This window comes from Ruegeria sp. CDSB117, assembly GCF_059611005.1.
Genome location: NZ_JBXWOS010000007.1, coordinates 110,440 through 166,897, shown reverse-complemented (window position 1 = coordinate 166,897; position 56,458 = coordinate 110,440). Strand labels below are relative to the sequence as shown.

55 protein-coding genes, 1 other RNA gene and 1 riboswitch (2 of these 57 running past the window's edge) are annotated in these 56,458 nt (G+C 58.2%); of the genes, 25 read left to right on the top strand and 31 right to left on the bottom strand.

The genetic code is table 11. The features are described 5' to 3' along the window. Window positions 1-746, top strand: the 3' portion of a protein-coding gene (locus AC2FJC_RS10370) for a universal stress protein (RefSeq protein WP_496739442.1). 94 nt of this gene lie to the left of the window's left edge; only the last 746 of its 840 coding nucleotides appear in the window; the start codon falls outside the window, past its left edge; its stop codon occupies window positions 744-746. 44 nt (window positions 747-790) lie between these two features. Here AC2FJC_RS10370 and AC2FJC_RS10365 read toward each other — a convergent pair whose 3' ends face one another. Both AC2FJC_RS10365 and fnrL read right to left on the bottom strand, forming a co-directional pair. Further along, entirely contained in the window at window positions 791-1,045 is a 255-nt protein-coding gene (locus AC2FJC_RS10365) for a GlsB/YeaQ/YmgE family stress response membrane protein (RefSeq protein WP_170417060.1), read from the bottom strand. Window positions 1,046-1,109: 64 nt separating this feature from the next. After that, the gene (fnrL, locus tag AC2FJC_RS10360; protein WP_496739441.1) at window positions 1,110-1,850 is read right to left on the bottom strand and encodes a transcriptional regulator FnrL; all 741 of its coding nucleotides are present in this window, start codon (window positions 1,848-1,850) and stop codon (window positions 1,110-1,112) included. 64 nt (window positions 1,851-1,914) lie between these two features. Between fnrL and hemN the strand changes: the two genes are divergently transcribed. Both hemN and AC2FJC_RS10350 read left to right on the top strand, forming a co-directional pair. Continuing rightward, window positions 1,915-3,270 (top strand): oxygen-independent coproporphyrinogen III oxidase, encoded by a 1,356-nt coding sequence (hemN, locus tag AC2FJC_RS10355; RefSeq protein WP_496739439.1) that lies wholly within the window; start codon window positions 1,915-1,917, stop codon window positions 3,268-3,270. 177 nt (window positions 3,271-3,447) lie between these two features. Further along, on the top strand, window positions 3,448-5,376 hold the full coding sequence (locus AC2FJC_RS10350) for an elongation factor G (RefSeq protein ID WP_496739438.1): 1,929 nt from the start codon (window positions 3,448-3,450) through the stop codon (window positions 5,374-5,376). Between the two features lie 20 nt (window positions 5,377-5,396). On the opposite strand, the gene AC2FJC_RS10345 is transcribed toward AC2FJC_RS10350, so the two are convergent. The 5 genes from AC2FJC_RS10345 to AC2FJC_RS10325 all read right to left on the bottom strand — a co-directional run bounded on the left by AC2FJC_RS10345 (window position 5,397) and on the right by AC2FJC_RS10325 (window position 11,758). Next, window positions 5,397-6,974, bottom strand: coding sequence for an ABC transporter ATP-binding protein (locus AC2FJC_RS10345; protein WP_496739437.1), 1,578 nt, complete (start codon window positions 6,972-6,974; stop codon window positions 5,397-5,399). Next, the gene (locus AC2FJC_RS10340; RefSeq protein ID WP_496739436.1) at window positions 6,971-8,077 is read right to left on the bottom strand and encodes an ABC transporter permease; all 1,107 of its coding nucleotides are present in this window, start codon (window positions 8,075-8,077) and stop codon (window positions 6,971-6,973) included. The genes AC2FJC_RS10345 and AC2FJC_RS10340 overlap by 4 nt, the downstream gene beginning before the upstream one ends. Then, entirely contained in the window at window positions 8,078-9,163 is a 1,086-nt protein-coding gene (locus AC2FJC_RS10335; protein ID WP_058272504.1) for a microcin C ABC transporter permease YejB, read from the bottom strand. 9 nt (window positions 9,164-9,172) lie between these two features. Beyond that, window positions 9,173-11,077, bottom strand: coding sequence for an extracellular solute-binding protein (locus AC2FJC_RS10330; RefSeq protein WP_496739435.1), 1,905 nt, complete (start codon window positions 11,075-11,077; stop codon window positions 9,173-9,175). Window positions 11,078-11,251: 174 nt separating this feature from the next. Then, window positions 11,252-11,758 (bottom strand): c-type cytochrome, encoded by a 507-nt coding sequence (locus AC2FJC_RS10325; protein WP_496739459.1) that lies wholly within the window; start codon window positions 11,756-11,758, stop codon window positions 11,252-11,254. Window positions 11,759-11,877: 119 nt separating this feature from the next. Between AC2FJC_RS10325 and AC2FJC_RS10320 the strand changes: the two genes are divergently transcribed. Then, window positions 11,878-12,711, top strand: a complete 834-nt coding sequence (locus AC2FJC_RS10320; protein ID WP_496739434.1) for a prephenate dehydratase — start codon at window positions 11,878-11,880, stop codon at window positions 12,709-12,711. Window positions 12,712-12,723: 12 nt separating this feature from the next. Here the strand turns inward: AC2FJC_RS10320 and AC2FJC_RS10315 are convergent, their stop codons facing one another. Genes AC2FJC_RS10315 through nudC form a run of 3 tightly spaced genes read right to left on the bottom strand, consistent with a single transcriptional unit; the run spans window position 12,724 to window position 14,706 of the window. Next, window positions 12,724-13,191: a GNAT family N-acetyltransferase gene (locus AC2FJC_RS10315; protein WP_496739433.1), complete on the bottom strand. Its 468-nt coding sequence runs from the start codon at window positions 13,189-13,191 to the stop codon at window positions 12,724-12,726. A 26-nt stretch (window positions 13,192-13,217) separates the two neighbouring features. After that, complete coding sequence (locus tag AC2FJC_RS10310; RefSeq protein WP_496739432.1) at window positions 13,218-13,685, bottom strand: SRPBCC family protein; 468 nt, start codon at window positions 13,683-13,685, stop codon at window positions 13,218-13,220. Between the two features lie 40 nt (window positions 13,686-13,725). Next, window positions 13,726-14,706, bottom strand: a complete 981-nt coding sequence (gene nudC, locus AC2FJC_RS10305) for an NAD(+) diphosphatase (RefSeq protein ID WP_496739431.1) — start codon at window positions 14,704-14,706, stop codon at window positions 13,726-13,728. A 207-nt stretch (window positions 14,707-14,913) separates the two neighbouring features. On the opposite strand from nudC, the gene AC2FJC_RS10300 reads away from it, so the two are divergent. From AC2FJC_RS10300 to rsgA, 3 genes are all read left to right on the top strand, one after another. Beyond that, window positions 14,914-16,743: a bifunctional 2',3'-cyclic-nucleotide 2'-phosphodiesterase/3'-nucleotidase gene (locus AC2FJC_RS10300; protein WP_496739458.1), complete on the top strand. Its 1,830-nt coding sequence runs from the start codon at window positions 14,914-14,916 to the stop codon at window positions 16,741-16,743. Between the two features lie 39 nt (window positions 16,744-16,782). Then, an RNA gene (gene ffs / locus AC2FJC_RS10295) (signal recognition particle sRNA small type) lies at window positions 16,783-16,881 on the top strand. A 158-nt stretch (window positions 16,882-17,039) separates the two neighbouring features. Continuing rightward, window positions 17,040-18,068 (top strand): ribosome small subunit-dependent GTPase A, encoded by a 1,029-nt coding sequence (rsgA, locus tag AC2FJC_RS10290; protein WP_496739430.1) that lies wholly within the window; start codon window positions 17,040-17,042, stop codon window positions 18,066-18,068. 8 nt (window positions 18,069-18,076) lie between these two features. Here rsgA and AC2FJC_RS10285 read toward each other — a convergent pair whose 3' ends face one another. Next, the gene (locus AC2FJC_RS10285) at window positions 18,077-18,934 is read right to left on the bottom strand and encodes an alpha/beta hydrolase family protein (RefSeq protein ID WP_496739429.1); all 858 of its coding nucleotides are present in this window, start codon (window positions 18,932-18,934) and stop codon (window positions 18,077-18,079) included. A 144-nt stretch (window positions 18,935-19,078) separates the two neighbouring features. Then, window positions 19,079-19,298, top strand: a riboswitch (cobalamin riboswitch). 84 nt (window positions 19,299-19,382) lie between these two features. Between AC2FJC_RS10285 and AC2FJC_RS10280 the strand changes: the two genes are divergently transcribed. Then, entirely contained in the window at window positions 19,383-19,790 is a 408-nt protein-coding gene (locus AC2FJC_RS10280; RefSeq protein ID WP_282120274.1) for a hypothetical protein, read from the top strand. Between the two features lie 7 nt (window positions 19,791-19,797). On the opposite strand, the gene AC2FJC_RS10275 is transcribed toward AC2FJC_RS10280, so the two are convergent. Continuing rightward, a complete protein-coding gene (locus AC2FJC_RS10275; protein ID WP_496739428.1) occupies window positions 19,798-20,295 on the bottom strand; it encodes a protein-tyrosine phosphatase family protein in 498 nt (165 codons plus the stop codon). Between the two features lie 157 nt (window positions 20,296-20,452). Here AC2FJC_RS10275 and AC2FJC_RS10270 point away from each other — a divergent pair, with 157 nt between their 5' ends. From AC2FJC_RS10270 to recR, 3 genes are all read left to right on the top strand, one after another. Next, window positions 20,453-22,204, top strand: a complete 1,752-nt coding sequence (locus AC2FJC_RS10270; protein WP_496739427.1) for a DNA polymerase III subunit gamma/tau — start codon at window positions 20,453-20,455, stop codon at window positions 22,202-22,204. Between the two features lie 387 nt (window positions 22,205-22,591). After that, window positions 22,592-22,936, top strand: a complete 345-nt coding sequence (locus AC2FJC_RS10265) for a YbaB/EbfC family nucleoid-associated protein (protein ID WP_496726610.1) — start codon at window positions 22,592-22,594, stop codon at window positions 22,934-22,936. Window positions 22,937-23,000: 64 nt separating this feature from the next. Beyond that, a complete protein-coding gene (recR, locus tag AC2FJC_RS10260) occupies window positions 23,001-23,594 on the top strand; it encodes a recombination mediator RecR (RefSeq protein ID WP_496726609.1) in 594 nt (197 codons plus the stop codon). A 70-nt stretch (window positions 23,595-23,664) separates the two neighbouring features. On the opposite strand, the gene AC2FJC_RS10255 is transcribed toward recR, so the two are convergent. Further along, window positions 23,665-24,162, bottom strand: a complete 498-nt coding sequence (locus tag AC2FJC_RS10255) for a lactoylglutathione lyase family protein (protein WP_496726608.1) — start codon at window positions 24,160-24,162, stop codon at window positions 23,665-23,667. A gap of 198 nt (window positions 24,163-24,360) precedes the next feature. On the opposite strand from AC2FJC_RS10255, the gene AC2FJC_RS10250 reads away from it, so the two are divergent. Beyond that, on the top strand, window positions 24,361-24,849 hold the full coding sequence (locus tag AC2FJC_RS10250; RefSeq protein WP_496739426.1) for a hypothetical protein: 489 nt from the start codon (window positions 24,361-24,363) through the stop codon (window positions 24,847-24,849). Here the strand turns inward: AC2FJC_RS10250 and AC2FJC_RS10245 are convergent. Then, window positions 24,846-25,487 carry a ribonuclease T2 family protein gene (locus AC2FJC_RS10245; protein WP_496739425.1) on the bottom strand — a complete coding sequence of 214 codons (642 nt, stop codon included), beginning with the start codon at window positions 25,485-25,487 and terminating at the stop codon, window positions 24,846-24,848. The two genes, AC2FJC_RS10250 and AC2FJC_RS10245, sit on opposite strands and share 4 nt — an antisense overlap. 128 nt (window positions 25,488-25,615) lie before the next feature. On the opposite strand from AC2FJC_RS10245, the gene AC2FJC_RS10240 reads away from it, so the two are divergent. Together AC2FJC_RS10240 and AC2FJC_RS10235 are read left to right on the top strand one after the other, a co-directional pair. After that, entirely contained in the window at window positions 25,616-26,377 is a 762-nt protein-coding gene (locus AC2FJC_RS10240) for a DUF1013 domain-containing protein (protein ID WP_496739424.1), read from the top strand. Between the two features lie 53 nt (window positions 26,378-26,430). Beyond that, a complete protein-coding gene (locus tag AC2FJC_RS10235) occupies window positions 26,431-26,820 on the top strand; it encodes a hypothetical protein (RefSeq protein WP_496739423.1) in 390 nt (129 codons plus the stop codon). 38 nt (window positions 26,821-26,858) lie between these two features. On the opposite strand, the gene AC2FJC_RS10230 is transcribed toward AC2FJC_RS10235, so the two are convergent. Both AC2FJC_RS10230 and AC2FJC_RS10225 read right to left on the bottom strand, forming a co-directional pair. Beyond that, a complete protein-coding gene (locus AC2FJC_RS10230; RefSeq protein ID WP_496739422.1) occupies window positions 26,859-27,887 on the bottom strand; it encodes a permease in 1,029 nt (342 codons plus the stop codon). Beyond that, complete coding sequence (locus AC2FJC_RS10225) at window positions 27,880-28,188, bottom strand: ArsR/SmtB family transcription factor (protein ID WP_170563391.1); 309 nt, start codon at window positions 28,186-28,188, stop codon at window positions 27,880-27,882. The genes AC2FJC_RS10230 and AC2FJC_RS10225 overlap by 8 nt, the downstream gene beginning before the upstream one ends. A 134-nt stretch (window positions 28,189-28,322) precedes the next feature. On the opposite strand from AC2FJC_RS10225, the gene pdxR reads away from it, so the two are divergent. From pdxR to AC2FJC_RS10195, 6 genes are all read left to right on the top strand, one after another. Beyond that, window positions 28,323-29,783: a MocR-like pyridoxine biosynthesis transcription factor PdxR gene (gene pdxR, locus AC2FJC_RS10220; RefSeq protein ID WP_496739421.1), complete on the top strand. Its 1,461-nt coding sequence runs from the start codon at window positions 28,323-28,325 to the stop codon at window positions 29,781-29,783. A gap of 124 nt (window positions 29,784-29,907) precedes the next feature. Then, a complete protein-coding gene (xsc, locus tag AC2FJC_RS10215) occupies window positions 29,908-31,683 on the top strand; it encodes a sulfoacetaldehyde acetyltransferase (protein WP_058272524.1) in 1,776 nt (591 codons plus the stop codon). A 4-nt stretch (window positions 31,684-31,687) separates the two neighbouring features. Further along, window positions 31,688-32,710 (top strand): phosphate acetyltransferase, encoded by a 1,023-nt coding sequence (gene pta, locus AC2FJC_RS10210; RefSeq protein WP_496735682.1) that lies wholly within the window; start codon window positions 31,688-31,690, stop codon window positions 32,708-32,710. Between the two features lie 78 nt (window positions 32,711-32,788). After that, complete coding sequence (locus tag AC2FJC_RS10205; RefSeq protein ID WP_496739420.1) at window positions 32,789-35,602, top strand: molybdopterin oxidoreductase family protein; 2,814 nt, start codon at window positions 32,789-32,791, stop codon at window positions 35,600-35,602. 91 nt (window positions 35,603-35,693) lie between these two features. Next, window positions 35,694-36,443, top strand: coding sequence for a 4Fe-4S dicluster domain-containing protein (locus tag AC2FJC_RS10200; RefSeq protein WP_108861155.1), 750 nt, complete (start codon window positions 35,694-35,696; stop codon window positions 36,441-36,443). Beyond that, entirely contained in the window at window positions 36,443-37,315 is an 873-nt protein-coding gene (locus AC2FJC_RS10195) for a dimethyl sulfoxide reductase anchor subunit family protein (RefSeq protein ID WP_496739419.1), read from the top strand. Before AC2FJC_RS10200 ends, AC2FJC_RS10195 begins: the two co-directional genes overlap by 1 nt. 131 nt (window positions 37,316-37,446) lie before the next feature. Here the strand turns inward: AC2FJC_RS10195 and dapA are convergent, their stop codons facing one another. Then, complete coding sequence (gene dapA / locus AC2FJC_RS10190) at window positions 37,447-38,319, bottom strand: 4-hydroxy-tetrahydrodipicolinate synthase (RefSeq protein WP_496739418.1); 873 nt, start codon at window positions 38,317-38,319, stop codon at window positions 37,447-37,449. 133 nt (window positions 38,320-38,452) lie between these two features. Between dapA and AC2FJC_RS10185 the strand changes: the two genes are divergently transcribed. After that, window positions 38,453-40,417, top strand: coding sequence for a lytic transglycosylase domain-containing protein (locus AC2FJC_RS10185; protein ID WP_496739416.1), 1,965 nt, complete (start codon window positions 38,453-38,455; stop codon window positions 40,415-40,417). On the opposite strand, the gene AC2FJC_RS10180 is transcribed toward AC2FJC_RS10185, so the two are convergent. Next, entirely contained in the window at window positions 40,391-41,260 is an 870-nt protein-coding gene (locus AC2FJC_RS10180) for a DMT family transporter (RefSeq protein WP_282120289.1), read from the bottom strand. The two genes, AC2FJC_RS10185 and AC2FJC_RS10180, sit on opposite strands and share 27 nt — an antisense overlap. Then, window positions 41,260-41,922 (bottom strand): tRNA (5-methylaminomethyl-2-thiouridine)(34)-methyltransferase MnmC2, encoded by a 663-nt coding sequence (gene mnmC2, locus AC2FJC_RS10175; protein WP_496739415.1) that lies wholly within the window; start codon window positions 41,920-41,922, stop codon window positions 41,260-41,262. The genes AC2FJC_RS10180 and mnmC2 overlap by 1 nt, the downstream gene beginning before the upstream one ends. 49 nt (window positions 41,923-41,971) lie before the next feature. On the opposite strand from mnmC2, the gene AC2FJC_RS10170 reads away from it, so the two are divergent. Further along, complete coding sequence (locus AC2FJC_RS10170; protein WP_496739414.1) at window positions 41,972-43,012, top strand: NAD(P)/FAD-dependent oxidoreductase; 1,041 nt, start codon at window positions 41,972-41,974, stop codon at window positions 43,010-43,012. Here the strand turns inward: AC2FJC_RS10170 and AC2FJC_RS10165 are convergent. The 4 genes from AC2FJC_RS10165 to AC2FJC_RS10150 form a co-directional block, all read right to left on the bottom strand. Further along, window positions 43,004-43,804, bottom strand: coding sequence for an HTD2 family dehydratase (locus AC2FJC_RS10165; protein WP_496739413.1), 801 nt, complete (start codon window positions 43,802-43,804; stop codon window positions 43,004-43,006). The two genes, AC2FJC_RS10170 and AC2FJC_RS10165, sit on opposite strands and share 9 nt — an antisense overlap. 49 nt (window positions 43,805-43,853) lie before the next feature. Further along, complete coding sequence (locus AC2FJC_RS10160) at window positions 43,854-44,396, bottom strand: NADPH-dependent FMN reductase (RefSeq protein ID WP_496739412.1); 543 nt, start codon at window positions 44,394-44,396, stop codon at window positions 43,854-43,856. A 115-nt stretch (window positions 44,397-44,511) separates the two neighbouring features. Next, a complete protein-coding gene (locus AC2FJC_RS10155; RefSeq protein ID WP_480792048.1) occupies window positions 44,512-45,183 on the bottom strand; it encodes a YiaD family glycine zipper/OmpA-like lipoprotein in 672 nt (223 codons plus the stop codon). A 108-nt stretch (window positions 45,184-45,291) separates the two neighbouring features. After that, a complete protein-coding gene (locus AC2FJC_RS10150) occupies window positions 45,292-45,981 on the bottom strand; it encodes a helix-turn-helix transcriptional regulator (protein ID WP_496739411.1) in 690 nt (229 codons plus the stop codon). A 103-nt stretch (window positions 45,982-46,084) separates the two neighbouring features. On the opposite strand from AC2FJC_RS10150, the gene AC2FJC_RS10145 reads away from it, so the two are divergent. Beyond that, window positions 46,085-46,270: a hypothetical protein gene (locus AC2FJC_RS10145; protein WP_058272537.1), complete on the top strand. Its 186-nt coding sequence runs from the start codon at window positions 46,085-46,087 to the stop codon at window positions 46,268-46,270. 2 nt (window positions 46,271-46,272) lie between these two features. On the opposite strand, the gene AC2FJC_RS10140 is transcribed toward AC2FJC_RS10145, so the two are convergent. Then, a complete protein-coding gene (locus tag AC2FJC_RS10140) occupies window positions 46,273-46,920 on the bottom strand; it encodes an RluA family pseudouridine synthase (protein WP_496739410.1) in 648 nt (215 codons plus the stop codon). Between the two features lie 97 nt (window positions 46,921-47,017). Here AC2FJC_RS10140 and AC2FJC_RS10135 point away from each other — a divergent pair, with 97 nt between their 5' ends. Both AC2FJC_RS10135 and AC2FJC_RS10130 read left to right on the top strand, forming a co-directional pair. After that, a complete protein-coding gene (locus tag AC2FJC_RS10135; protein WP_496739409.1) occupies window positions 47,018-47,428 on the top strand; it encodes a nuclear transport factor 2 family protein in 411 nt (136 codons plus the stop codon). Between the two features lie 2 nt (window positions 47,429-47,430). Beyond that, the gene (locus AC2FJC_RS10130; RefSeq protein ID WP_496739408.1) at window positions 47,431-48,141 is read left to right on the top strand and encodes an SGNH/GDSL hydrolase family protein; all 711 of its coding nucleotides are present in this window, start codon (window positions 47,431-47,433) and stop codon (window positions 48,139-48,141) included. Here the strand turns inward: AC2FJC_RS10130 and rarD are convergent. From rarD to AC2FJC_RS10095, 7 genes are all read right to left on the bottom strand, one after another. After that, window positions 48,132-49,037 carry an EamA family transporter RarD gene (gene rarD / locus AC2FJC_RS10125; RefSeq protein ID WP_108861142.1) on the bottom strand — a complete coding sequence of 302 codons (906 nt, stop codon included), beginning with the start codon at window positions 49,035-49,037 and terminating at the stop codon, window positions 48,132-48,134. The genes AC2FJC_RS10130 and rarD overlap by 10 nt on opposite strands. 145 nt (window positions 49,038-49,182) lie before the next feature. After that, window positions 49,183-51,636, bottom strand: a complete 2,454-nt coding sequence (locus AC2FJC_RS10120) for a GcvT family protein (protein WP_496739407.1) — start codon at window positions 51,634-51,636, stop codon at window positions 49,183-49,185. Window positions 51,637-51,725: 89 nt separating this feature from the next. After that, window positions 51,726-52,700 (bottom strand): GlxA family transcriptional regulator, encoded by a 975-nt coding sequence (locus AC2FJC_RS10115; protein ID WP_282120297.1) that lies wholly within the window; start codon window positions 52,698-52,700, stop codon window positions 51,726-51,728. Window positions 52,701-52,710: 10 nt separating this feature from the next. Continuing rightward, a complete protein-coding gene (locus AC2FJC_RS10110) occupies window positions 52,711-53,604 on the bottom strand; it encodes a homocysteine S-methyltransferase family protein (RefSeq protein WP_496739406.1) in 894 nt (297 codons plus the stop codon). A 12-nt stretch (window positions 53,605-53,616) separates the two neighbouring features. Next, entirely contained in the window at window positions 53,617-54,669 is a 1,053-nt protein-coding gene (locus tag AC2FJC_RS10105; protein WP_496739405.1) for an alcohol dehydrogenase family protein, read from the bottom strand. Window positions 54,670-54,671: 2 nt separating this feature from the next. Then, window positions 54,672-55,148: a cupin domain-containing protein gene (locus AC2FJC_RS10100; RefSeq protein ID WP_496739404.1), complete on the bottom strand. Its 477-nt coding sequence runs from the start codon at window positions 55,146-55,148 to the stop codon at window positions 54,672-54,674. 18 nt (window positions 55,149-55,166) lie between these two features. Then, window positions 55,167-56,458: the 3' portion of a GcvT family protein gene (locus tag AC2FJC_RS10095; protein ID WP_496739403.1), read on the bottom strand. It continues 1,159 nt past the right edge of the window; only the last 1,292 of its 2,451 coding nucleotides appear in the window; its start codon lies off the right edge, out of view; it ends in the stop codon at window positions 55,167-55,169.

The window sequence follows — 56,458 nt, the reverse complement described above, 5'->3', positions numbered from 1 at the left end:
CGCATGCCGAAGCGCTATGCCTTGGCGTCGATCGCAGCCAAACGGGTTATTATTACGCAGGTGCAAATGCTCTGGTCCTGCAAGAAACGCTGAGCCGGGCCAACGCAGACGCCGACGAACTGCTGACGCAAACTCAGGAATATCTGGGCAAATCCGATATTCGCTGGTCTGCCGAAAGCGGGGTCGCTCAGATCGCCGATATTGGTCGGCACGTAGCGCATCGTGCCCGGTTCTCGGATCTGGTTGTCCTGCCTAAACCTTATGGCAAAGACCGCAGCGCCGAGGCCGAACCAATTGTCGAAGCCGCCATGTTCGAGGGTCACGCGCCAATTCTGGTCACGCCTGATAGCTCAGCGCCCTTTGAGCGCCCCGGTACTGTGCTGATCGGGTGGAATGAAAGTGTCGAAGCCATGCGCGCCATCCGATGCGCCCTGCCTTTCCTGACGCAAGCCGATCTGGTCCGAATTGTCGTCATCGACCCGCCGCGCCACGGCCCCGACCGTTCTGACCCCGGTGGACTGCTGTCTCAGATGCTGGCCCGTCACGGGGTCAAATGTGAGATTGATGTGCTCAGCAAAACCATGACCCGTGTCTCAGACATCCTGAACAGGCACGCTGCCGACTGCGAGGCGGACATGATCGTTATGGGTGCATATGGCCATTCAAGGTTCCGCGAAGCCATTCTGGGTGGTGCAACCCGCAACATGCTGGAACAAACCTCGGTCCCAGTGTTTCTGGCACACTGATCGGACGTGTTTCCTATTCAGGGCCTTCCGTTCGGACGGATGGCCTAGACGCGTTTTATGAGACCGATCACAAACAACAGTATGACCGCGCCGATGGTTGCGAAGAGTATTGACGAAAACACGCCGCCGCCAACCGAAAAGCCCAGCGCCGGGAAAATCAGACCTGCAAGAAAGGCGCCCACGATCCCGACTATTATGTTTCCGATCAGGCCGAACCCGCGGCCTTCCATAATTTTGCCCGAAAGCCACCCGGCGATCGCACCGATGACCAGCATTGCCAAAATGCTACTGAATTCCATGCCTTACTCCTGCGCGGTTCATTCACGCATTCAGTAAATCACGGCTGCAGGCAGCAGGATAGGCTTAAATCAGAAAGCCGCCATCCGAGTCGTCGCCGGCCTCGTCCATCAGACGCCGCATATCTGGGATTGTCACATGGCGTTTGCCTTCCAACTCGATGACCCCCTCTTTCTTCAGGGCCGAAATCTGGCGGCTTACGGTTTCAAGCGTCAGACCCAGATAATCCGCCATAGCCTCGCGTGTCAGCGGTAGGTCAAAGACAATCGGGCCAGGTTTTGCTTTTGGCACAATCGAAGCGTCGCGCCGTGCAATAATCGACAGCAGGCTTGCAATCTTTTCACGCGCAGTCTTGCGCCCCAGCACCAGCATCCACTCGCGCGCGGCATCCAGTTCATCCAGCGTCATCTGAAGCAGCCGGTGCGCAATATGGGGCGTGTCGTTCATCAGTTGTTCGAATGGCTTCTTGCGAAAACAGCACATGACCAGATCAGTTGTGGCCTGCACATCATAAGGCGCAGAATCACGGCCCGGCCGACCGACGAAATCGCTGGGCAGCAACAGGCCAACCATCTGGGTTCGCCCATCTTCCATCGTCTGGGTCAACGAGGCGATTCCCGACACGACAGAGCCCACAAAGTTCATCTGATCGCCCGACCAGATGACTGTCTGACCAGCTTCGAAGCTACGGTAATACTTAATGCCTTCAAGCTCTTCCAACTCATCAGCATCACAATGCGCACAGACGGCGCGATGCCGAATGGGGCATTCGGAACAATTGGTATGATCAATCTGTGCTTTTAGCATCGTTCGCGCTTTCACTTGATCTCAGTCAAGGTTTCGTAGACGGCCGTGCAGTAACGGTATCGCTATGATAGTGAAACCGCAATTGTCAAAGCTTGGACTATTTGACGCGAAAGTCCCGCGTTACACAAGCTATCCCACCGCCCCGCATTTCAGCAATGACGTGGGTCCAAGCCTTTTTGGTGACTGGATTTCCGGGATCAAGCCCGGCAGTTCCGTGTCGCTGTACGTCCACGTCCCGTTCTGCCGCAGGCTGTGCTGGTTTTGCGCCTGCCGGACGCAAGGCACTCAGACCGACAACCCGGTGATCGCCTATGTGGATGTCCTCAAGGCCGAGCTGGACCTACTGGCCGCCCACCTTCCTGCGGGGGTTACCCTTTCGCGCCTGCATTGGGGCGGCGGTACACCCACCCTGCTGAACCCCGATCTGATGCGCGATCTGGCCGCCCGGATTCTTGAGATTGTTCCGTTGGGGCCGGATGCAGAGTTCTCGGTCGAAATCGACCCGAACGAGATTGACGAGGGTCGGCTCGATGCATTGGCCGAAGCCGGCATGAACCGTGCGTCTATCGGCGTGCAGGATTTCGACGACGAAATCCAGAAAACCATCGGACGCATCCAAAGTTACGACACCACCCGCAACGCCATCGACATGATCCGTGCGCGCGGTATCGCCAGCCTGAATGCCGATATTCTGTATGGTCTGCCGCACCAGACCAAGACACGGATGACTGAAAGCGTGCAGAAATTGCTGTCGCTCAACCCAGACCGGGTGGCGTTGTACGGCTATGCGCATGTGCCGTGGATGGCAAAGCGGCAGCAGCTGATCCCAACGGATGCCCTGCCCACACCCGAAGACCGCCTGGATCTGTTCGATACGGCCCGGCGCCTGTTCCTGTGGGACAAGTACGCCGAAATCGGCATTGACCACTTTGCCACGCAGGATGACGGGCTGACGCACGCACTGAACGCAGGAAGGCTAAAACGCAACTTTCAGGGCTACACCGACGATCAGTCCGACGTTCTGATTGGAATTGGCGCGAGCTCAATCTCGCGATTCCCGCAAGGGTACGCCCAGAACGCACCCGCGACGTCAGCTCATACAAAAGCGATCCGCGAAGGCCGCTTCTCAATATCCCGTGGGCACTTGTTCAAAGGCCAAGACATTTTGCGCGCACGATTGATCGAAGCGTTGATGTGCGATTTCCGTATAGATACCGCCGAGATTCTGCGCGACCACGACATCATCGCCGCGGAATTGCAGGGGATGTATCAGACCGCAAACGCAACCTTCGATGGGTTGTTAAGCGTCTCTGAGGACGGCCTGTTCATCCCGCCCGAGGCGCGCGCACTAACCCGAATGATCGCCCGCACCTTTGACGCCTACGATCTCAGCAAGGCGGGACACAGCTCGGCGATCTGATGCCGACGCAGGACAGGACTTGACGCGGAGGGTGGGTTTTCCCCACACTTGCAGGGCGGGTGGAAATCCGCCCCGTGCCTGAGGCAGGCAGAGTACCAGACAGTATGTGCCGACGCGTTCGCGCTCGACCGCCCTTTTCGTGCAGCCGTTCTGCAACTTGAAAGAGGGACTGCATCTATGCGCGTTTTTTCTGTCCTCGGCCCCAGCCACTCGGGCAAAACAACACTGGTCGAGGCCATCAGCCGCCTTGATGGCCGGCCAACCACATTCGACGTTTCCGGAACCGTGCATTTGCACGGTTTTTCTTATTTGGACGAACCTTGGTGCGCCATTGACGTGAATGGCGGCAGCGACACCATGGCCTATGTCGGCCCTGCCATGGCGATCTCGGACGCCGCTGTCGTCGTCGTACCGCCTGACCCGGACGCCGCCGTGCTGTGCGCCCCTTATCTGCGGCTGGTCGAAGAGGCAGGTATCCCCTGCTTTCTGTTCATCAATCGCATGGACACACCAAACGGACGTATCCGCGATATCATCGCCGCTCTGCAAACCTACTGCACACACCACATCGCATTGCGGCAGGTTCCAATCCGCGATGGCGAGGCGATCATCGGCGCGGTCGACCTGATCTCGGAGCGGGCATGGAAGTATCAGGAAGGGCAACCCTCGGCCCTGATCGAACTTCCGCAGTCCGTCGAAGACCGGGAACAGGAAGCCCGAACCGAATTGTTGGAGACGCTTTCAGATTTCGATGATCATCTGCTGGAACAACTGATCGAGGACAAACAGCCGCCCAGCGCAGAAATCTATGATCTGGCCGCGCAGGTTCTGCAAAGCCACCAGTTGATCCCGGCCTGCCTGGGGTCTGCCAGCCACGGCAACGGGCTGACCCGTTTGATGAAAGCGCTTCGTCACGAAGCCCCTGAATTCAATATCGCCGCCGGGCGGGACGAAGCGGCCGAAGGCGCGCGCGCAATTGCCGGGTTCGCGGATGTCAAAAAGCACATCGGAAAAATCCTCGTGCTGCGCGGTCTGGGCAAGGGCGTCAAAGCGCATGAAGCTTTAGGCGGCGAATCGGTTGGCAACCTGACGACACTGGATGCCAAAACACAAATTTCGGAATTGGAAGCTGGTCAGATCGGGCTGGCTGTGAAATCCGACCACCTCAACCCCGGCAACCTGTATGACAGTACCGGAGCCACACCGTTACCGGAGTGGGCCGAGGCCCATCCGGCCGCCCACCGGCAAATTGTGTCGCCGGCACATGAGCGTGACGATGTACGCCTGTCCAACGCGTTATCCCGACTGGTCGAGATTGACCCCGGACTGCACCTGCAGCACGATGAACTGAGCGGTCATGCCGTTCTGGGATCGCAAGGGCCTCAGCATATGCGCCGGGTCAGCGCCAAGCTGGCTGAAGACTTCGGTATCGAGATTGAGACTCAGACGGTTGAGACGGCCTATCGCGAGACCATCCGCGCACCGATCGAACATCGTCATCGCCACCGCAAACAATCCGGCGGCGCAGGACAATTTGCCGATGTGGTGATCTCGATCGCACCGACCCCACGTGGGGCCGGGTTCGAATTCGAAGAGATCGTCAAAGGGGGCGCCGTGCCCAGAAACTATATCCCTTCGGTCGAACACGGGGCCAAGGATGCGCTGGTGCAGGGGCCTGAAGGGTTCCCGGTTGTGGATGTCAAAGTCACACTCAGCGATGGCAAGCATCACAACGTCGACAGTTCCGACTATGCGTTCCGCACTGCGGGCAAGAACGCGGTTCGAGAGGCTTTGCCGCAGGCGAAACCGGTGGTCCTGCAACCCATCCTGAACGCCGAAATCCACTTGCCCTCGGATTTCGTGGGCGACCTGGTGCCTACGATCAGTTCGCTGCAGGGTCAGGTTCTGGGCTTTGAAGGCAATCCCAACGCGTCTGGATGGGAGATTTTCAATGCCCAACTGCCTGCTGTGGCCGAAGACGAGTTACACCGCACCCTCGCCAGCGCGACACGCGGCACGGGGTGGGTAAAACTGCAATTCGACCATTACGAAGAGCTTCGCGGCCCGGTTCCAAAATCCGCGGCACGCGAAACAGCGAATGCCTGAAAGTCCCGGGCGGGCTGGTTTCAGCCCGCCGCCGCAATCAGTTCGCGGGTATAGTCTGTCTGGGCGTTTTCGAACAGATCTTCGGCTGACCCCATTTCGATCACGTCACCGTTTCGCATGACAATCACATTGTGGGACATCGCACGCACGACTTTCAGATCGTGGCTGATGAACAGATAAGCCAGCCCGTATTTCCGCTGAAGATCGCGCAGCAGATCGACGATCTGAACCTGCACAGTCATATCCAGGGCACTGGTCGGTTCATCCAGAACCAATAGCTTAGGCCTGAGGACCATGGCTCGTGCAATGGCAATGCGCTGACGCTGCCCGCCCGAGAATTCGTGCGGATAGCGGTCCATCGCAGCCGGGTCCAAGCCCACTTCGGTCATCACTTCGGTCACCAGCTCCCGTGGCGAGCGGTGCGGGTCGACCTTGTGGATCGCCAGCCCCTCGGCAATGATCTGCTGGCAGGTCATCCGGGGACTGAGGCTGCCGAACGGGTCCTGAAACACGATCTGCATGTCCTTGCGCAGCCGCCGCAACTCTCTTGTCGACCATCTGCGCACGTCCTGATCTCGGAACGTTATCCCACCTTCGGACGCAATTAATCGCATGATCGCCAGCGCCAGCGTTGTCTTGCCCGATCCACTTTCGCCCACAATCCCTAAGGTTTCACCGGCGCGCACGCTGAGCGTTGCATCGTTCACAGCCTTCACATGCCCAACTGTGCGCTTCAGGAAGCCGCGCTGTATCGGAAACCAGACCTTCAGATGATCGGTGCGCGCAACCTCTTCGGCATCGGGCGCTACGGGATCGGGATGACCAGAAGGTTCCGCCGCCAGCAGCTTACGAGTGTAAGGGTGTTGCGGGTTGTCAAAAATCTCGAGCGTTGCACCCGACTCGACAATCTCGCCGTCCTTCATAACGCAAACGCGGTCCGCGATGCGGCGCACGATCCCCAGATCGTGTGTGATGAACAGCATCCCCATATTCTCGGACTTCTGAAGCTCGGCCAGAAGTTCGAGGATCTGCGCCTGAATGGTAACATCCAGTGCTGTTGTCGGCTCATCCGCGATCAGGATATCGGGCTTGTTGGCAAGTGCCAGGGCGATCATGACGCGCTGGCGTTGGCCACCTGACAATTGATGCGGATAGCTGTCCAGACGCTCCTCGGGATCGCGGATGCCAACCTTGGTCAGCAGTTCGACAATCCGGGCCCGTGCAGCATCACCTGTCAAACCCTGGTGCAGGGCCAGTGACTCGGCCATCTGTTTCTGGATCGTGTGAAGCGGGTTGAGCGAGGTCATCGGCTCCTGAAAGATGAAGCTGATATCGTTGCCGCGCACATCCATCAGGTGCTGGTCAGACGCGCCGATCATCTCCTGCCCTTCATAGGTGACCGAGCCTTCGACAATCGCGCTGTCACCCAGCAAAGACACTGTCGACAGAGCTGTGACCGATTTGCCAGATCCGGATTCGCCTACCAGCGCAACCGTTTCACCCCGATCCACAGTAAAGGACACGCCCTTGACTGCTGCGCTCACCTGCCCGTCCTGACGGAACGAGACCTTGAGGTTGTTCACATCCAGCAGGCTCATGAAAAGGTCTTTCTGGGATCAAATGCATCGCGCACGCCTTCGAAGATGAAGACCAGTAGCGACAGCATAATGGCAAAGGTGAAAAAGGCGGTGAAGGCCAGCCACGGTGCCTGCAGGTTCTGCTTGGCCTGCAAGGTCAACTCACCCAAAGACGGGGCGGAAGACGGCAGGCCGAAGCCCAGAAAATCCAGTGAAGCCAGGCCGCCGATGGTGCCCGTCACGATAAAGGGCATGAAGGTCAGCGTAGCGACCATCGCGTTGGGCAGCATGTGGCGGAACATGATTGTCATATTGCCCACACCCAGTGCCCGCGCAGCGCGCACATATTCCAGATTTCTCGCCCGCAGGAACTCGGCGCGCACAACTCCCACAAGCCCGGTCCAGCTGAACAGGATCATCAGCGCGACAAGCAGCCAGAAACTTCGGCCCAGAATGGCGAACATGATGATGATGACGTAAAGCGAAGGCGTCGCCGACCAGATCTCGATGATCCGTTGGAAAATCAGGTCCAGCCAGCCTCCGAAAAAGCCCTGAATGGCACCTGCGAATATGCCGATCAGGCTGGCCACACCCGTGACCATGAGCGTGAACAAAATCGACAGTCGGAAGCCATAAATCACCCGGGCCAACACGTCGCGCTTGGTGTCATCCGTGCCCAACAGATTTTGTCCGTTGGGCGGCAGTGGTGCTGCACCGGGGCGATCAACACTGGTGTTGAAGGAATACGGTATCAACGGCCAGACGGCCCAGCCACGCTCGTATCCATCTGCCTGGAATGTACCGGCCTTGATTTCGTCGATAATCCCCTCGGGATCGTCGAAACAGTCTTCGATGCCACCGCTGTCGATCAAACACTGAACCTCGGGGTCGCGATAGATCGCCTCGGTCTGGAAATCACCACCGAATTCGGTTTCCGCGTAGAAATTGAAGATCGGCGTATAAAACTCACCCCGGTATTTAACGAGGATTGGTTTGTCGTTGGCGATGAACTCGGCGAACAGAGAAAGGCCAAAAAGGACGGAAAAGACCATCAGCGACCAGAATGCACGCCCGTTACGACGAAAATTGCGCCAGCGGCGCTGGTTGAGTGGGGAAAGCGCCATTTACCCCTCCCGCTTTTCGAAATCGATGCGCGGGTCGACCAGCACATACATCAGGTCACTGATGATGCCGACAACCAACCCCATCAAGCCAAAGATGAACAGAGTGCCGAAGATCACCGGATAGTCCCGCGCAACGGCTGCCTCGAACCCCAGACGGCCGAGACCGTCAAGCGAGAAGATCGTCTCGATGATGATCGACCCCCCGAAGAAGACGCCGATGAAAACCGCCGGGAATCCGGCGATTACGATCAGCATCGCGTTGCGGAAAACATGGCCGTACAGAACCTGACTTTCGCTCAGACCCTTGGCGCGGGCGGTCATGACATATTGTTTTTTGATCTCGTCCAGGAACGAGTTCTTGGTCAGCAGAGTCAGCGTCGCAAAGGCCGAAATCGTCAGCGCGATAATCGGCAGGGCAATGTGCCAGAAGTAGTCAACGATCTTACCAAACAGGCTGAGGCTGTCCCAGTTGTCCGAGGTCAGCCCCCGGAGCGGGAATATCTGCCAATATGATCCCCCGGCAAACAGAACCAACAGCAGGATCGCAAACAAGAAGCCGGGAATAGCATAGGCTACGATGATCGCGCCACTGGTCCAGGTATCGAACTGTGACCCGTCCTTAATCGCCTTGCGAATGCCCAGCGGGATCGACACCAGATATGCGATCAGCGTGGACCACAGACCCAGCGAGATTGACACCGGCATCTTCTCTAACACCAGATCGGTTACGCTGATCGACCGAAAATAGCTCTCACCAAAGTCCAGCGTCAGGTAATTGCCCATCATGTCGAAGAACCGCTCAACCGGCGGCTTGTCAAACCCGAATTCCTTTTCCAGCTCTTCGATAAACTCGGGCGGAAGGCCACGTGCACCAATGTAGCGGTCATTCGTGCCGCCGGTCTGTTGCTCGATGTCACTGCCGCCGCCGGCGATTCCTTCGAACACATCACCGCCACCTTCCAACTGGGCGATGATCTGTTCAATCGGTCCGCCAGGAACGAACTGAACCAGCGTGAAGTTGACGATCATGATCCCAAGCAGGGTTGGGATGACCAGCAACAGTCGTCTAAGAATATATGCTCCCATGGGGGCGGATTACCTTAAGGCGCCGGAGGATTTCAACTCGGCCTCTTTCTCTTCGTTGATCCACCAGAGGTCTTCAACACCCAATGCGTAAGGCGGCAGATTTTCCGGGTATTCATACATGTCCCAATAGGCAACCCAGTGCTTGCCCAGATACCACGTGGGAACCATGATCCGCTTGGCGCGCAGGACGCGGTCCAATGCGCGGACATTTGCAAACAGTTCTTCGCTGTCTTCAGCAGAGGCAATGTTATCGATCAGCGGTTCGATATCCGGGCCATGCACACCCGACGGGTTAAAAACCGAGTAAGAGGCCGCTTCGGTTCCGAACTGCTGATACAACCCTGTCGACGGCTGCAACGACCTCGGGTACCCGCCAACAATCATGTCGAAATCACGGTCCCGGCGGCGCAAGGTGAACTGGGCGTTGTCCACGCGGTTGTAGCTCGCATCAATCCCCATTGCCCGCAAATTGGCGACGAAGGGTTGAATAAGCCTGTCCAGCGTTGGCTGGTCGGACAGAAATGCAATAGACAGCACCTCGCCTTTGTCGTTGCGACGAATGCCGTCATCCCCAACAAGCCAGCCAGCTTCGTCCAGCAGTTTCATCGCCTTGCGCAAGTTGCCACGGTCATTTTGGCGGGCGGCCCGGGATTCATGCGCCGAGACGGGTTCTTCGGTCAGGATGGCAGGGTCCAGCGCGTCGCCCAGCTCTTGCAACACCTCAAGCTCGCGCCCTTCGGGCAGGCCGGTCGCCTCAAGATGCGTTCCTTCCCAGAAAGAGCTGCGCTGCTGGAATAATCCATATTGCAGGCTCTCATTCGTCCATTCGAAGTTATACGCTAGCTGAATAGCTTCGCGAACACGAGGGTCCTGAAACTTTGGACGGTCAAGGTTCATGATGAAGCCCGACGCCGTCGGCACATTTCCGTCTGCCAGTTCAGCCCGCACGACAGAACCATTCGCAATTGCCGGGAAATCATAGGCCGTCGCCCAGCTTTTCGAGTTGTTTTCCTGTCGAAGCGTAAATGTGCCTGCCTTGAACCCCTCCATCGCAGCGATGGAATCGGCGAAATACTCAACGCGGATGGTGTCAAAGTTGTTGCGCCCCACATTGACGTTGACGTCGTTGCCCCAATAATCGGGGTTGCGCTTGTAGACGATGCGCCGGTTGATGTCATAATCATCCAGAACATATGGCCCCGAACCGATACCCGGATCCAGCCGCGACTTGTCCAACCGGCGGTTTTCAGGGTCTTCCTCGAACCATTTCTTTGAGAAAATCGAAGTGGCCCCAACTTGGGAAATCCGGCCTCGGCGGGGGAAATCTGGCGAGAAGTAGAACTTTACACGATGGGTATCCAACGCCTCGGCCTTGGGGATCCGTTGGCGAATTGCGTCGGCATAGGATTTCAACCCCTGGTCCAGAAGCAGGTTATGGGAAAACACCACATCCTCAGCCGTCACAGGTGTACCGTCAGAAAACCGCGCCTCCGGGCGGATATTGAAGATCACCCACTCATAACTTTCGGGGTATTCGAGACTTTCGGCGAGTAGGCCATAATAGGCCGCTGGTTCGTCATAGGATGGAACCAGCAGGCTTTCGTAGTGATCTGCCGACCGCGCACCAGCCCGGCCCTGCCTGGTATAGGGATTAAAGCTGTCGAACGTGCCTTGCGCCGCATAGGAGAGTTCTCCACCACGTGGCGCATCCGGGTTCACATAGTCGAAATGCGCAAAACCGTCCGGATACTTCAAATCACCGAATTCCGAGAACCCGTGTGATTTGATGATCTTTTCCTCAGCAAAAAGCTGAGTTGCGGCGGCTGCACAGAGCAATGCCCCCAAAGCCAGAATGTGAACTAAGCGTCCGAAATCCCTTGTTCGCGCTAATGCGGTAACTCGATTGGATTTCATGTGGTTCATCCCCTGCTCGTTGACATCTTTAATATTGTTTGCGCCAGCTAAAAGACCAGCACTGCCAGTTTCAAGTTTAGAGTGCGTGAACACTTTGTGAAGATTTACTTAGACAAAAAATAAAGCCGCTGCACGGGGCAGCGGCTTTTGAATGCGTCAAAACTGAGCGAAAGATCAGTTGATGGTCTGTAGGTAGGCAATCAAGTCGGCCCGCTCCTGCGGTTTTTTCAGACCAGCAAAGCTCATTGTGGTGCCCGAGATATAAGCGCTTGGGCGGGTTAGGAATGCGTCCAGTGCTTCGGGCGTCCAGTTGCCGCCATGCGCCTGCATTGAGGCCGAATAGCCGCCAAAGCCTTTCGCAGATGCAACCGGACGGTCCACAATCGCGAAGAGGTACGGGCCAGTACCGTTTGCACCGTCTTCCAGCTTGTGGCACGCGGTGCACTTGCGGAATACGCGGGCGCCTTTGTCTGGGTCGGCGGCGGCCAGCATGTCTTCGAACACCACTTCTTCGCCGTCAGCGCTTTCACCAGAGCTTTCGGTTTCGATAATATACGAGGCCGTCTCACCATGCCCATCCGCATGGTAAAGCACTTCGGCACCCCATTTGGCCAGAAGCAGCACCAGGAAGGTGCCAAACAGGCCTGCTGCGGCCTTGGTAACTGTCATCGTGTCGAACATTGATCGCGAGTCCATTTCAGCTGTCTGCGGGGTGTCTAAGGCTTCCCCTTACAAGAGGCAAGGTATAGACACCGCGACTAAACGCCCAATTATCGAACTTGTTGCACGGAATCGACCAAATGACCAAACGTATTGCATTTCAGGGAGAACCCGGCGCTTACAGCCACGAGGCCTGCCGTAATGCCCGCCCAGATATGGAGGCCCTGCCCTGCCGGACTTTCGAAGATGTGATCGAATCGGTGCGCGCAGGTGAGGCTGAATTGGCAATGCTGCCAGTCGAAAACACTACGTATGGCCGGGTTGCCGACATTCACCGCTTGCTTCCCCACAGCGGGTTACACATCATCGAAGAAGCGTTCGTGCGCGTTCACATCAACCTTCTTGCCGTACCGGGTGCCAAACTTGAGGATGTAACCGAGGCACACTCGCACCTGGTTCTTTTACCGCAATGCGCCGGGTTTTTGAAAGAACACAACATCAAAGGACGTGTCAGCCCCGACAACGCGCGGGCGGCCCGCGAGGTCTCGGAACAAGGCGAGGTGCATTCAGCAGCATTGGCCAGCGAGTTGGCCGGCGAAATCTACGGCTTGAACGTACTTGCCCGGCACATTGAAGACCGCGACAACAACACCACGCGCTTTTTGGTGATGTCAGAGCAGGCCGACATGTCGCGCCGGGGTGAGCACGGCATGATCACCAGTTTTGTTTTTCAGGTGCGCAACATTCCGGCCGCGCTTTACAAGGCGATGGGTGGGTTTGCGACCAACGGCATCAACATGACGAAACTGGAAAGCTACATGGTCGATGGTTCGTTCACCGCGACCCAGTTTTATGCCGATATCGTGGGCCACCCGGACGACCGGAACGTTCAGCTGGCGATGGAAGAACTGGAACACTTCACCACGAATGTCGAGATTTTGGGCGTCTACCCAGCGGCTCAACCGCGCGGCTGAAGCGACCCCGGCTCAAGTCACGGTGAAGCTTTTGCACAGAGCAACCTCGTGTCGCCGGTAATCCACAAAGCCCATCGCCGAATAATAGGCCAATCCTTCGGCGTTTGTGGCCGAAATGGTCGCATCAATAGCCGGTAGTCCACTTTCCCGTGCCGCCAAGAGCGTCGCACGAAACAGGGCACGCCCGACACCGCGCCGTGCGGCAGACGGGCGAATATGCGTTCCAATGACACCCCACCCAACCGGAGCGCCATACGGATTGTTTTCGACCGCCCATTTCAGCGACTGAAATCCCAGGACCTGTTCCCCCTGAACAGCGACGGAACATCTGATCCGGTCGGGGTCGGCCTCGTAATGCTCGCGGGCAAAATCAACGTTGCAACGCTTGGTACGCTTTCCGGCCGCTACGATGTCCCGCAGCACCTCTGAGATACCTTGGGCATCCGTCAACACCGCCTCACGAACACTAAAGCTATCCATCTCGTTCCCACCACAGCTTTGGGCAATCAACCACCATGAATGTGACGTTGTTCCATTTCCCGTGCGAACTCGGTCAAGCGCAACTGAAACTGTCGCCGAAACCGGGATTGCCCAAGCCTTAGTGATTGTAACAGCAGCCGCGCAGGGAGGGATTTGGCTGACAGGGACATATCAACGCTTAGACGCGTGCGGCGCTGCGACAGGGCCAAAAGCTCCACCGTCGTGACCCCGTTCATCCCCTTGCTTGCCGCTTCGAACCGCATCAGCAAAGGTGGGTCGCATTCGGCCATCTGCACAGAAATCTGACGTGGCTTTCCGCGTAACCTGAATTCTGTTTCCCAACTGGTGCCCGGAACAACGCCCAATTCGCCCGAAATCCGCCGGACCTCGATCCCGCGCCGCATTGCGATCCGTTCGAATCGGTCAAAGTCGGCCACCATTTCGAACACCGAGTTGATGGGAGCTTCGATATCTTCGCGCACTGTAAACTGCATTGTGGTTCGGGGTTCTCTCGCTTTTCAGAACAGTATTTTTTCAGTCCAATGTATCCGCAAGCCAGTTTTGCAAAAGAAAATGCGCAATCGCTCCCTTGCGGGCTGGCAGCAGAACGGGGTGTTCACCGGCAAAGGCCTGCATCATCTCGGATTTGGTAACCCACATCGCATCTTCGATTTCGACCGGGTCGATGGTGATGACGCGCGACAACGCCTCACCCGCGCAGCCGAACATCAACGAGGCCGGAAACGGCCAGGGCTGGCTGGACAGGTAACGGACCTCACCCACGGGCACCCCGGCTTCTTCCATCACTTCGCGTCGGACCGCGGCCTCAAGCGTTTCACCCGGTTCAACAAACCCTGCCAACAGCGAATACATCCCTTCTGGCCAGCCCGGCGAACGCCCCATCAGAACTGAATCGCCACGGGTAATCAACATGATGACGACCGGATCGGTACGTGGAAAATGCTGCCCGCCGCATGACGGACAACTGCGCTGCCACCCCGCCTGCGCAAGTTCACTGGCTGCGCCGCACCGGGCGCAAAACCGATGCGTTTCGTGCCATGCGGTCACCGCCTTGGCCGAAGCCGCCAGTTCGGCGTCACGCGTCGACAAACGGGTCATGATCCGGCGCAGTTCGGCAAAGACATGGCCGTGGGGCAAGTCCGGGTGCTGTTGCTCTGACTTGTCGATAAAGCCTCCGACACCGGACACGTCCAACCCATCAGCCGTCCAGTCCGAAATATCAAAGGCAAACACCGGCGCATCGTCCGACAGCCCCAAGAACACAGGCTGCTCGACAGAACCTCCCGGCCCGGTTTCGACCAGCTTATGTGACATGGCGATCAGTCCCAACTGATCCAGCGCCTCGCCCTGAACCAAAACCTTACCGCGCCACAAGAGCAGGCATTTTGCATTGGGATGCCCCCGCGCCCCCGCGACCGCATCAGCATCCCCGCGAATATGCGCCGCACGATCCAGCCCCGAGCTACCAAACGTCACATATTCCGCATTTTTCATAAGTTATCCTTAGACTTGTCCGCACAGGGCTGCCATGTCGGCCAATCAGTTGCAACGGTATTTCACCCCCAAAACCACAGGTCGCCATCGAATGAACACAGCTAAGCCTTGCAATTCACTGTGATTAATCTTTTTGTTGAAAATGACTAAGACAAAACTGCCAAAAGTAGAAATTTGAAACCTTCCCCTTCTCTGCATCCGCAGTCCGTGCGGGTCCGAATACTGGCCACCACGGATCTTCATATGAACTTGAGGAGTTTTGATTACTATTCTGACACCCCTGAACCCACAATCGGCCTGACCCGAACCGCCAGCCTGATCCGTGAAGCCCGAACTGAGGCGCAGGCGGATGGCTCAACCGTGCTGCTTTTTGACAACGGCGATTCGCTGCAGGGAACTCCGGTTGGGGAGCTGGCCGTCGAGCAGGCCGATAAGCCTCATACGCTGATGCAGGCGTTTGGCGCGTTAGAGTATGATGCGATCGGGTTGGGAAATCATGATTTCGGGTTCGGTCAAGATATACTGGACAGCATCCTTTCGCAGGCCCCCTGTCCAGTGGTTTGCAGCAATGTTCATCGCCCGGGTGCCAACGAGGTCTGGCAGGATCAGGCAGTTCTAACCCGCCGGGTTGAGGTCGCGGGGCACCAAGCCTCGCTAACCGTCGGCGTCTTCTCGGTCGTTCCGCCGCAGACCCGGAATTGGGAATCTCATCGGCTGGGTAATGACGTCCGGATAGACGACATTCTGACCTGCGCGCGCACTAAAGTGTCAGAGCTTCGATCCCACGGCTGCGACGTGATCATCGCGCTTGCCCATACGGGGCTGGGGTCCGTCGACCCCGCGCCCGATCTTGAAAACGCGATAATCCCCCTTGCCGCGATTGAGGGTATAGACGCCATCATCGCCGGGCACACGCATCTGACCCTGCCGGGGAAGTCACACGCTGGGCTGGAACACGTCGATGCCACTGGCGGTATGGTGCATGGCACACCTGTTGTCATGCCGGGATCTGCCGGATCTCATCTTGGCGTGATTGATCTGACGCTGGTTGCCTCGGCAGAAAAGGGCTGGTCGGTCGCGGCTCATCGCACTGAACTGCGCCCGGTCTCAGGTGCTGACCCGGCGGCCGAAGACCCGCTGTTGGTGGCGCTGTTTTCAGATGTGCATTCCGCAACACGAAAACGAGCCGAGGAACCAATTGGGCATACGGATCAGCACCTGCACAGCTATTTCAGCTTTTGCACCAAAGATCGCGGGCTTGCGATGGTGGCCGCAGCACAGGCTTCGGCCGTGCGCCAGATCCTGAAGGGCACACCCCATGAAGCGACACCTTTGCTGTCTGCCGTGGCGCCTTCGAAATTCGGTGGTCGCGCCGGGCCTCGCTTTTACTCGGACATTCCTGCGGGCGTAATGCGCATGCGCCATGTGGCCGATCTGAACATCTTTCCAAACGAACTTCGTGCAATCGAGGTGTCAGGAGAGCACATCAGAGATTGGCTTGAAATGTCTGCGGGCGTTTTCAATCAGGTGAAACCCGGCGCGCAAACTGAATTGGTCAATCCTGATCGAGCCGGACACAATTTCGATGTTCTGTTCGGGCTAAGCTACGTGATCGACCTCAGCGTACCGCCTCGGTTCGATACGGAAGGGCGACTGGTAAATCCGGCATACCGGCGCATCTCAGATCTTCGTTTCCAAGGCCACGCAGTGACGGCCGAACAACGCTTTGTCGTTGCACTGAACAATTATCGGGCCAGCGGCGGTGGACATTTTCCGTTCATACAAGACGCCGAAGTCATCAACGTTCCAGCCTTGCCGATCCAACACGCATTGAAGGGCTACCTGACCGGTGCAATGCCCACAGAATCGCTGGAACAAGGTCCCTGCCCATTCCGTTTTGCGCCCATGCCGGGGTCCTCTGTCCTGTTGAAGACCGGTCCAAAGGCACAGTGTCACCTCGCGGACATCGCAGAGTTTAGCCCAAAGCTGGCTGGCACGGATGCCGAAGGGTTTTTGCGCATTCAACTCACACTGTGACGGGTTGTCATTTCTGCGTGTCTTCCCTATATCGATTTTCGAGAGGTTGGCGCGGGCGAGCGCCTCGCCAACCTGGTCAGGTCCGGAAGGAAGCAGCCACAACGAGCCCCGCTTGGGTCGATGTCCAACCTCTCACTTACTTGAACCGCTAGCCACAGGAGGGCTTTTATGATTGTAGCAAAAACCCTTTGGGCAGAGCGTTTCTGAGGCCGACCCTCACACCTGCCTGAACACATTACCGCTGGATGCGCGACCGCCATCCAGACGGCTTGCTGTACCTGAACACAGGCAGAACAATGTCCTTTACACTTTCGGACCTGGGATGGTCCTCACACTTTGCCGCCCAACATGCGGCCAATCCTTCATGCGTTCCCTTTCGCATCACAGCGGTTCACCGTGATCGTCTGATCGGTGCAAACATCAACAGTGAAACACCTCTGCTCACCCTGACCCAACCGACGGGCGACTTCGCCGTCGGCGACTGGGTATTGGCAGATGATCAAAACCGCGTTCAGTACCTGCTGGACCGTCGAAGCCTTCTGAAACGCCGCGCCGCCGGAACCGGGGCCGAGGCTCAGTTGATTGCTGCCAATGTGGATGTGCTGTTCATCGTCAGTTCCTGCAATGCCGACTTCAATCTGGCCCGGCTGGAACGGTATTTGGCTTTGGCACATCAGGCCGGGTGCTATCCGGTCGTCATACTAACCAAGGCCGATACCTGCACCGATCCTGATAAATACTCAAAAGCGGCCGTGTCGCTGTCTCCGTTTCTGACCGTGCTGGCAATCAATGCTTTGGATGCCATGGACGTTCAACAAGTTCTGTCCTGGTGCCCCACCGGGCAGACCGCTGCACTGGTCGGCTCATCCGGTGTCGGCAAGACAACATTGGTCAACGCCATGACGGGCCTGGATGAGGCAACCTCCGGCATTCGCGAAGACGACGCGCGCGGGCGGCACACGACAACTGCCCGCGCGTTGCATCCGATGCAGAACGGAGGCTGGCTGGTCGATACACCGGGCATGCGGGCTTTGCGGTTGCTGGATGCGCAGGATGGCGTCGATGAGGTCTTTTCTGACATTCTGGAATTGGCTCAGACCTGCCGCTTTTCCGATTGTCAGCATCAGGCCGAGCCGGGCTGCGCCGTGCAGGATGCGATTGCAAACGGATCACTGGACACCGAGCGGTTGGAGCGCTGGCGAAAGCTGCGGCGCGAAGATGAAAGGAACTCGGAAACCGTTGCGCAGTCTCGTGCGCGCGACAAGGCCTTTGGTAAGATGGTACGATCGGTGATGCAGGACAAGAAATCCCGCAAAAATCTGTAAGTACCGGCTCAGGCGATCAACCGGCGCCATATGGCCGCATTTCGGCGCGCAAATGCGCCGATGTGACCGACCTCGGCCAATCCAAAGTCTTTCGGCGACAACTGATGCCGGCGGGCTTTGGGACCGTAAAGATCGGCCAGGCGCCAAACCGCGTTCGGGGGCACCACCTGATCATCGTCCATTGTGAACAGATCGACGGGTGTTTCCGACGCAACCCAACGGGCCTCTGGAAGGCTGTTGCCGATATCTGGCACGTAGTTCAGTGCATTGGTGCACCATTTGCGCCACTGCCAGTAGACACGTGCCGGAAGGTCCGAGCCGAACCCAAGCGCCTTGCCCGGCAGGTATCCCAATGCCTTAACCAGCAATGGCGGGTGGGCATACCAAAACATTGTCGCCAGTGCGCGATACGGCCAGGGGTGGTCGGATACCGTCACCAAACCTGAACAGACACAGATCATCCGGTCGATCTGCTCAATATCGGGCTGAATTGGCCCCAGCATTCCACCCACCGAATGGCCAATGCTCCACTGCTGGGCGGCGGGAAATCTGCGCCGCATTTCAGCGCGGGCAGCGGGCATGTCGATCAACGCCCAATCGGCCATCGTGGCCTGCGAATCGCGCAGGCGCCCGCGTAGAGAGTGGCCAAAATCGCGATAGTCATAGGTCAGACAGGCCATACCCTGTTCTTCCACCAACCACCGCGCAAAATGCTGGTAATAGTCGCGCGGTACGCCTGTGGCTGCATGGACTACAACCGCCACATCAGGTGCCGAGGCAGGCATATACAGCCGTGCCGACAGTTCGGCCTCTCCGGCAGAAAACGTGAAATCTTCGGTCAAAACGACCGGAGTGCTGTCCAACATGGTGCCCTCGCAAGCATCTGAACTATTCGGTTCACATATGGCATATCGGCGCTTTTGCGCGACTAGAGTCAACAGATTTTCAAAGTGACCAAGCGTCCACTTGAACGATGGAAAACAGCCCGCTTGACTCAAGCCACCTCCAACCGCTAGCGATGAGGTGATGGTTCTCGTCCTTATATTGGGGCGGGATGAAAAGGGAACTCGGTGCGGTCCAGCCCGGCAATGCCGGGACGGACCAAGGCCGCGACTGCCCCCGCAACTGTAAGCGGTAAGCAATGCCGAAATACCACTGGCCGAAAGGCTGGGAAGGTCGGCAAAGCAATGACCCGCAAGTCAGGAGACCTGCCATCAAAGTAAAAACCGAAACTCGGGCGGGGTGTCCGGGCAGGTCTTCAGTACGCTGAGTTCCCTGTTCCACGTCCCCCGCTCACCGCGCGGAGGGCGCATTATGATCTGGAAGACAACGACCCACGAATTCACCGCCACCCTGTGCCAGAAAACGGGGAAAACCTGCCCCGCATTGGCCCAAATGGCTCGGGCATTGGCCGAGGCGATGGCAACAGCACAACCAATGACGACCAGCGAATTTGAGGTGGACGGCTCCAGCGAACTGACCCATTGCGATGAGGGTTGCACCGCACGGTTTCGCGCCAGCCCGGCCCGGATCAGGGTCTATTGCGGGGCAAACACGGGCGACTCGGCCGACACGTTGGACGAATACGCCGATATGATGTTCAACCCTGACTTTTCCACTCTGCCTGCTGGTGTTTTGGCGGCCTTGCCTTGCGCCATGCTTCAGGCATCGGCCCTTGCACCGCGTCCATCGCATCAGGTTGTTCAACAAGCCACGGCCTGATCCTAGTTCACCGATCGCTCTGGGCCGGTTTCATGGCCCAAGCCATCTGCTCATCCGTTTCCACCGCGCATGGTCGGGCCAAGCGCAGCCGGTTTAGCGCGTGGTTTGGATCTTCACCGCTTTCCACCATGAGCCTCAGCGCGACCATCCCCGACCGCCCACAACCGCCCCGGCAATGCACCAGCACGCGTCCACCGTCGGACAGAACCTGCCGGGCGGCTGCGCTGGCTTGGGGCCAAAGAGTTTCGATTGGCTGGGGCGGCGTGCCAAAATCCTCGACCGGAAGATGCACCCAGGTAGCGGACCTGCTTTGAACGTCTCGACCAAAACCGCCTGCGCCGACCTGCTGCATCTCGGCCTCGGTGGTCATTGAAATCACCAGATCGGGGTTCCAGTCCTGTATCACCCTCAGATCATCCACATACCCACCGCCGCCGCCCGGCAAGGGGGACAGCGCCAAGGTGCCTGAGCCAACAGGCAGCGCGTAGATTGCAAATTTTGCCAAAGCTTATGCTCCTACTGCCACCGGCCCACCCGATTTTGAAAGCCGGTTTATCCCGCTTACAGACGCTGTCCAAACCGAAATTCCACAAAGCCTGCTGTGGACGCGGGCGGTCAGGGTCTCTACGCTGCATTTCTGACACGAATCTGACAGAGCAGACATGACCGAAACGCCCAGCCCCGCCTATCAGGTTCTTGCCCGCAAGTACCGCCCCGAAACCTTTGCAGATCTGGTTGGACAGGACGCAATGGTGCGCACGCTGAAAAACGCGTTCGAAGCGGATCGGATCGCGCAGGCCTTTATCATGACCGGTATTCGCGGCACCGGCAAAACCACCACTGCCCGGATTATCGCCAAAGGTATGAACTGCATCGGTCCCGATGGTGAAGGCAAGCCAACGACCGAACCTTGTGGTCAGTGCGAGCATTGCGTTGCCATCATGGAAGGCCGGCATGTCGACGTGATGGAGATGGACGCCGCCAGCCGAACCGGCGTGAACGACATCCGCGAGATCATCGACAGTGTCCGATATCGTGCCGCCAGTGCGCGTTATAAGATTTACATCATTGACGAAGTTCACATGCTGTCGACCAGCGCTTTCAATGCCCTGCTCAAAACGCTTGAGGAACCGCCCGAACATGTAAAGTTCATATTTGCGACGACCGAAATCCGCAAGGTTCCAGTGACGGTTCTGTCGCGCTGTCAGCGGTTTGACCTGCGCCGGATCGAACCCGAAGACATGATCGGTCTGCTTAACAAGATCGCCGCGGCGGAAAACGCACAGATCGCCGAAGACGCGCTTGCTTTGATCACACGTGCGGCCGAAGGGTCTGCGCGCGATGCAACATCGCTGTTGGATCAGGCTATCTCGCATGGCGCCGGGGAAACCAGCGCCGATCAGGTTCGGGCAATGCTTGGCCTTGCAGATCGCGGGCGCGTGCTGGATCTAATGGACATGATCCTGCGTGGCGATGCGGCTGGGGCATTGACTGAGTTGAGCGGCCAGTATGCCGAAGGGGCCGATCCGCTGGCTGTTCTGCGCGATCTAGCCGAGATCACCCATTGGGTTTCCGTGGTCAAAATCACGCCCGATGCCGCCGATGACCCCACTGTCTCACCGGATGAACGCGCGCGGGGTCAACAGATGGCCGAGGCGCTGCAGATGCGGGTGTTGACGCGCATGTGGCAGATGTTGCTGAAAGCGCTGGAAGAGGTCTCTGCAGCACCCAACGCGATGATGGCCGCCGAAATGGCAATCATTCGTCTGACCCATGTGGCTGATTTGCCCAGCCCCGAAGAACTTATCAAACGACTACAGGATGCGCCTCCCCCCCCACCGAACGGGGGGCCCGGCGGTGGTGTGGCTGTGCCAACTCAAGCGCCTGCACAGGCGACATCATCTGCGCATCTCTCGGCCCAGCGTGGACCGGCAGGGGCACCCACCGCAGCGTTTGCCCAGGACATCCAGACCGCGCTGGCACGCTATCCAACCTTCGAACACGTGGTCGAGTTGATCCGCACCAACCGGGACGTAAAACTGTTGGTTGAGGTCGAAAACGGTGTGCGTCTCGTCTCGTATTCCCCAGGACGGATCGAGTTCACGCCGACGGACAAAGCGCCGACCGATCTGGCGCAAAGGCTTGGTTCAGCCTTGCAACGCTGGACCGGAAACCGATGGGCCGTCTCAATCGTGGCCGATGGGGACGCGGCAACAATCGCCGAGGTTCGAGACGCGGCTGATCTGGCGTTGAAAGCGCAGGCCGAACAACACCCATTGGTTCAAGCCGTTCTGATGCAGTTTCCCAAAGCGCGCATCAAACGGATCGAAACCCCGGAGGAACGCGCCGCCAAGGTAGAAACCGAAGCACTGCCTGAGGTCGAAGACGAATGGGACCCGTTCGAGGAGGATTAACAGCTGCACTTTGCACACATCGATGCGGTCTACTACGAAGCATGCGAAGTTTTTAACCCTGGCTGGGATGGCGAACCGGTTAGCGAATTGGTCGAAGCAGTTGCTCTCACCTTGCATCCGGTATCCATGGTCTTGCTGGTGTTGTCTGCTATAGCAATCTGGCGCGGAAACCTATGGATCGCATTGGCGACGTCCTTCGCTTGGGCGATTTGGGCGGCTCACATTTTTGTCGACGACTTGATGGATGACTCGCGTAGATCGGCGGCAGACATCGGGTGCATCGGTCATTCCACCCTGTTCATAGGGCTGGCAATTGCGCTATGTGCGTCGATGACACTTTACGCTGTATATGTTCGCCTAAGGCGATCACAATTTAGGAGACAGTAAATGCTCAAAGGACTCGGCGGTCTGGGCGATATGGCCAAGATGATGAAATCCGCACAGGATTTGCAGACCAAGATGACGGATATGCAGGAAGAGCTGAACAACATGATGGTTGTGGGCGAATCCGGTGCGGGGCTGGTGAAGGCCACCGCCACCGCAAAAGGCGAGCTGAAGGGTTTGGACATCGATCCGTCGATCTTCAACGGCGACGATAAGGAAGTTGTCGAAGATCTGATTCTGGCCGCTATCAAGGACGCGCAAACCAAAGCGGCCGAGCGCTCTCAGGCCGAGATGGCAAGGCTGACCGAAAGCATGGGTCTGCCCGCAGACATCAAGCTGCCGTTCTGATAGACACTCCTGACGACCCAAAGGCCGGGCACCCCTGTCCGGCCCTTTTGCAGGAGCGCACGCCGTGAGTTCGAACAGCGATATCGACAATCTGATCGACCTGATGGCCAAACTGCCCGGCCTCGGGCCCCGCTCGGCCCGCCGCGCAGTGCTGCACCTGATCCGAAAGCGCGCCCTGCTGCTGACGCCCCTGTCGGACGTAATGCAGCAGGTGGCTGCCACCGCCCGCGAATGCCTGAATTGCGGCAACGTGGGCACCACCGATATCTGCGACATCTGCGATAGCGAGGATCGCGCGACCGGAGAGTTGTGCGTGGTCGAAGATGTGGCTGATCTCTGGGCGATGGAACGCGCTGCAGTTTTCAAGGGTCGCTATCACGTTTTGGGCGGCACATTGTCGGCTCTGGATGGGGTCGGACCGGACGAACTGCGCATTCCCCGACTCAAGGATCGGGTGATGGCCGAAGGGATTTCTGAGGTCATTCTGGCCCTAAATGCCACTGTCGATGGCCAGACCACCGCCCACTACATCGCGGATCAGTTGGAGGGACAGGTCCGCCTGACCTCACTGGCGCAGGGTGTTCCGATTGGGGGCGAGCTTGATTATCTGGACGACGGGACGATTACGGCGGCGCTGAGGGCACGAAAAGAACTCTGAGTCTTGCGATACGGCGACAACCGGAAAGGATTCGCCTCTTCCGGTTGCACACCAAGGTCTGTTCCGATTGTCAGGTGTAAGCACCCGACGAATACGTCAATTCATAGGAATGGCTGTATATCTCGAAGACGATACCAAATGGGTCTTCGACGTAGACCATGCGATAGGGTTTCTCACCGGGATAATAGTATCGGATCGGCATCCGTTGTTTGCCGCCAGCCGCCACGATTTTTTCTACCAAGCCTTCGACATCCGGGTCCTGGACGCAAAAATGAAACGTACCGTTCTGGCGAAAGTCGATATTGTTTTCAGGCACATAGTTCCCGTGAAACTCGAAAAGTTCAAAACCAACGCGATCAGCGGTCGCGAGATGCGCAATACGCAGTTTTTTCCATTCCGGGCCAAACACATCAGTGCACATGACACCGATATCCGTGTCATCCTCTACCACATCCGTTGGTGGCATGATTACGTAAAAACCAAGGACTTCGGAGTAGAATTTTACGGCCTCGTCAACGTTTGGGACGGACAATCCGATGTGAGAAAATGTTCTTGGATGTTGCGGCATGGCACGCTCCTTAATTTTATGGAGCGAAAACTATTGTGCCGCGGCCGAGTTTCAAGCGTTCGCCCTGCGAGGCATAGCCGGGTTCCACTATGCACATAGGTCTTTGTTCGCGGTCGCATCAATCAAGAATGGCCTTTGCCTCCTGCACGCGGCGTGTACTATGGCTGCGACCTTATCCATTTGATATTGGAAACTGTTATGAAACGCCTATTTGCCCTCGCGCTTGCCGCCTTTACAGCCACCGCCGCGTTTTCGCAGGAACTGATCGACAAAGGCTTTGTCGAGGGCTGGAACATTATGATGGACCCAGCGCTCGGAAACGGCTGTCTGATTCAAACGATCTACCAAGACCTCTCGGTCGTGCGGTTGGGCTATGATGCGCTGGATAATCGCGGGTATTTCGCCGTCTACAACAAGGCGTGGGGCGACATCAAACAGGGCGAGAGTTATCCGATCCGGTTCGATCTGGACGGCAAAAGCTATGATGCCACTGCCATCGGCTTCAATCAGCGCGATGTGCCCGGCGCGACCGTGTTTTTCACCGACCGCAGCTTCGTGAATGCGATTGCGCAGAACAAGACCATGACGGTTTACAACCCTGCGGGTGAGACGGTGATGGCGATTGATCTGAAAGGTACGGCCAAAGCGCTGGAGTATGCGCGGGACTGCCAGAACAAGAAACTCTAACGAATCGGATCGAACAGCGCGTCTTTGGCGGTGCAATCGCGGATCACGTCACGACCACAGGGAACGGGTTCAAGGTCGCGCGACAGGCACAGCCGGACCTCTTCTATATAGCCCTGCTTGCAGGTCACAGTGATCATATCGCGCTCAAGGCCGGGGTTGGCTTTCAGAAAGGCTTCTTCCACGACCGATGCAGGCAGTTTGACCGAGGCGTCCAGCTTGCGGAATACCTGAGGACGCTCAACCGTCTCATACGCCTGCCGGGACAGCGCATAATAGTCGGACGCGCTGAGGCCCGAGCAGGTGCCGTGCTTTTTCCACTGATGCCACGCGAGGCCAGAACTGCCCTGAATATCGGTCATTTCGCGTGACATAGCGCGCGATGGCGGCGCCTCGGGCGTGCGGCAGAAGGCGGGCCAGCCCTGATGGTACTGAGGCCACAGACCATGCAGGATCCAGCCATGGTCATGCCGGGTGTCGCATTGATCCGATCCGCGCGCGTCGCCTTCGCGGGCGCACCAGTTTGGCGACCAGCTAAGCGACAAGACATAGTAGTCAAACTCGCCTGCCTTTTCGCCGTCGCCCAGCGCCGCCATTGCACCGAAAATCCACGAAACCAGCCCCAATACAACGCAGCGCATTCGCCTCTTCCCTTCTTGCCTTGGCGCGACTATATACGGACCAAGTTCCCCGACAACGGAAACCTGCCCTAAAAAAGGGGCCGCCGAATTCCGGCGACGGGAAAGATGTATTTATAGGAGACGGGCTGATGGCAAAACCGCTTATGGCCAAGGCAACAGCCGTATGGCTGGTGGACAACACCACGATCAGCTTCAAGCAGATCGCGGATTTCGTAGGCATGCACGAGCTTGAGGTGCAGGGCATCGCAGACGGCGATGTGGCCGCTGGCGTGAAAGGCTTTGACCCCATCGCCAACAACCAGCTGACCCAGGACGAGATCGACACCGCGCAGAACAACCCGCTGCACAAGCTGAAGCTCAAGTTCAACCCCGCTGCAAGCGGCGAGGAAAAGCGTCGCGGTCCGCGCTATACTCCGCTGTCCAAGCGTCAGGACCGTCCGAACTCGATCCTGTGGCTGGTCAAGTTTCACCCGGAACTCAGCGACGGTCAGATCGCCAAGCTGGTGGGCACCACCAAGCCGACCATCCAGTCGATCCGTGAACGGACCCACTGGAACATTTCCAACATGCAGCCGATCGACCCCGTTGCCCTGGGTCTGTGCAAACAGTCCGAACTGGACGCGATCGTGCAGAAGGCCGCAGCCAAGAAAGCTGCCGAAGGTGGCGTCATGAGCGATGACGAGCGCCGCAAGCTGGTCTCGACCGAACAATCGCTGGAAATGGACGCGGCGCCGAAGATCCCGACTGCCATCGAAGGTCTGGAAACCTTCTCGCTGTCGGACGACCCTGCGGAAGAAAAAGAAGAAGAACCAATCCTCGACGCGGACAGCTTCTTCAACCTGCCCAAAGGCGGTGCCGACGACGAAGACGAAGACGATCCGCGCCCCTAAGGCACAGACAGCCTCGGCCTGAACGGACCGGGGCTTTTTTTTACGAGAAAGCCATGCTGAACGTTCTTTCCAAACTATTTGGACCGCATCGCGCCGTTTCGATCTATGCCTTCCTGAAGACCTGGGGTTTGCCCGTGGCAGGCGGTGTTGGTCTTGTTGCCGTCGCTGCTGGTTTGCTGATTTTCAACGACAGCGGTGAGCACGAGCATGAGGCCTTCATGACCGTCAACGTCCTGTCTGCGACACCCATCAACGGCGACCTCAAAAACGGCGTGATAGCATCGGTCCGGCTGCCGGATGGATCTGCGACCTCGGTCACTTCGACTGACGCTCCGATCTCACAAACCGTTGGCACTACGGCTTGCATAGAAAAGCGTGTGTTTGTGGATAGTGGTGAGGCCCGGTATCGGTTCAAACTACCGCGCTATTGCGAAACCGGTTAAGAAAAACCGCCCTGCAGCAACGCAGGGCGGTTTTCATTTCAGATCATCTGGAACAGGATACCTGCGACGATTGCGCCGGTAATGCCCAACCCCAGATAGGTCGCAAAGACCCGTGGTTTGACCAGCGACCAGACAGCAGCCATCGCCGGGATTGAACTGACCGCACCTGCGACCATAAAGGACATGGCAGCCCCTGCGCTCATCCCCTGTTCCGTCAACCCTGCCAACAGGGGCGGTGCGACGTAGGAGTTCAGGTAGGCAGGCATCCCGACCAGGGCTGCGATGACAATGGGCACGACCCCCTCGCCACCGACCACACGCGCGATCAGATCAGCGGGAACGTAGCTAACCAACAGCGCCTCAAGCACATAGGCCAACGCCAGCCATTTCAGCAGGAACAAGCCGTTGTGAACGAATTCGGAACGGAACCGCTGACGGCGCTCGGGCTCCTGCCAAAACTTCCAGATCGGTTTGTCGTCCTGTTTGGGGCCGCAACCGCATCCAGTTGGCTTGTATTCACGCAGAGGCTGGGCAAAGGCCCCGCTGCGCATCAGGGCACGGACGACAAACCCGCCAAACAGACCCAATGCAACCGCTGCGACGGCTTTACCGATCGCAAATGGCCAGCCCAAGGCGCCTGCAGTGATCAACAAGGTGGGTGGGTCAATCAGGGGTGAGCTGAGCCAGAATGCCATGACGGCAGACAGCGGTGCGCCAAGGGCCAGCAATCCAGCAATAAAGGGAATGACCTCGCAAGAACAGAAGGGGGCGAGCCCGCCAAACAGCGCCGCAAGAAAGATCATGCGTGTCTCACGCCCTTCGAATGCGCGGGCCACCATTACTTCGGCACCGGTTGCCTTGAGGTAGGACAGCAAGAGGACGGCAAACAGAATATACTGTCCGGTATGGGCGAGCGCTTTGCCCGCAAAGGTAACAACCTCTCCCCAGTTGCCGGGGTCCAGAATGGCGACAAGCGCCAGAATGACCACGATCACTGCCCAGGGGGTTTTGATCCATTCAACGGCAACTTTTACCGGTGCCTTTGGGTTTTGTGTCAACTCAGCCATCGTTCGCGGCCTTTCCCACTTCGTCTGCGCAGCATTCACTGAGGATGAATTGCGCGAGGTTTCTCAATTCATTGTAATTTGCTCGGTTGATGGTGACGCGCCCGACTTTCTCTTGCTCGACAACTCCACCGGCCGCGAGGAACCGAAGGTGGTGGGCCAATGTCGAAGGCGCGATTCCTGTGCGATTTTGAATTTCTCCGACGGTCAGGCCCGCTTCACCAGCCCTGACCAAGGTCTTCAGAACCTTTAGCCTCGCTTCAGAGCCCATGGCCGAAAATCCTGCTGCAGCTGTTTCCCACATCTGCTTTCTCCATTAAACTAGATTTCTAGTTATTTAGGTGAGTCGTTCTTTTTCGTCAAGCGCCTTGTTCACGAATTCTCGAGACGAGATTAAGTCCAGATTGCCCTCACCTTAAGTCCACCCTATAAGGCGCTATGGGAATATCGGTCGACACATTCTTTCTGGAACTGAACGGACAAGGCACGCTGCAGGCGCAGATCCAGCAGATGATTGCCGAAGGCATCTTGTCTGGCCGGTTCCACGTTGGGGAAAAGCTGCCCTCGTCTCGCAAATTGGCGGCGCATCTGGGTGTTAGCCGGATCACGGTGACATTGGCGTATACGGAACTTCTGGCCAATGACTACCTGACTGCCAAAGGCCGGTCGGGGTATTTCGTCTCGCAAAACGCGCCCGTGCCACCCAAGTATTCGCCTGTGCAAAAACGCGATGAAAATGTCGACTGGGACACGGCACTCGCACGCAGGTTCTCGGATGGGGACGTGCTGCCCAAGCCCAGTAATTGGCGCGATTACAAATACCCTTTCATCTATGGTCAGGCAGATCGGAAATTGTTTGACCACGCCAACTGGCGTCTCTGTGCGGTTCGGGCACTGGGTCATAAAGATTTTGCATCCCTGACCGGGGACTACATGGATCAGGATGATCCGCTGCTGATCGAATTCATCGCCCGTCACACGTTGCCGCGCCGCGGGATCGCCGCTCGCCCCGAAGAGATCTTGATCACAATGGGCGCGCAAAACGCGCTCTGGCTGGCCTCACGCATTCTTTTGAACCGCAACCGCACAGCGGTGATTGAAGACCCCTGTTACTATGCGCTGCGGGATCTGTTGAATCACTCCGATTGCAAGGTGTCGCCACTGGCCGTCGACAGCGACGGCCTGACCCCGGATGCGCTACCTGACGAAACAGACGTAATTTTCACCACCCCCAGCCATCAAAGCCCGACAACGGCAACCATGCCCGTTGAACGCCGCTACGAGCTGCTGAAACGCGCCCGCGAACTGGATGCTATGGTGGTCGAGGACGATTACGAGTTTGAAATGGCCTTTCTGGGATCGCCTTCCCCGGCCCTCAAGTCGATGGATCGCGACGGGCGGGTGATCTATGTGGGCAGCTTCTCGAAATCGCTGTTTCCCGGATTGCGCCTTGGCTACATTGTCGGGTCCGAGCCCTTTATCCGCGAGGCACGAGCCTTGCGTTCTTTGGTGCTGCGCCACCCGCCGGGCCATATCCAGCGCACTGCGGCCTATTTCCTGTCACTGGGCCATTACGATGCTCAGATTCGGCGTATGTCCAAGACCCTTGCCCGGCGCCGCGAAGCGTTGGATGCTGCAGTCGAACAGTACGGGCTTACCGTTGCCGGACGCGGAATCATGGGCGGCTCGTCTCTTTGGATGTCGGCCCCCGAGCGTGTGGACACGACCAAACTTGCCCAAAAGCTGCAGAGCCAGGGCGTCCATATCGAACCAGGCGCCCCGTTCTTCAATGGGTTGCACCGACCGCACAACTTCTATCGCCTTGGATACTCGTCCATTGGCCGGGACCGCATCGGGCCGGGCGTGAAACTGATCGCGGATGCCATCCGGTCCGCCTAGCACGACTCTGGACATATCCCGCCTAACGTTCTGGCCCTAACGCCGCTTCGCCCCTTGCGCCAAAACCGTATCAAAGGCGGGTGCTGTGCCCGAACCTTTCTTCAATTGTGCGGAGAACACTCAGATGAAAATGACCACTGAAGAGGCCTTTGTTAAGGTTCTGCAAATGCACGGTATCGAACATGCGTTCGGTATCATCGGCTCGGCGATGATGCCGATCTCGGATATCTTCCCGGCTGCAGGCATCAATTTCTGGGACTGCGCCCACGAAGGTTCCGGCGGCATGATGGCGGACGGCTACACCCGTGCCACCGGCAAGATGTCGATGATGATCGCGCAGAACGGCCCCGGCATCACCAACTTTGTGACTGCCGTTAAAACCGCATACTGGAACCACACCCCGGTTCTGCTGATCACTCCGCAGGCAGCCAACAAGACCATCGGTCAGGGTGGCTTCCAGGAAATGGAACAGATGCGCATGTTTGCGGACTGTGTTGCCTACCAGGAAGAACTGCGTGACCCCAGCCGTGTCGCCGAAGTTCTGAACCGCGTCATCCTGCAAGCCAAGCGTGCTTCGGCACCTGCTCAGATGAACATCCCGCGCGACATGTGGACTCAGGTCATCGACGTCGAACTGCCCAAGATCGTCGAATTCGCAGCGACCGCCGGTGGCAACGAAGCACTGGACGAAGCCGCAGCTCTGTTGTCCGACGCCAAATTCCCGGTCATCCTGAACGGTGCTGGCGTTGTTCTGTCCGGCGCGATCCCTGCATCCGCCGATCTGGCCGAACGTCTGACCGCACCGGTCTGCGTTGGCTATCAGCACAACGACGCCTTCCCCGGCTCGCACCCGCTGTTCGCTGGCCCGTTGGGCTATAACGGCTCGAAAGCCGGTATGGAACTGATCGCCAAAGCGGACGTTGTTCTGGCTCTGGGCACCCGTCTGAACCCATTCTCGACCTTGCCTGGTTACGGCATCAACTACTGGCCGACCGATGCCAAGATCATTCAGGTTGACCTGAACCCTGATCGTATCGGCCTGACCAAAGACGTGACCGTTGGCATCGTCGGCGACGCCAAGAAAGTGGCCGAAGGTCTGCTGGAACGTCTGGGCGACAACGCCGGTGAAGCAGGTCGCGAAGACCGCAAGAACCTGATCGCCACCACCAAATCGGCTTGGGCGCAAGAACTGAGCTCGCTGACCCACGAGAACGACGATCCGGGCACCACCTGGAACGAGCGTGCACGTGCCGCTAAGCCCGACTGGATGAGCCCCCGCATGGCATGGCGCGCAATTCAAGCGGCGCTGCCGACCGAGGCAATCATCTCGTCCGATATCGGCAACAACTGCGCCATCGGTAACGCGTACCCGTCCTTCGAAGAAGGCCGCAAGTACCTGGCACCTGGTCTGTTTGGCCCCTGTGGTTACGGCCTGCCTGCCGTTGTTGGCGCGAAAATTGGTTGCCCGGACGTTCCGGTTGTCGGTTTCTCGGGTGACGGCGCATTTGGTATCGCTGTGAACGAACTGACCGCAATTGGCCGCGAAGAATGGCCAGCCGTGACCCAGATCGTTTTCCGCAACTACCAGTGGGGCGCTGAAAAGCGTAACTCGACCCTGTGGTTCGACGACAACTTCGTTGGCACCGAACTGGACCAACAGGTCTCCTATGCCGGTATCGCAACCGCATGTGGTCTGAAAGGCGTCGTTGCACGCACTCAGGACGAGCTGACCGCGGCCCTGAACCAGGCGATCATCGACCAGAAAAATGGCATCACCACTCTGATCGAAGCCATGATCAACCAGGAACTGGGCGATCCCTTCCGTCGCGACGCCATGAAAAAGCCGGTCCGTGTTGCCGGTATCGACGCGGCTGACATGAATACGTCGGCCGGGGCATAATCGCGTGAAGCCACTACGCACAATTCTCGGAGCTGCTAGCAGCTCCGACAAGATCATCGCCCTCGCTGAGGGCGATGATCCACGTGTTGTTGAAGGTGCTTTGAAGGCCCGCAAGGAAGGTGTCGCGCGCATCATTCTGGTTGGTGACAAAGCCAAAGTAACTGCCCTGCTGGCCGAACAGGCTGGTCAGGATGTCGACGGCATCGAAATCCACGATCCATCGGACTCTCCCCATGCCGAAGCGTTTGCAGCTGAGCTTTTTGAGCGGCGCAAGCACAAGGGCATGACGCCTGAAAAGGCCGCTGAAGAAATCAAACACCGCCTGAACTATGCCGCGATGCTGGTTCATACCGGTAATGCCGACGGAACCGTCGGCGGAGCTGTTGAGACCACGTCGGCCACAGTGCGCGCCGCTTTGCAGATCATCGGCAAAGCGCCCGACGCGGCCATGGTTTCCAGCTTTTTCCTGATGCTCTACTGCCGCGATCACCACACGGTTCGCGGTGCGCACATCTTTGCCGATTGCGGCCTGGTCGTTGATCCGAACGAACAGGAACTGGCCGAAATCGCCCGGGCATCTGCCGCGTCTTTCAAGGCACTGACGCATGAGACACCCCGCGTTGCGATGCTGTCCTTTTCCACCGGCGGCAGCGCCAATCATCCGAAGGTCACGAAGGTCAGTGAGGCCACGCAGATTGCAAAGTCGGCTGACCCCGATCTGTTGATCGACGGCGAGCTGCAGTTTGACGCCGCATTCGTCCCCGAGGTGGCTGCAAAGAAAGCCAAGGATTCGCCCCTGCGCGGCGAGGCAAATGTCTTTGTGTTCCCGAACCTCGACGCAGGCAACCTTGGCTACAAGATCGCCCAGCGTATTGGGGGTGCCGAAGCAATCGGCCCGGTCCTTCAGGGACTGGCGAAACCGGCCAACGACCTTTCACGCGGATGCTCCGCCGAGGACGTTCTGCACATGATCGCGGTTACGGCCGTGCAAGCAGAAACATCCAAAACCCGGACAGACGCCTCGTAAATCCGGCTAAAGCGAAATACTATTCCGATTGATCTCTGCTCATGAGAATAATCGGATCAAAAGCCACAGGGACCAGAAATGAACCAGCCAATCATTAATACCTCTCCCAAGGTCTCTGACGAGGTCAGAAAAACAACGTGCTACATGTGCGCCTGTCGCTGCGGCATCAACGTACACATGAAGGACGGCAAGGTTGCCTATATCGAAGGCAACCGCGATCACCCGGTTAACAAGGGCGTCTTGTGCGCCAAGGGCTCGGCTGGGATCATGCAGGTCAATGCTCCTTCGCGTCTGCGCGCCCCACTGAAACGCGTCGGTCCACGTGGTTCGGGCAAGTTCGAAGAGATCAGCTGGGACGAGGCGCTGGACATCGCCGTTGGCTGGCTCAAGCCGATCCGCGAGGATAACCCCGAAAAACTGGCGTTTTTCACCGGCCGGGACCAGAGCCAGAGCTTCACCAGCTTCTGGGCGCAGAACTTCGGCACATGCAACTATGCAGCCCATGGTGGATTTTGCTCGGTCAATATGGCCGCAGGCGGCATTTACACGATGGGCGGTGCGTTCTGGGAATTCGGCCAGCCTGACTGGGATCACACCAAGCTGTTCATGCTGTTCGGTGTTGCCGAAGATCACGACAGCAACCCGATCAAGATGGGCATTGGCAAGATCAAGGCCCGTGGCGCACGGGTGATCGGCGTCAACCCGATCCGCTCGGGCTATAACGCGGTGGCTGATGATTGGGTCGGGATCACTCCGGGCACCGATGGGTTGTTCATCCTGTCGATGATCCACGTGCTGATGAAGGCCGGCAAGATCGATCTGGACTATCTCAGCCGTTACACCAACGCGCCGGTTCTGGTCGACGCGTCCGAAGGCCCCACAAAGGGTCTGTTCCTGCGCGATGGGAACGGCAAACCGCTGGTTGTTGATCGCAACACGGGCGAACTGACGGCGTTTGACAAACCGGGGGTCCGCCCCGACCTGTCGGCGACCTTTGAGAAGGATGGCGTCACCCACCGGCCCGTGTTCCATCTGATGGCCGAACGCTACCTCAGCGACGAATACGCGCCCGAGAACATCGCCGAGCAGTGTGGCATCCCCGCCACCCGTATCCGCGCCATCGCGGGCGAGTTGGCCCGCGTTGCCTTTGACGAGGCGTTCGAGTTGGAGCGCGAATGGACTGATTTCCGCGGCGAAAAACACACCAAGATGATCGGTCGCCCGGTTGCAATGCACTCGATGCGCGGTGTCTCGGCTCATGCCAACGGTTTCCAGACCTGCCGCGCACTGCACGTGTTGCAGATCATCCTTGGCACAGTCGAAGTCCCCGGCGGCTTCCGCTTCAAACCGCCCTATCCCAAACCGGTCGAGGCGCACCCGAGACCGCACTGCAAGGTGACCCCGAACACGCCGCTGGACGGCCCGCATCTGGGCTTTGTTCAAGGGCCAGAGGATCTGGCGCTGAAGGCAGACGGCAGCCCGGCGCGGATCGACAAGGCATTTACGTGGGACAACCCGATGTCCAGCCACGGGCTGATGCATATGGTGATCTCGAACGCACATGCGGGCGATCCCTACAAGATCGACACGCTGTTCATGTACATGGCCAACATGTCCTGGAACTCATCCATGAACACCAAAGGTGTCATGGAAATGCTGACGGACAAAGATGAAAACGGCGATTACGTAATCCCGCATATCATCTATTCCGACGCTTATTCGTCGGAGATGGTGGCCTATGCCGACCTGGTCCTGCCGGATACCACGTATCTGGAACGGCATGACTGTATCTCGCTGCTTGATCGCCCGATTTGCGAAGCGGATGCTGCAGCCGACGCAATCCGCTGGCCGGTGATTGAACCCGACCGGGATGTCAAAGGTTTCCAATCAGCGCTGGTCGAACTGGCCAACCGCTTGGGCCTGCCGGGCTTCACCAATGAAGACGGCAGCGCCAAATGGACAGATTACGCCGACTATATCGTCAATCACGAACGCAAGCCCGGCATCGGCCCACTTGCCGGTTTCCGTGGTGAAAACGGCGACAAGGAAGGCCGCGGCGAGGTCAACCCTGACCAGTTGAACCGCTATATCGAAAACGGCGGCTTCTACGTGGCCCACATCCCCGAAGGCGCGGATTACTACAAACCATGGAACGCAGCCTATCAGGATTGGGCTGTCGGCATGGGCATCTATGACAGCCCGCAGCCATACCTGTTCCAGCTCTATTCCGAGCCGATGCGCAAGTTCCAGCTTGCCGCCGAAGGCCATGGCGAACGTCAGCCCCCGGAACACCTGCGGGAACGCATCAAAGAGACATTGGACCCGATGCCCATCTGGTACGAGACCGACCAGACCGGCAATGAAGGCTTCACTGTCAACGCTCTGACCCAGCGCCCCATGGCGATGTATCACAGTTGGGGAACCCAGAACGCATGGCTGCGCCAGTTGCACGGCCGTAACCCACTTTATGTTCCGACCAAGCTGATGCGCGAGAATGGCCTGAGCGACGGCGATTGGGCCAAGGTGACCTCGCCGCATGGCGAAATCACGGTGCCGGTCATGGAAATGGCGGCGCTGAACGAAAACACCGTCTGGACCTGGAACGCCATTGGCAAACGCAAAGGCGCATGGGCATTGCAAGAAGACGCGCCCGAGGCCACCAAAGGGTTCCTGCTGAACCACCTGATCCACGAGCTGTTGCCGCCCAAAGGTGACGGCCTGCGGTGGGCGAACTCTGACCCCATCACCGGTCAGGCAGCCTGGTTCGACCTGAAAGTGAAGATCGAAAAAGCGGACGCACCTACGGATGCGCAAAGCCAGCCAGAATTCCCACCGATCGAATCTCCGGTCGGAACCGGACCAAAGGACTTGGCATGGAAGGTGGGCAAATGATCCGATCCGCACTTCATCAGGCCATAAATACACCGGTGTCTGGGGCAACGCCCCAGTCCGCCCTCACCACAAAAGCGGAGGCAAGGTAGTCATGACCCAGCTCCCCACATCCACCGACCGCAAGATGGGTCTGGTCATCGACCTGGACACCTGCGTTGGCTGCCACGCCTGCGTCATCTCATGCAAAGGCTGGAACACAGAAAACTACGGCGCGCCGCTATCCGATCAGGACGCTTATGGTGCCAACCCGTCCGGCACTTTCCTGAACCGGGTGCATTCCTATGAGGTGCAACCGGCGGAAGGTCACGCCCAGCTGATCCACTTCCCCAAATCCTGCTTGCACTGCGAGGACGCGCCTTGCGTCACCGTTTGCCCCACAGGGGCGAGCTACAAGCGGGTCGAGGACGGCATCGTTCTGGTCAATGAAAGCGACTGCATCGGCTGTGGCCTGTGCGCGTGGTCCTGCCCCTACGGCGCACGTGAACTGGATCAGGCCGAAGGGGTGATGAAGAAATGCACCCTCTGCGTTGACCGTATCTACAACGAAAACCTGCCGGAAGTAGACCGTGTACCGTCTTGCGTACGCACCTGTCCAGCAGGCGCGCGCCACTTCGGTGATCTGGGCGATGCGGACAGCGATGTCAGCAAACTAGTCGCCGAACGCGGTGGCATGGACCTGATGCCGGAAATGGGCACCAAACCCGTCAACAAATACCTGCCGCCACGGCCCAAGGATAACGTCGAAGATCAGATCGACATCCTGGCCCCGTTGCTGGCCCCGGTCGCTGAAGAACCTAAAGGTTTCCTTAGCTGGCTGGACAAGACCTTGGAGAAGCTCTGATGCATCCAGCACCTTCCGTCATCATTTTCACCACCCTGTCGGGTCTTGGCTTTGGACTGTTGTTCTTTTTGAGCCTCGGTCTGCCAGACGTCTCTGGCTGGGTTGCTTTCGTCTTTTTTGCTATCGCATACGCCCTTGCCGTCGGCGGTCTTATGGCGTCCACCTTTCACCTTGGCCATCCCGAACGGGCCTGGAAGGCATTCACACAATGGAAAACAAGCTGGCTCAGTCGTGAAGGCTGGTGTGCGGTCATTGCCCTTATTGTCATGGGGCTTTATGCGATTGGCGTTATCTTCCTGGGCCAACGCTGGAGCCTTCTTGGCTGGATCGGAGCGCTGTTCTCGCTACTGACCGTATTCACCACGTCGATGATCTACACGCAGCTTAAAACCATTCCCCGCTGGAATATGAACCTGACTCCGGCCATGTTCCTCAGCTTCAGCCTGGCAGGCGGTGCCCTGCTGGCCGGACAGGTCCGAGTGGCGCTGCCGCTGCTGCTGATCGCGGCGCTGGTGCAGATATTGTATTGGAAAAAGGGCGACAAAGCGCTGGAGGAGTCCGGCACAAATCTGGGCACGGCTACCGGATTGGGCGATCGCGGCACCGTGCGTGCATTTGAGCCTCCTCATACCGGCACCAACTATTTGCTGCGTGAATTCGTTCACGTCGTTGGCCGCAAGCATGCCGAAAAGCTGCGCATCATCTCGTTTATGCTAGCCTTTGTCTTGCCGGTTATCCTGCTGCTACTGCCGTTCGGACACTTCTTTGCACTGCTGGCCGTGGCGTCGCACCTTGCCGGCGTTGCCACATCGCGCTGGCTTTTCTTTGCGCAGGCCGAGCATGTCGTTGGACTGTATTACGGAAAACGATAGGGGGCTCTGCCCCCGTCGCGGCAAGCCGCGACGCCCCCGGGATATTTTGGGCCAGATGAAGTCTGGAACCGGAACAAAAAAAAGGCAGCGCTCGAGGTTCGAGGCCGCCTTTTTTCTTTTTTGAATTCGCCTTAGATAAGGCCGGCGTGCTGGAGCGCCGCGTAGATCGCCGATTTGGTGCTGCTTTCCAGCCCGGACAGGGGCGAGCGGACTTCTTCGCTGCACAGACCCAATTTGCTGAGCGCGTATTTGGCACCCACGAGGCCGGGCTCGATAAAGATCGCTTCGTGCAGGGGCATCAGGCGGTCCTGATACTCCAACGCTTTGGCATAGTCGCCGTTCAGCGTCGCCTGCTGGAATTCGGCACACAGTTTGGGTGCGACGTTCGCGGTGACCGAAATACAGCCCACACCGCCATGCGCGTTGAAACCAAGCGCCGTAGCGTCCTCGCCTGACAACTGGCAAAAGTCCGGGCCGCAGGACGCGCGCTGTTGGCTGACGCGGGCCAGATCTCCGGTTGCGTCCTTTACACCGACGATGCGTGGCAGTTTCGCCAACTCACCCATGGTTTCAGGGGTCATGTCGATGATTGACCGACCGGGAATATTGTAGATGATGATCGGAATATCCGCGCAATCATGCAGCGCGCGAAAATGCATCAGCAGACCCTTTTGCGTGGGCTTGTTGTAATAAGGCGTCACGACCAGAGCTGCATCCGCACCCACTTTCTGCGCGAATCGCACAAACCGGATGGCCTCAACAGTGTTGTTTGACCCAGCACCTGCGATCACGGGAACACGGCCAGCTGAAGCCCTTACAACCTCATCCACAACAGTTTCATGTTCTTCGTGGCTCAAGGTGGGGCTTTCGCCGGTGGTGCCAACGGGAACCAGTCCGGTGGAGCCTTCCTGAATCTGCCATTCCACCAAGTGTTTGAGCGTCTTCAGGTCCAACTCGCCGTTGCTAAACGGTGTGACGAGGGCTGGCATAGAGCCTTTGAACATGACACGCTCCTTAGGTGCAGTTTGTAATTTTTACGCCTCGGTTTGCCAGAAATCTGTCTTTCTTGAGTTGAACCCGACGGCGCAAGCTTTATCCTGAATGGCTGTATCCTTGGTTGGTTGGGAAATGCAAGGGATGACACGCTTTCTGGCGTTTTTGACGGTCGTAATTCTGATTTCGGGCACACAAGTGCGGGCCGACGCCGCAGGTGATCTGCGGGCCGGTATGAATGAAATGCGCAAGGGGGACTGGAATGAAGCCCTGCGTGTTTCTGGTGCGCGGGGCTCAGTGTCTCGTGACATCATCGTCTGGCATTGGCTTCGCGAAGGGTTTGGCAGTTCGGGTGACGTTCTGGTGTTTTTGGATCGTCGTCCAGACTGGCCTGGTCTGGCTTGGTTGCGGCGTAAAAGTGAGCCCGCCTTTACTGGCGCCGATCCGGACCGCGTTCTTAGATTCTATGCCGAACAGCCACCGCAAACCGCAGAGGGTGCGTTGAACTATGCAGTCGCATTGAAGGCAAAGGGTCGTCAGGGAGATGCCGAGGCCGATATCGTCGCGGCCTGGCGGACGATGCCAATGGGCTCGGGTCTGCAAAAAGACTATCTAGAGAACTTTGGAAAACTTCTGAAACCCCATCACGCTGCCCGTCTGGATCGGATGCTATGGGACAACCACCTTGTCAGCGCAGGTCAGATGCTGCCGCTGGTCAGCGCTGATCAGCGCAAACTGGCTGAGGCGCGGATCGGCCTTCAGAAACGGCAACCCGGCGTCGACGGCAAGGTGGCGGCAGTTCCGAAATCGCTGGGTGATTCACCGGGCTTGGCTTTTGACAGGTTCGTCTGGCGTGACAAGAAAGAGTTGGACGACAGCGCGATTGACTTGATGCTGGCGCGTTCTTCCGGCCCTGATGCGTTGGGAGAACCTGACAAATGGGCCGAAGGCCGCCGCCGGTTGGCCCGACTTGAGATGCGAAATGGGGACCAGAACCGCGCTTATCAGATTGCTGCCAATCACCACATGACGCCAGAAATGGGTTATGGCTATGCGGATCTGGAGTGGCTTTCCGGGTTTCTGGCCTTGCGGAAGCTGAATGATCCTGCGACCGCGATCCGGCATTTCCAGAACTTCTCGGACGCGGTGAAATCGCCGATCTCGAAAGGACGCGCCGGGTATTGGTTGGGTCGTGCCTATGCGGCCCATGGTGACGCCGAAAAAGCCTATGACGCCTATGCAATGGGTGCAGATTATCAATCCTCTTTCTACGGCTTGCTGGCGGCGGAACAGATCGGGCGTCCTTTCGATAGTGAACTGGCCACCCCCCGCCGGGCGCCACACTGGAAGCAAGCTGAGTTCTCCAATTCAAGTGTGCTGGAGGCAGGGCTACTGCTGCTGAAGGCTGACGAAGACACCCTGTCTGAACGGTTCCTGACCCATCTGGTTGAAGGGTTGGACCCGGTTCAGGCCAATCAGTTGGGCGATTTGGTGATCGAGTTGAAGCAGCCGCATCTGGCCGTGATGATCGCCAAACGCGCTGCAACAGTCGGCCTGGTTTTGCCAGCCGCCTATTACCCGGTGCATCCGGTGGCCGACATGGGTTTGCCCATGGCCAAGGAAATGACGCTGGCCATTGCCCGCCGGGAAAGCGAGTTTGACCCCGTTGTGATCAGTGGAGCCGGCGCGCGCGGACTGATGCAGGTCATGCCGGCCACGGCAAAGCTTGTTGCCAAGGAATTGGGCATTCTAAGCGGCCACAAGACGATCAAGCTGACTTCGGACTGGCAATACAACGCCAAGCTGGGTGCCAATTACCTGTCCGGTCTGGCCGCTGATTTCAACGGAAACGTTGTGATGATGGCTGCAGGATACAACGCAGGTCCACGTCGGCCGATGTCGTGGATGGATCGCTATGGCGACCCGCGCGCAGGTGAGATCGACGTGGTCGACTGGATTGAGACGATCCCGTTCAGCGAGACCCGCAACTACGTGATGCGTGTGTCGGAAAGCCTGCCGGTCTATCGCGCCCGGCTTGGCCAACCTGCCTTGCCGATCCCGTTCTCGCAGGAATTGGTCGGGTCAACGCTGGCGTCTTTCGCGCCATAGGGTGAACAGCCCGGCGGCGACAACCAGCGCTGCGCCTATGACCACTTCGGGGCGCAGCGTTTCACCAAAGACCGAGATTCCCAGGATCGCGCTCCAGACCAGGTGGAAATAGGCGAAGGGCTGCACCGCGCTGGCCTCGGCCATCTCATAGCATTTGATCAGCAACCAATGCCCCAGAACGCCGCTCACGCATAGCAGCGCCATCCAGGCCCAGTCCGTCTGGGCCATCGGCTCCCAGAACCACATTCCCACGAGCGTCATGGCGACGGCACCGCTGACGCCTGTCCAGAAAAAGCTGGTGGCGGAATTGTCCCGGCGGGATACGTAACGGGTCAGCAAACCATAGACTGCAAACATGAAAGCCGAGATCAGCGGTACAATGGCCCAAGGGTTAAAGACCCCTACACCGGGCTGCAGGATGATCAGAACACCGATGCACCCAACGCCGATTGCGGCCCAGCGTCGCCAGCCGACCTGTTCGCCCAATACCGGCCCGCTGAGAGCGGCGATCAACAACGGGTAGCAGATGAATACGGCCATCGCGTCAATCAGGCCCAGAACAGTGAAACTGAACACAGCGACGCAGATCTCGGCCGCCAACAGCAGGCCACGAAATATTTGCAGCTTAAGTTGGCTTGTCTGGGTGGTGGCTTTCAATCCGCCGGGCGCACGTGCGGCCAAAGCGATGACAAAGGCCGCAAAGAACCAATACCGGATCATCACTACCATGTAGGTGTTGTAGGTTCCTGCCAGATGGCGCGAGATACCGTCCTGCAGTGCAAAGACGATGGTCGCCCCGATCATCAACGCAATCCCGGCGCGCGTATTGTTCTGTTGCGTCATTATTTGACAGCGCGGGTCATGTGGCGCTTGCGGCCATAACCGGGTGCGCGTGTAACTATGAAACCGGCATCCTCAAGCCCCCGTCGCACGAACCCGGCGGCGGTATACGTCGCCGCCGTTCCGCCAGTGGCCGTGTGGTCGGCGACTTGCTGCATCAGGTCTGCACCCCATAATTCGGGGTTTTTAGCCGGAGAGAACCCATCCAAGAACCACGCATCGGCGGCACCTTCCCATTCTTGCAGGGTTTGACGTGCATCGCCTTCAACAACCTCAAGCCGCAGGGTGCCCAAATCACATGTGCCTCCCTCCCATTGCGCAAGGAACCGGTCAGACCAAGGCGCAAGTTCAGGAAAGGCTGCCAGCGCTCGGGACATGTCCACGGGTGCCATCGGATAGGCCTCAAAACTGGTAAAGGACAGGGGCGTCGTCTGGCCGGAATTCTCCCACTCTGACCAGACAGTCAGCATGTTCAAGCCGGTGCCAAAGCCCAATTCAGCAATGTGGAAACCAGATGCGAACCGCGCAGGCAACTCATTACCCGCCAGAAACACATGCCGCGTCTCTTCCAGCCCGTTCTGCAACGAATAATACGGGTCGTCGAAACGATCCGAGACGGGGATCTGATCCTCAGTCCATGTCAGTTCGGTGCGCTGGTCTGCCATCGGGGAATCCTGTAGCTAAGCGGCGCGACACTGAACAAGGTAAAGGGGAATGGCAATGGTCGATGTGACGGTGCGCGGTGCAGGGATTTTCGGCCTGTCTATCGCCTGGACCTGCGCGCGGCGTGGCGCAAAGGTGCAGATCGTCGACCCCTTTGGTCCCGGAGCCGGATCCAGCGGTGGCCTGGTTGGTGCACTGGCGCCGCATGTGCCTGAAAACTGGAATGCCAAGAAGGCGTTTCAGTTCGACAGCCTGATCATGGCCGAACCATTCTGGAAACAGGTCGAGGCCACAGGCGGCGTCTCACCCGGATATGCGCGGCTGGGACGGTTGCAACCTATCATCGACACCCGAACGCTGGAACTTGCCCATGCCCGCGCCATCACAGCAGCGGAACTGTGGCAAGCCCGGGCCGAATGGCGCGTTGTTGAAACAGCCGCGATCGGTGCATGGTGCCCACCCAGCCCCACGGGTTTTGTCATCCATGATACACTCAGCGCACGCATGCATCCCCGCCGGGCCTGTGCTGCATTGGTTGCCGCACTGGCGGTGATGGGGGTCGAGGTCGTGGCAGACGCACCGGACCGCGGGCAGGTTGTCCATGCCACCGGCCTTGCCGGACTGCAGGAACTGAGCGAGGCTTTTGGCAAAACCGTTGGCAACGGCGTTAAGGGACAGGCGGCTCTGTTGCGGTTCGATGCGGGTAAGGTTCCACAGCTGTTTGCGGACGCGATCCACTTCATACCGCATGCGGACGGGACATTGGCGATTGGATCGACCTCGGAGCGTGAATATAACGACCCGACCAGCACAGATGCAGCCCTGGACGACGTTTTGGACCGGGCGATGCAGGCCGTTCCCGTCCTGCATGGCGCAGAGGTCATCGAACGATGGGCAGGTGTACGGCCCCGAAGCAAAAGCCGCGCACCAATGCTAGGCGCGCACCCGCTGCACGAAGGGCAGTTCATCGCCAATGGTGGCTTCAAGATCGGTTTCGGTATGGCCCCGAAAGTGGCCGAGGTCATGGCGAGTCTTATTCTTGAAAATCAGGATACAATCCCGAGCGATTTTCGGCCCGAGGCTTCACTCTGATCGCGGAACAGCTTCGGCGGACATGCATTGACGCCCATCTGGCCTGCGCACCCACATCGCATTCCCGTTCCGGCACAGTGTTGCCGTCTCAAAGTGCATTACCGGCGACGAAGCGCGAAACGAAAACTCGGCCAAAGGACCCATTAGTTCTTCGGCAAATAGCATCAAGAGTTGTGCCAGCAGTGGGCCGTGAACAACCAAACCGTCATACCCCTCGACATCACGTGCGTAATCCAGATCATAGTGGATACGATGCCCATTGAAGGTCAGCGCCGAGTATCGAAACAGCAATGTGCTGTCGAAGGTGACGTCTCGCCTGTCGGTTTCATCGGTACGGGCCATAGGTGGCTTGGGCTTGATGTCGGTACTCGAAGGGTCAGGTCGATAGACCAGATCCTGCCATTCGCTCAGACACAATTTACCATCCTGCGAAATCTCGTGTCGCAGTGTAACAAACCCTAGCGGTCCCGTCCGTCCGTTTTTTGCCGCCTCACTTTCAAGAACAGACCGGCGCACGGCTTTTGAGCCCGCGACCAGCGGCGCGTGAAACTGCAACCGTCCCCCGGCCCACATCCGACGTTGCAAGCCCATATCGGGAATCAGACCGTCCCCAACCTTTGGATGCCCGTCCCGCCCCAAATTGGCAGGCGGCTGAGGCGACCAAAAATACAGCTGGTGAAAGAACAGCGGCAGTTGATCGCCTGCTGCGACCCTGTCGTTGGATCCAAGCGCTACCAATAGCGCAGAGGCGCGGGCCGGGTCCATCACATCGGTTTGTATTTCCTCAGTCATGTCGGCAGATTATGTAGACGGACCTGCCCCGGCAAGCAGCCTCTCGATCTTAGAACCCAGCCTCAGCACGCAGTTTCTGCATGAGTGTCCGCAGAGAACTTTCGTAACGGTCGCTCAGCAATTTGCCGTGCTCGTCAAACTCGTTCGAACTGCTGGCGAGATGAATCTCTGGCCCCTGCAGGATGCGCGGTTGGAAGGGAACCATATAGCCGCGCAGAACCATCTGCGCCCGCTCGCCACCCGCACGCCCTGCGGCGGCGGACATCACGGCAACCGGCTTGTCGGCCCAGGGGCGGCCATCGGTCCGGCTGACCCAGTCCAAAGCGTTTTTCAGAACACCCGACGGGCCTTTGTTGTATTCCGGGGTCGAAATGATCACGGCATGGGCTTGGGCGATCTGATCGGAAAGGGTTTGTACGGCTTCGGGGATGCCCTCGCCATGTTCAAGATCACCATCATAAAGCGGCAGGTTCAGATCAGCTTCGATATGCGTTCCCGGCTCGAACAACCGGGCCGCTTCGCGCAGCAATTTGCGGTTGGTGGCACTTTGGCGCAAAGAGCCGGACAGGCTCAGAAGGATGGGGTCAGACATTGGGAAACTCCGGTTCGGGTGTTTCCCAATAGCTAGCGTAACTTTCGCGCGCACCAAAGACCGGATGACGCGCAGTCAATGTGCGGAAAATGGGCACCCGAAAGTGCCCATGTCGTTAAGTGTTTCCGTTAGGGATGATCTCGATATCAACCCGGCGGTTCTGCGCCTTCCCTTCGGGCGTCAGGTTCGACGCAATGGGGCGGTTTTCGCCCTGACCGATAGTTGAGATACGTGCACCGCTTACGCCGTTTGCCTGAAGAATATCCGCGACAGACCGCGCACGGCGTTCGGACAGGCCCTGATTATACGCAGCATCGCCGTCACTGTCGGTATTGCCGATGATCTGCACGTTCGAGTTGGGGTAGTTCACCAAATTCTGCCCCACCCGGACCAGATCGGCCCTTAATGCCGGACGCACGGTCGAGCTGTCAGTGTCGAAGGTGATATCATTCGGTACGGTCACAATAAGCCGGTCGCCCGCGTTGGTAACGATGATACCTTGGTTGGCAAGTTGCTGACGCAGTTCCGCTGCTTGTTTATCCAGTTGGTTGCCTATCAGGCCGCCTCCTGCTGCACCGATTGCTCCGCCGGCCACGGCACCCAAAAGTGGATCAGATCCATTGGCAATAGCGCCAACACCCGCACCAATCAGACCGCCAAGGATTGCACCCTGCTTGGTGTTCTGGTTCGGGTCTGACGGCAAGTTCAGCGTACCGGGGTCCGTACAGGCCCCCAAAAACAGGGCCGAAAACAGCCCAGCGGCAAGAACACTCTTGGAAATCGTCATGAAATCACCTTCTGCTCTGGGGCCCGTTCACCGGGCCCACTTTGTTTGGCGCAGTATATCGCGTTACCTCAACATAGGCTCAAGCAACAATCGGGTGAAGTCGGCAATTTACCGCCGCTCAGCGGGATCCCACTGGTTCTGATCTTGCCAGATTGCACGCAGGGGCTCCCCTTGCCCGCAGAAATGATCATCCGTCAGTTCGCAGGCCCAAATGCGATCCGTGCGAAAATGGCGAAAGCCATTCCTCAGCTCGCACCACGCCACCAGCATCGTGCATTCGATGTGGTAGATCAGGGCCACGGGCCTGACAACCCGCTCGGTTCGCTCGCCCTCGGCATTCACGTAGGTAATACCGATCTTGCGTTCGGCACGGATGGCCTCGCGATAGTTCACAACGGGCACGCAACCCTTGGCAGGATCGTCCATCGGAGCGCCCCAAGGGGCGACCTGCAGCCAATCGGCAGGCGCACGCAGCGCATCGATCTTGCGGCACACCCGGTCAGCAGCCTGTTGCAGAGTACTGTCCCCCGTGCGCGCCAGCATAGACAGGCCAACCCACAACGCCTCGACCTCTTCCGCGTCGAAGTTCAACGGCGGCAGATCGTACCCGCGGCGCATCAGGTATCCCACGCCTGCTTCACCCTCGATCGGGGTGCGCTGTGCCTGCAAAGCGGCGATATCGCGATAGACGGTACGCGCTGACACTTCGAGCTTTTCTGCCAGTGCCTCGGCCGTTACCGGCGCCTCGGCAGATCGCAAAATCTGGATAATTTCAAACAAACGGGTCGAGCGGCGCATTGGGTTCTCCGGGCGGTCTGCTGACACTCTAGCACACCCCCCTGACAACATGGTGTCAGGAGTGATCGGCGATCTTTGGAAAACAAACCAAAGGAGGTCGACCATGCCATACCTCGACAATCACGTAATGATGACATTGAAACTGGACCGCTGGGCACAGGATCACACCTTGCGCGCGTTCGAGATCGAACGCGAAATCATGGCAGCCCGTCAGCCCTGTGCTCCGCGCAAACGGACCAAGCGGTTCTCGCTGGGCAACCTCAAGATGCTGTGGACAAGCACAGCCTGAGATCAGAAGTCAGCCGGGGCGCGGAATTTCATCGAAACTCCGCCCTCGGGGTTTTTCAGGCGCAATTCCTCAGAGTGCAGCATCAGACGCGGGAAATCGCGCGCAGGTCCGTCGGCGTAGAATGGATCGCCCAGAATGGGATGACCCAATGCTTGCATATGAACGCGCAACTGATGCGATCTGCCCGTTTTAGGAAACAACCGGACGCGCGTCGTCTCGCCCTCGTACTTTACAAATCGCCAGTCAGTGACAGCAGGCTTGCCAGTCTCATGACAGACCATCTGAAGCGGTCGGTTTGGCCAATCTACAATCAACGGTAGATCAACGGTTCCGGTCTTTTGCTCGATCCGACCCCAAACGCGCGCAACATAAGTTTTTCGGGTCTGGCGTTTCTCGAATTGCATGCTCAGATGCCGCTGTGCGTGCGGTGACTGGGCAAACACCATGACACCCGACGTATCCCGATCCAACCGATGCACCAGCAAAGCCTGCGGAAACACCGCCTGTACGCGGGTCAGCAGGCAATCGGCCAGATGCACACCGCGCCCCGGAACGGACAACAACCCCGAGGGTTTGTTCACCACGATCAGCTGTGCATCCTCATGCAGCACATCCAACGGCGTATTCGGGGGATCATAGGTCTCGCTCATGCGCGCCTGCCTATCGCACGGCGTAGGTTCCCGCAACGTCGGGCTTGCCTGAACGGATCGGTTCAGCAACTCTCAGACCCAAAGCAGAGGAGAGCCCATGCACCCCACAATCGCGCGCATGCAAGACGTTGTCGCCAAGGGCGATGAAACCCTGATCCACGAATTGCTGGCCGAAGACGTACGGTTTTCCCCGCCAACTTACTACAGCACCTGGACCGGACGCGAACCGGTGGCGGCTGTTCTGGGTCACGTGGGACAGGTGTTTTCCGACTTCCGCTATCGCCGGATTATGGGTGAAGGCAAAGATTGGGCGTTGGAATTTCAATGCAAGGTCGGGGATCTGGACGCGGTCGGCGTCGATCTGATCACGTTGAACGATGAGGGTCTGATACAGAAATTCGAGGTCGTCATGCGCCCTTACAAGACCATTGGTGCCCTGCGCGAGGCGATGATGGCTCGGGTTATGACGGACGCCCGCTTCCTCGAATACAAAAACGCGCTCAGCTAACCATGACTGCCCCGATTGCCGCAGATCAGATATTGCGTGTCCCACTGTTGCCGGTTCTGGCAGCACAGGCGATTTCCGTGCGTCGTAACGCTCAGCTGCTGCCCGAACCGTCTGGCCCGCGGCAAGGGCGAGAAGGGCGCGGCCCCCGTTTGCGGCTGCTCATCGCTGGTGACAGCTCGGCCGCCGGTGTGGGGGCTGGGCGACAGCAACAGGCACTATCGGGGTTTCTCGTGGCGCGGTTGGCCTGCCATTACAGCGTGGAGTGGCGACTGGAGGCGACGACGGGTCACACAACACAGGATACGCTGGAACGATTGAACCGCCTTGAAGGCAGCTATGACGCCGCCGTGACAGCCTTGGGTGTAAACGACGTCACGCGTGGAGTATCCCGGCAAAAGTTCACGGCTTTGCAGACCCAACTTCTGGATCATCTGACGAGCAACCTGGGTGTTCGACGTGTCGTGGTTACTGCCGTGCCACAAATGAACCGTTTTCCGGCTCTGCCCCAGCCGCTGGCCTGGGCACTGGGGCGACAGGCGGCCCGGCTGGATCGGGGATTGCAAAAGGCCGCTGCGACATTCCCGCAAGCCCGGCACCTGTCATTGGAGTTTCCGGATGACCCGGCACTGGCTGCTCCGGACGGATATCACCCAAGCCCCAAAGCCTATCGCTTGTGGGCGGAGGCCGCGGCCGACTTATTGCATCAGCGCTGACCCCGCATCTGACGGATCATCGGGATCGTATAGACCACCAAAGCCGCCCAGATCAGCGGGAAGGCGATCATACGGCCCCGATCGATCTGTTCCCCAAACACGGTAATCGCAGTGATAAAGATCATCGTCGGCGCGATGTACTGCAGGATTCCCATTGTGGACAACCGCACCAATTTGGCCCCGTTGGCATAGACCAGCAGCGGAACAGCGGTGACAATGCCGGCACAGGCCAGCAGCATGGTGTCCCCAGCGGCAGCGCCAAAGTGGCCGGTTCCTTTTGCCCCCAACCAGGTGATGTAGACTAAGGCTGGGATCAGCAGGATCAGAACCTCTAGCAGAAAGCCCTGATTGGGGCCGATGGGCAGCGAGCGTTTGAAGAAAGCATAAAACCCCCAACTGACCGTCAGGGCCAGCGCGGCCCACGGCAGCCGACCCGCTTCGACGATCAATACCAGCACGCCCAAAGCAGCTAACCCCACCGCCGCCAATTGCGTACGATTCAATGGCTCACGTAACAGGATTGCCCCTAGTGCAATGCTGAACAGCGGGTTGATGTAATAGCCCAACGCTGCGTCCAATGCGTTACCGCTGGCAATCGCCCAGACGTAAATGGCCCAATTCACCGAGATCAAAGCCGCAGTCAGACAGGCCATGCCCAGCATTTTCGGGTTTTGTAAGGCAGCCTTCAAATCCCCGGTTCGCCCTAGCGCCACCAGCAACAGCCCGGCCACAGGCACCGACCATACAATCCGATGCGCCACGATCTCGACCGGCCCGATATGCGCCAGAGCTTTCATGTAAAGCGGCAGGAAACCCCATAGAACGTAGGCGGTCACCGCCAGAGCCAATCCTTTTGGCGTGTCCTCATTCTGGGGTGATGTTGCGACGTCCGCCATCATGGAGCTCCGGGTGATACCGTTTGTCTATACGGCTGTTCCGGAGGGTTTGGAAACTGCGAAAACCGTGAACGGTCGCATCAAGAAAATTGATATGTACCAATAAAACGGGGCGCCGCAGCGCCCCGTGTGTCAAACCTTGGCGCTAAACTTTAACGCGCTCGGATTTTGGGTCGTACATCGGCTTGAGCGACGCCTCGGCTTTGACTTTGACGCCGCACACATCGATCTCGTAGGTCGAGGCCAAAACGTCAGTGGCCTTTTCGCCTTCGCAGGGCACATAACCCAGACCAATCGCACCGCCCAGCGTGTGGCCATAGTTGCCTGAGGACAGATAGCCCACATACTCGCCGTCCCGGATGATCGGTTCGTTATGGAACAACAGCGGTTCCGGATCGGTCAGCTTGAACTGAACCAAGCGGTTATGCGGTCCGCTTTCCTTGCGCGCAATCACCGCTTCGCGCCCGATGAAATCGCTGCCCTTGTCGACCTTGACCGCAAAACCAAGACCGGCATCGACGACGTGGTCCTCGCAAGTGATGTCATGGCCGAAGTGGCGGAAGCCTTTTTCGATCCGGGCGCTATCCATCATGTGCATGCCGCACAGTTTCAACCCCATATCCTGACCTGCTTCGTGCAAGGTTTCGAACACGTGACCTGCCATGTCGGACGAGACATAGATTTCCCAGCCAAGTTCTCCCACGTAGGTAACACGGTGGGCGCGGGCCAGGCCCATGCCGATCTCGATTTCTTGTGCGGTGCCGAACGGGTTGGTCGCGTTGGTGAAATCGTTGGGCGAGACCTTTTCAAGCAGCGTACGCGTATTTGGACCCATAATGGCCAGAACACCCTCACCCGCTGTAACATCGGTGACGACGACGTTGAAGTTGCCCGCATGGCGCTGCATCCAGGTCTGGTCAGCCAAACGGGTCGCTGCCGGGGTCACCACCAGATAAGCGGTCTCGGTCAGGCGGGTGACGGTCACGTCCGCCTCAATCCCGCCTGCGCGGTTAAGGAACTGAGTATAGACGATCTTGCCATTCGGGACCGAGTAATCGCCGCCACCGATATAGTTCATGAATGCTTCGGCATCGGGGCCGTCAACGCGGATTTTGCCAAAGGACGACATGTCATACATGCCGACATTCTCGCGCACGGCTTTATGCTCGGCAGCCGAGTTCTCGAACCAGTTCTGGCGTTTCCAGCTGTACTGATACTCGCGCTCCTGCCCTTCATTCGCGAACCAGTTGGCACGTTCCCAACCCGCCAACTCGCCCATGACCGCGCCCTGTTCTAGCAGGTGGTGGTGGAATGGGGTCCGACGCACGCCGCGCGCAGTGGCCTTTTGGCGATAGGGATAATGGTCAGCGTAGAGCAGGCCTAGGGTCTCTTTCGAGCGCTCAAACAGGTACTGCTTATTCCCCTGGAACGGCTGCATCCGGCTGATGTCCACGTCTCCCAGATCGAACGGTTTTTCACCGCTGTCCATCCATTCGGCCAGCGCCATGCCAGCGCCACCGGCGGACTGGATGCCAATCGAGTTGAAGCCCGCCGCGACCCAGACATTGTCCATCTCAGGCGCGAGGCCCAGATGATAGGCGTCATCGGGGGTAAACGACTCGGGCCCGTTGAAGAAGGTGTGAATACCCGCTTCGGCCAGCATCGGCATACGTTCACACGCGGCTTCGAGTATCGGTTCGAAATGGTCGAAATCCTCGGGCAGCTGGTCGAATTCAAAGGTATCAGGAATACCGTCCATCGCCCAGGGCTTGGCATTCGGTTCAAATGCACCCAACAGGATTTTGCCTGCGTCCTCTTTGTAATACGCGCATTCGTCGGGAACGCGCAGAACCGGCAGCTGAGTCAAACCGTCGATATTTTCGGTAACGATGTAGAAGTGTTCGCAGGCGTGCAACGGCACGTTCACGCCAGCCATCTGGCCGACCTGATGCCCCCACATACCGGCGCAGTTCACCACCATGTCGCATTCGATATGACCTGAAGCGCTGCCGTCATCCGCGACCCAGTCTACTCCGGTCACCTTGCGGCCCTGCTTGACGATGTCGGTGACTTTCACACGTTCTTTGACGATACCGCCACGCTGACGGGCGCCCTTTGCCAGCGCTAAGGCAATGTTGGCCGGGTCACCCTGACCATCCAGCGGTAAGTAAACAGCACCCTTCGCGCCTTCGAGGTTGATGTGGGGATACAGCTCCTGAACACGTTCATTCTCGATTTCTTCGACCTCGACGCCGAAAGCGCGCGCCATGGCCGCCTGACGGTAGATCTCTTCTTTGCGCTCTTCGGTTAGCGCCACGGTGATTGATCCACAGCGTTTAAAGCCTGTGGCCACACCGGTTTCTTCTTCGAGCGAGCCATAGAGTTCCTGGCTGTACTTCGCCAGTTTTGTCATGTTTGCCGTTGCGCGCAGCTGGGCGATCAGACCCGCCGCATGCCAGGTCGTGCCGCTGGTCAGCTGCTTACGCTCCAGAAGGACAACGTCTTTCCAGCCTTTCTTGGTCAGGTGATACGCCACCGAACATCCGATGACACCGCCACCGATGATGACAGCACGGGCCTTGTTTGGAAGATCAGCCATTCTCATGATTCCGCTTTATGAGTTTCCACCCAAAATGACACGGAAGAGCGACACAGAATGTACGAAAAACGTCAGCCCATTTGCAAAAATCAACGTTGTTTGACTTGCCGTTTTTCACGTCTCAGCACAAAGGGGGTTACGCCGAAAAAGCTTTTGTAGACTGACGAGAAACCGTTGGGAAACCCGCAGGCAAGACCAATTTCGCGAACACTCATCGTTGTGTTCAGCAGCAGGTTATTGGCCTTGGCCAGTCGCATTTCGCGGTAAAAGCCGTTTGGCGTGGTTCCGAAATAGTTCTTGAACTTCCGTTCCAGCGATCGGTTCGAAAGCTTTAGCGCTTCGACGATCTCGTTAATCGGCAGTGGGTCTTCGATATTGGCCTGCATCACCTTGATGCACTGGTCCAGTTTGGCATCACCGGTAGCTGTAGTCTTTGATCCGGAAAATGGCTGGAGAGACGAGAAATCCCGGATGTTCTCGTGCAGCATGATGTCGGCCACCGTCATTCTGGTTGGCCCTGAGATGTGGCGCCCGATCACCGCCAGCGCGACATCAGTAGTGGCCTCCATCCCGGCGCAGGTCACCACGGCGCCCTGTTCTGTTGCAATCGACAGTTTGGCCTCGAACTGGGCGCGACGTTCACGCAGGAAGGACGCGTTCTCCCAGTGGGTCGACATGTCCTCGGTCCCCTGCTCGTCGATGTAGCGGCTTGCAGCTTCGGACAGCAAAAAGACCTGTGCACCGCGGAAAGTATAATCCGACACAACACGCCCCAGCGACAGATCAGGATGATCGGGGTCGGAATTTCCAATGACGAACAAATAGTCCGCGTTGGGCTGCGACGGAATGCGGTCGGTCTGGATCGTCGCCTCGCTGCTGCTGGCGACCGGGCCACCCCTCAGAGAGCGATAGGCATAGGTGAATGGCGGGCTCGGACAAACGCGGTTGGCCAACCGCAGCACCTCAACCAATGACGCCAGTTCCAGCAGCACATAGCCCGGCGCGACAACGATGTCGAAATGTCGCTGCGCGTTAGAAGCCGGGATGTTCGATGGCGATGGCATCACGTTCCTCTCAGACAATCCGGTGCCCGGCGGACCGCAATCGATCGGCAAGGACCTCTATGTGATCCGGTCCGACTTCGCAGCATCCGCCAACAATCGTTGCCCCCTGCGCTACCCATTCCATGGCATGATCGGCATAAGCCTCGGGTCCAAGATCGTGGCGCTGTGTCAACACGTCGACAGTCGGCGCGTCTTTCAGGAAATCCTGTGCAATCCCGGTGAACCCATTTGCATAGGCCCCAAATGGTCGCCTCATCGTGGCGATGACCTTCAGCGCAGCAGAAACGGCCTCGGGGCGGGAACAGTTTATCAGAACAGCGTCAGGGTTGAACCGATCCACAAGAGGCGCAATATCGGCAAGCATTTCACCGGATCGCAGCCGTGTTCCGTCATCATCCATTACAGAAAGCGCCAGCCAGACCGGCTTGCCTGCCTCCGCCGTGCCGCGCAGGGCCCCCTCGGCCTCTTGCACCGACGAAACGGTTTCGATCAGGAAAAAGTCGACGTCATCGGACATGAGGTTAACCAACTCGGCAAACTTTTCGGCGGCGTCTTCCACATCAGGATTTAGATCGGGGCGATAGGACGCCAGCAAAGGACCCAGCGCCCCGGCGATGCGCCCGGAACCGCCCGCGCGCGCACGGTTCGCCTGAGCAACCGCAGTATGGACCAGGTCGGGCAATTGATCCTCCATATCCAGACGCTCCAACCGAGAACGATGGACCGCGTAGGTGTTGGTCGTTGCAACCGTCGCGCCACGGCGGAAATATTCGGCGTGGACCTCTTCCACCAATTCGGGATGGTCGATCATTACGCGCGTCGACCACAGCGGAGTGGGTTTGTCCCCACTGCGTTTGACCAGTTCTTGCCCAATCGAGCCATCCAGAAGCGTGATTTCTGCCATTTGCCAACCTTCCTAAGGAATCAGAACGAGTTTTCCCGGCAGCACCTTGGACTGGAAGTCCTCTTGCGCCTTGGCGATGTCTCTTAGTGGATAGGTCCTGGAAACCAAAGGCTTGATGCGGCCCGCATTCATCATCTCGACAAGGCGGCCAAAGACTTCAAATGCCTGATGTGTGCAGCCGTGAATCGTGATGTCGCGCAGGTAGATCTCACGCAGGTCAGCCGAAACGATTGGTCCTGCGATTGCCCCGGAAACGGCATAATGACCGCCGGGTTTCAGGGCCAGGATCAGGCCGGGCCAAGCCGGGCCTCCGACAACGTCGATCACGACGTCGAACATGTCCTTGGGCAGCGGCGCGTTGCGGTCAAAGGTGTCCATGGCCCCCTGCGCTTTGACCACCTCGGCCTTGGTTGATCCCGTAACGCCCCAAACTGTCGCCCCGCGTAGAGACGCCAGTTGCACAGCGGCAAGGCCCACGCCACCCGAGGCACCGGTAATCAGCACCTTATGCCCAGCGGCCACGCCAGCACGGGTTAACAGGTTCTCGGCCGTGCCAAATGCACAGGGGATGGCGGCGATTTCGACATCTGACAGGGGTGAGGCCGTCACGTCATACAGGTCGTCGGCCTGAACTAGACAGTATTGCGCAAACGCTCCGTCGATTTCAGAGCCTAATGCGATAAAGCCATTCGGATTGCCGGGACGTGGGCGTGGCAAGTTGATCGGGCAGGTCACCCGTTGCCCGGCTTGAAACCCGGTCTCTTGCCCTGCCAGTTCGACTATCCCACATAGATCGCCGCCCTGAATGCGCGGAAACGCCAACGCACCTCCCCAGCCTCCGGCATCAACATCCTGATCAACGGCGTCCGTTGCCCCGGTCACGTCCGAGGAATACCAGCCGACCCGTGTATTGATGTCGGTGTTGTTTACCCCTGCGGCCGCGACCCGAACCAGAACCTGCCCCGGACCCGGCGTTGGGACCGGAATATCCTCGCGCCATTCCAGCGCTTCGGGACCGCCGTGGCGCGTCAGGTAAACGCCGGACATTTTCGTGGGCGTGGTCATCTTCAGGCCCTGTCTTCCGGATGGGTTGGAACCGGCCCCATCGACACAATGTCGTAACGCGCGTTCAGTTCGGCCATTTTCGCCTCATCTGCAAAGTCAGCCTCGGTCATTGTCGCCAGTTCGGCCAGAAACTCGTCGAACCCCGAGGGCTGAAAGATCATCAGCATTCTGGCGGGCGTGCCATCGGCGACACGACACGCATGGGGTACTCCGGGTGGCACATGCATGGTTGTGCCGGGCGTACAGCGATGCCAGTCGCCATCAACGTAGAAATCCACCGCGCCTTCCAGAAAGTAGAAGGTCTCGGCGTGGGTATCATGGCGATGAAGGCCAAGCGCGAAGCTGGCCTTCAGATTGTCTTCCATGAGCGTGTATGCGCCATCGGTATCCTGACCAGACACCTTCACAAAGGTGTGGTCATTTTCCCAGTCATAGTTGGGACCCTCGCCGGGTCCCAGTTTGGCGTATCGTTTGCTCATGGCAGTCTCCGCGAGAGGTTAAGCGCGCAACCGTTTGTTCTCGGGATCCCAGAGTGGCTGATCCTGCTCTACCACAGCGCGGCACTTTTGGCCGTAGATTTCGACCTCAAGCTCGGTGCCGGGGTTGGCAAGCTCGGCCTTGATCATGCCCAGCGCGATGGATTTGCCAACGCGGTATCCCCATGCGCCTGACGTGGTCTCGCCCACGATCTGATCGCCCTGCCAGATACACGACATATACGGGGCGTCGCAATCGCCCGCGTCCACGGTCAGAGTGACAAACGACTTCTTCACGCCCTGCTGCTTTTCGTTCAGGATTGCAGCCTTGCCGGGGAAATCCTGCGGCTTGTCGAGTTTGACGAACCGCCCAAGACCGCCTTCCAGCAGAGAGTAGTCGGTCGACAGGTCGCCCTTCCATGCACGGTATCCCTTTTCGATCCGCAGCGAGTTCAGAGCGTACATACCGAACGGCTTGGCACCGGCATCGATGATCGCGTCATAGATCGCGGGCATATGCTCGTTCAGAGCGTGGACTTCCCATCCCAGCTCACCCGCGAAGGAGACGCGGATCAGATAGGCGGGCTGGCCTGCAACGGTCGCAGACTGATGAGTCAGCCACCCCGAGGTCAGATCCGCATCCGTCATAGTCGACAGTATCTCGCGCGACTTCGGACCAGTGACGATCAGTGTATCCCGTGTCGTGGTCACGTCTTCAATCGAAACACTCGCAGGCATCGCGTTCATCAGGATGTCCCGATCATGCCACTGTGCAGTTGCGGCGGTGATCATGATGAACTCATCCTCACCAAGACGGATACAGGACATCTCGGTCAGAATGCGGCCACGGTCGTCAGAGATATAGATGAGGTTCATCCGGCCGACCTTTGGCAACCCACCGGTTGCGAGGCCGCGCAGCGCCTCAGCGGCGCCCTCTCCCTTGACCATGAAGCGCGAGAAGCCTGGCAGATCTAGTACGCCACAATGGTCTCGCACGGCCTCGCATTCTTCTTGGATTCGTTGCTCCCACGGGCCGGACCGACCCCAGGTATGGGTTGCATCAAGCGACGTGTCATCGCCCGGCTTCGCGAACCAGTTGGCCCGCTCCCATCCGTTATAGGCACCCATCACGCCGCCCAGCGCTTTGACCTTGTCATGCACCGGTGACAGTTTCTTGTCGCGCGCCGCGGGCCATTCATGATGAGGGAAATGCATGGCGTATTCGTTGCCGTAAACTTCCAGACCTTTCTGGTTGCAGTAGTCCTGATCTGTGTAATCGGTGTAGCGACGCGGGTCGACGGCCCACATATCCC

Excerpts from the sequence above, each read along its gene's own strand:
- AC2FJC_RS10365 (WP_170417060.1), bottom strand. The coding sequence starts at position 1,045 with ATGGAATTCAGTAGCATTTTGGCAATGCTGGTCATCGGTGCGATCGCC.
- fnrL (WP_496739441.1), bottom strand. The coding sequence starts at position 1,850 with ATGCTAAAAGCACAGATTGATCATACCAATTGTTCCGAATGCCCCATT.
- hemN (WP_496739439.1), top strand. The coding sequence starts at position 1,915 with ATGATAGTGAAACCGCAATTGTCAAAGCTTGGACTATTTGACGCGAAA.
- AC2FJC_RS10350 (WP_496739438.1), top strand. The coding sequence starts at position 3,448 with ATGCGCGTTTTTTCTGTCCTCGGCCCCAGCCACTCGGGCAAAACAACA.
- AC2FJC_RS10345 (WP_496739437.1), bottom strand. The coding sequence starts at position 6,974 with ATGAGCCTGCTGGATGTGAACAACCTCAAGGTCTCGTTCCGTCAGGAC.
- AC2FJC_RS10340 (WP_496739436.1), bottom strand. The coding sequence starts at position 8,077 with ATGGCGCTTTCCCCACTCAACCAGCGCCGCTGGCGCAATTTTCGTCGT.
- AC2FJC_RS10335 (WP_058272504.1), bottom strand. The coding sequence starts at position 9,163 with ATGGGAGCATATATTCTTAGACGACTGTTGCTGGTCATCCCAACCCTG.
- AC2FJC_RS10330 (WP_496739435.1), bottom strand. The coding sequence starts at position 11,077 with ATGAAATCCAATCGAGTTACCGCATTAGCGCGAACAAGGGATTTCGGA.
- AC2FJC_RS10325 (WP_496739459.1), bottom strand. The coding sequence starts at position 11,758 with ATGTTCGACACGATGACAGTTACCAAGGCCGCAGCAGGCCTGTTTGGC.
- AC2FJC_RS10320 (WP_496739434.1), top strand. The coding sequence starts at position 11,878 with ATGACCAAACGTATTGCATTTCAGGGAGAACCCGGCGCTTACAGCCAC.
- AC2FJC_RS10315 (WP_496739433.1), bottom strand. The coding sequence starts at position 13,191 with ATGGATAGCTTTAGTGTTCGTGAGGCGGTGTTGACGGATGCCCAAGGT.
- AC2FJC_RS10310 (WP_496739432.1), bottom strand. The coding sequence starts at position 13,685 with ATGCAGTTTACAGTGCGCGAAGATATCGAAGCTCCCATCAACTCGGTG.
- nudC (WP_496739431.1), bottom strand. The coding sequence starts at position 14,706 with ATGAAAAATGCGGAATATGTGACGTTTGGTAGCTCGGGGCTGGATCGT.
- rsgA (WP_496739430.1), top strand. The coding sequence starts at position 17,040 with ATGTCCTTTACACTTTCGGACCTGGGATGGTCCTCACACTTTGCCGCC.
- AC2FJC_RS10285 (WP_496739429.1), bottom strand. The coding sequence starts at position 18,934 with ATGTTGGACAGCACTCCGGTCGTTTTGACCGAAGATTTCACGTTTTCT.
- AC2FJC_RS10280 (WP_282120274.1), top strand. The coding sequence starts at position 19,383 with ATGATCTGGAAGACAACGACCCACGAATTCACCGCCACCCTGTGCCAG.
- AC2FJC_RS10270 (WP_496739427.1), top strand. The coding sequence starts at position 20,453 with ATGACCGAAACGCCCAGCCCCGCCTATCAGGTTCTTGCCCGCAAGTAC.
- AC2FJC_RS10265 (WP_496726610.1), top strand. The coding sequence starts at position 22,592 with ATGCTCAAAGGACTCGGCGGTCTGGGCGATATGGCCAAGATGATGAAA.
- AC2FJC_RS10255 (WP_496726608.1), bottom strand. The coding sequence starts at position 24,162 with ATGCCGCAACATCCAAGAACATTTTCTCACATCGGATTGTCCGTCCCA.
- AC2FJC_RS10250 (WP_496739426.1), top strand. The coding sequence starts at position 24,361 with ATGAAACGCCTATTTGCCCTCGCGCTTGCCGCCTTTACAGCCACCGCC.
- AC2FJC_RS10245 (WP_496739425.1), bottom strand. The coding sequence starts at position 25,487 with ATGCGCTGCGTTGTATTGGGGCTGGTTTCGTGGATTTTCGGTGCAATG.
- AC2FJC_RS10240 (WP_496739424.1), top strand. The coding sequence starts at position 25,616 with ATGGCAAAACCGCTTATGGCCAAGGCAACAGCCGTATGGCTGGTGGAC.
- AC2FJC_RS10235 (WP_496739423.1), top strand. The coding sequence starts at position 26,431 with ATGCTGAACGTTCTTTCCAAACTATTTGGACCGCATCGCGCCGTTTCG.
- AC2FJC_RS10230 (WP_496739422.1), bottom strand. The coding sequence starts at position 27,887 with ATGGCTGAGTTGACACAAAACCCAAAGGCACCGGTAAAAGTTGCCGTT.
- AC2FJC_RS10225 (WP_170563391.1), bottom strand. The coding sequence starts at position 28,188 with ATGTGGGAAACAGCTGCAGCAGGATTTTCGGCCATGGGCTCTGAAGCG.
- pdxR (WP_496739421.1), top strand. The coding sequence starts at position 28,323 with ATGGGAATATCGGTCGACACATTCTTTCTGGAACTGAACGGACAAGGC.
- xsc (WP_058272524.1), top strand. The coding sequence starts at position 29,908 with ATGAAAATGACCACTGAAGAGGCCTTTGTTAAGGTTCTGCAAATGCAC.
- AC2FJC_RS10205 (WP_496739420.1), top strand. The coding sequence starts at position 32,789 with ATGAACCAGCCAATCATTAATACCTCTCCCAAGGTCTCTGACGAGGTC.
- AC2FJC_RS10200 (WP_108861155.1), top strand. The coding sequence starts at position 35,694 with ATGACCCAGCTCCCCACATCCACCGACCGCAAGATGGGTCTGGTCATC.
- AC2FJC_RS10195 (WP_496739419.1), top strand. The coding sequence starts at position 36,443 with ATGCATCCAGCACCTTCCGTCATCATTTTCACCACCCTGTCGGGTCTT.
- dapA (WP_496739418.1), bottom strand. The coding sequence starts at position 38,319 with ATGTTCAAAGGCTCTATGCCAGCCCTCGTCACACCGTTTAGCAACGGC.
- AC2FJC_RS10185 (WP_496739416.1), top strand. The coding sequence starts at position 38,453 with ATGACACGCTTTCTGGCGTTTTTGACGGTCGTAATTCTGATTTCGGGC.
- AC2FJC_RS10180 (WP_282120289.1), bottom strand. The coding sequence starts at position 41,260 with ATGACGCAACAGAACAATACGCGCGCCGGGATTGCGTTGATGATCGGG.
- mnmC2 (WP_496739415.1), bottom strand. The coding sequence starts at position 41,922 with ATGGCAGACCAGCGCACCGAACTGACATGGACTGAGGATCAGATCCCC.
- AC2FJC_RS10170 (WP_496739414.1), top strand. The coding sequence starts at position 41,972 with ATGGCAATGGTCGATGTGACGGTGCGCGGTGCAGGGATTTTCGGCCTG.
- AC2FJC_RS10165 (WP_496739413.1), bottom strand. The coding sequence starts at position 43,804 with ATGACTGAGGAAATACAAACCGATGTGATGGACCCGGCCCGCGCCTCT.
- AC2FJC_RS10160 (WP_496739412.1), bottom strand. The coding sequence starts at position 44,396 with ATGTCTGACCCCATCCTTCTGAGCCTGTCCGGCTCTTTGCGCCAAAGT.
- AC2FJC_RS10155 (WP_480792048.1), bottom strand. The coding sequence starts at position 45,183 with ATGACGATTTCCAAGAGTGTTCTTGCCGCTGGGCTGTTTTCGGCCCTG.
- AC2FJC_RS10150 (WP_496739411.1), bottom strand. The coding sequence starts at position 45,981 with ATGCGCCGCTCGACCCGTTTGTTTGAAATTATCCAGATTTTGCGATCT.
- AC2FJC_RS10145 (WP_058272537.1), top strand. The coding sequence starts at position 46,085 with ATGCCATACCTCGACAATCACGTAATGATGACATTGAAACTGGACCGC.
- AC2FJC_RS10140 (WP_496739410.1), bottom strand. The coding sequence starts at position 46,920 with ATGAGCGAGACCTATGATCCCCCGAATACGCCGTTGGATGTGCTGCAT.
- AC2FJC_RS10135 (WP_496739409.1), top strand. The coding sequence starts at position 47,018 with ATGCACCCCACAATCGCGCGCATGCAAGACGTTGTCGCCAAGGGCGAT.
- AC2FJC_RS10130 (WP_496739408.1), top strand. The coding sequence starts at position 47,431 with ATGACTGCCCCGATTGCCGCAGATCAGATATTGCGTGTCCCACTGTTG.
- rarD (WP_108861142.1), bottom strand. The coding sequence starts at position 49,037 with ATGGCGGACGTCGCAACATCACCCCAGAATGAGGACACGCCAAAAGGA.
- AC2FJC_RS10120 (WP_496739407.1), bottom strand. The coding sequence starts at position 51,636 with ATGGCTGATCTTCCAAACAAGGCCCGTGCTGTCATCATCGGTGGCGGT.
- AC2FJC_RS10115 (WP_282120297.1), bottom strand. The coding sequence starts at position 52,700 with ATGCCATCGCCATCGAACATCCCGGCTTCTAACGCGCAGCGACATTTC.
- AC2FJC_RS10110 (WP_496739406.1), bottom strand. The coding sequence starts at position 53,604 with ATGGCAGAAATCACGCTTCTGGATGGCTCGATTGGGCAAGAACTGGTC.
- AC2FJC_RS10105 (WP_496739405.1), bottom strand. The coding sequence starts at position 54,669 with ATGACCACGCCCACGAAAATGTCCGGCGTTTACCTGACGCGCCACGGC.
- AC2FJC_RS10100 (WP_496739404.1), bottom strand. The coding sequence starts at position 55,148 with ATGAGCAAACGATACGCCAAACTGGGACCCGGCGAGGGTCCCAACTAT.